This is a genomic window from Spirochaetota bacterium (genome assembly GCA_035477215.1).
Taxonomy (GTDB): Bacteria; Spirochaetota; UBA4802; order UBA4802; family UBA5368; genus MVZN01.
In genome coordinates, this window is sequence record DATIKU010000015.1 from 1 (window position 1) to 57,671 (window position 57,671).

Annotated in this window: 52 protein-coding genes and 1 tRNA gene (1 of these 53 running past the window's edge); 30 read left to right on the forward strand and 23 right to left on the reverse strand. The window is 56.7% G+C overall.

The annotated features are described in order from the left end of the window. The 13 genes from VLM75_03040 to VLM75_03100 all read left to right on the forward strand — a co-directional run. A partial coding sequence (locus VLM75_03040; protein ID HSV95892.1) for a CoA transferase subunit A occupies positions 1 to 384 on the forward strand: 384 nt, incomplete at its 5' end. 13 nt (positions 385 to 397) lie between these two features. Then, positions 398 to 1,198 carry a CoA-transferase gene (locus tag VLM75_03045; protein ID HSV95893.1) on the forward strand — a complete coding sequence of 267 codons (801 nt, stop codon included), beginning with the start codon at positions 398 to 400 and terminating at the stop codon, positions 1,196 to 1,198. 311 nt (positions 1,199 to 1,509) lie between these two features. After that, positions 1,510 to 2,877: an MmgE/PrpD family protein gene (locus VLM75_03050; protein ID HSV95894.1), complete on the forward strand. Its 1,368-nt coding sequence runs from the start codon at positions 1,510 to 1,512 to the stop codon at positions 2,875 to 2,877. 30 nt (positions 2,878 to 2,907) lie between these two features. Beyond that, positions 2,908 to 4,074 carry an acyl-CoA dehydrogenase family protein gene (locus tag VLM75_03055; GenBank protein ID HSV95895.1) on the forward strand — a complete coding sequence of 389 codons (1,167 nt, stop codon included), beginning with the start codon at positions 2,908 to 2,910 and terminating at the stop codon, positions 4,072 to 4,074. Between the two features lie 18 nt (positions 4,075 to 4,092). Beyond that, entirely contained in the window at positions 4,093 to 4,533 is a 441-nt protein-coding gene (locus VLM75_03060; GenBank protein ID HSV95896.1) for a hypothetical protein, read from the forward strand. Between the two features lie 54 nt (positions 4,534 to 4,587). Next, complete coding sequence (locus VLM75_03065) at positions 4,588 to 6,462, forward strand: aldehyde ferredoxin oxidoreductase family protein (protein ID HSV95897.1); 1,875 nt, start codon at positions 4,588 to 4,590, stop codon at positions 6,460 to 6,462. Then, on the forward strand, positions 6,459 to 6,686 hold the full coding sequence (locus VLM75_03070; GenBank protein ID HSV95898.1) for a MoaD/ThiS family protein: 228 nt from the start codon (positions 6,459 to 6,461) through the stop codon (positions 6,684 to 6,686). The genes VLM75_03065 and VLM75_03070 overlap by 4 nt, the downstream gene beginning before the upstream one ends. Before the next feature lie 201 nt (positions 6,687 to 6,887). Next, a complete protein-coding gene (locus VLM75_03075; GenBank protein HSV95899.1) occupies positions 6,888 to 8,054 on the forward strand; it encodes a Xaa-Pro peptidase family protein in 1,167 nt (388 codons plus the stop codon). Between the two features lie 73 nt (positions 8,055 to 8,127). Next, positions 8,128 to 9,693, forward strand: coding sequence for a sulfatase (locus tag VLM75_03080; protein HSV95900.1), 1,566 nt, complete (start codon positions 8,128 to 8,130; stop codon positions 9,691 to 9,693). 639 nt (positions 9,694 to 10,332) lie between these two features. Beyond that, positions 10,333 to 11,925, forward strand: a complete 1,593-nt coding sequence (locus VLM75_03085) for a methyl-accepting chemotaxis protein (protein ID HSV95901.1) — start codon at positions 10,333 to 10,335, stop codon at positions 11,923 to 11,925. A 121-nt stretch (positions 11,926 to 12,046) separates the two neighbouring features. Next, positions 12,047 to 12,169 carry a hypothetical protein gene (locus VLM75_03090; GenBank protein ID HSV95902.1) on the forward strand — a complete coding sequence of 41 codons (123 nt, stop codon included), beginning with the start codon at positions 12,047 to 12,049 and terminating at the stop codon, positions 12,167 to 12,169. A 221-nt stretch (positions 12,170 to 12,390) separates the two neighbouring features. Next, positions 12,391 to 14,262, forward strand: a complete 1,872-nt coding sequence (locus VLM75_03095; GenBank protein HSV95903.1) for a C45 family autoproteolytic acyltransferase/hydrolase — start codon at positions 12,391 to 12,393, stop codon at positions 14,260 to 14,262. A 176-nt stretch (positions 14,263 to 14,438) separates the two neighbouring features. Further along, positions 14,439 to 16,130, forward strand: coding sequence for a glutamine--tRNA ligase/YqeY domain fusion protein (locus VLM75_03100; protein ID HSV95904.1), 1,692 nt, complete (start codon positions 14,439 to 14,441; stop codon positions 16,128 to 16,130). A 510-nt stretch (positions 16,131 to 16,640) separates the two neighbouring features. Here the strand turns inward: VLM75_03100 and VLM75_03105 are convergent. Beyond that, entirely contained in the window at positions 16,641 to 17,588 is a 948-nt protein-coding gene (locus VLM75_03105; protein ID HSV95905.1) for a cation diffusion facilitator family transporter, read from the reverse strand. A 299-nt stretch (positions 17,589 to 17,887) separates the two neighbouring features. Here VLM75_03105 and VLM75_03110 point away from each other — a divergent pair, with 299 nt between their 5' ends. Next, on the forward strand, positions 17,888 to 19,693 hold the full coding sequence (locus VLM75_03110; protein HSV95906.1) for a methyl-accepting chemotaxis protein: 1,806 nt from the start codon (positions 17,888 to 17,890) through the stop codon (positions 19,691 to 19,693). Positions 19,694 to 19,829: 136 nt separating this feature from the next. After that, positions 19,830 to 21,164, forward strand: a complete 1,335-nt coding sequence (locus tag VLM75_03115) for an alanine racemase (protein HSV95907.1) — start codon at positions 19,830 to 19,832, stop codon at positions 21,162 to 21,164. 23 nt (positions 21,165 to 21,187) lie between these two features. On the opposite strand, the gene VLM75_03120 is transcribed toward VLM75_03115, so the two are convergent. Next, a complete protein-coding gene (locus VLM75_03120; GenBank protein HSV95908.1) occupies positions 21,188 to 22,387 on the reverse strand; it encodes an ankyrin repeat domain-containing protein in 1,200 nt (399 codons plus the stop codon). A 151-nt stretch (positions 22,388 to 22,538) separates the two neighbouring features. Here VLM75_03120 and VLM75_03125 point away from each other — a divergent pair. From VLM75_03125 to VLM75_03155, 7 genes are all read left to right on the forward strand, one after another. Continuing rightward, a tRNA-Gln gene (locus VLM75_03125) sits at positions 22,539 to 22,611 on the forward strand. Between the two features lie 401 nt (positions 22,612 to 23,012). Continuing rightward, positions 23,013 to 24,596, forward strand: coding sequence for a methyl-accepting chemotaxis protein (locus VLM75_03130; protein HSV95909.1), 1,584 nt, complete (start codon positions 23,013 to 23,015; stop codon positions 24,594 to 24,596). Positions 24,597 to 24,612: 16 nt separating this feature from the next. Beyond that, complete coding sequence (locus VLM75_03135; GenBank protein HSV95910.1) at positions 24,613 to 24,957, forward strand: hypothetical protein; 345 nt, start codon at positions 24,613 to 24,615, stop codon at positions 24,955 to 24,957. Positions 24,958 to 25,026: 69 nt separating this feature from the next. Further along, positions 25,027 to 25,158 (forward strand): hypothetical protein, encoded by a 132-nt coding sequence (locus VLM75_03140; protein ID HSV95911.1) that lies wholly within the window; start codon positions 25,027 to 25,029, stop codon positions 25,156 to 25,158. Between the two features lie 20 nt (positions 25,159 to 25,178). Beyond that, positions 25,179 to 25,772, forward strand: a complete 594-nt coding sequence (locus VLM75_03145; protein HSV95912.1) for a SagB/ThcOx family dehydrogenase — start codon at positions 25,179 to 25,181, stop codon at positions 25,770 to 25,772. Between the two features lie 182 nt (positions 25,773 to 25,954). After that, a complete protein-coding gene (locus VLM75_03150) occupies positions 25,955 to 26,407 on the forward strand; it encodes a hypothetical protein (GenBank protein ID HSV95913.1) in 453 nt (150 codons plus the stop codon). Further along, positions 26,407 to 27,579, forward strand: coding sequence for a class I SAM-dependent RNA methyltransferase (locus VLM75_03155; protein HSV95914.1), 1,173 nt, complete (start codon positions 26,407 to 26,409; stop codon positions 27,577 to 27,579). Before VLM75_03150 ends, VLM75_03155 begins: the two co-directional genes overlap by 1 nt. Positions 27,580 to 27,827: 248 nt before the next feature. Here the strand turns inward: VLM75_03155 and VLM75_03160 are convergent, their stop codons facing one another. The 8 genes from VLM75_03160 to VLM75_03195 form a co-directional block, all read right to left on the reverse strand. Then, positions 27,828 to 28,565 (reverse strand): molecular chaperone Tir, encoded by a 738-nt coding sequence (locus VLM75_03160; GenBank protein HSV95915.1) that lies wholly within the window; start codon positions 28,563 to 28,565, stop codon positions 27,828 to 27,830. A 560-nt stretch (positions 28,566 to 29,125) separates the two neighbouring features. Next, positions 29,126 to 29,560, reverse strand: a complete 435-nt coding sequence (locus VLM75_03165; protein ID HSV95916.1) for a C-GCAxxG-C-C family protein — start codon at positions 29,558 to 29,560, stop codon at positions 29,126 to 29,128. A gap of 50 nt (positions 29,561 to 29,610) precedes the next feature. Continuing rightward, a complete protein-coding gene (locus tag VLM75_03170) occupies positions 29,611 to 30,309 on the reverse strand; it encodes an amino acid racemase (GenBank protein HSV95917.1) in 699 nt (232 codons plus the stop codon). Positions 30,310 to 30,441: 132 nt separating this feature from the next. Continuing rightward, complete coding sequence (locus VLM75_03175) at positions 30,442 to 31,908, reverse strand: prolipoprotein diacylglyceryl transferase family protein (GenBank protein ID HSV95918.1); 1,467 nt, start codon at positions 31,906 to 31,908, stop codon at positions 30,442 to 30,444. 37 nt (positions 31,909 to 31,945) lie between these two features. Further along, positions 31,946 to 35,140 (reverse strand): fused MFS/spermidine synthase, encoded by a 3,195-nt coding sequence (locus tag VLM75_03180; protein HSV95919.1) that lies wholly within the window; start codon positions 35,138 to 35,140, stop codon positions 31,946 to 31,948. Positions 35,141 to 35,142: 2 nt separating this feature from the next. After that, a complete protein-coding gene (locus VLM75_03185) occupies positions 35,143 to 36,405 on the reverse strand; it encodes a PKD domain-containing protein (GenBank protein HSV95920.1) in 1,263 nt (420 codons plus the stop codon). 148 nt (positions 36,406 to 36,553) lie between these two features. After that, positions 36,554 to 37,510, reverse strand: coding sequence for a hypothetical protein (locus VLM75_03190; GenBank protein HSV95921.1), 957 nt, complete (start codon positions 37,508 to 37,510; stop codon positions 36,554 to 36,556). Between the two features lie 412 nt (positions 37,511 to 37,922). Further along, positions 37,923 to 38,882, reverse strand: a complete 960-nt coding sequence (locus VLM75_03195; protein ID HSV95922.1) for a hypothetical protein — start codon at positions 38,880 to 38,882, stop codon at positions 37,923 to 37,925. Positions 38,883 to 39,295: 413 nt separating this feature from the next. On the opposite strand from VLM75_03195, the gene VLM75_03200 reads away from it, so the two are divergent. Then, the gene (locus VLM75_03200; protein ID HSV95923.1) at positions 39,296 to 40,633 is read left to right on the forward strand and encodes a peptidylprolyl isomerase; all 1,338 of its coding nucleotides are present in this window, start codon (positions 39,296 to 39,298) and stop codon (positions 40,631 to 40,633) included. Here VLM75_03200 and VLM75_03205 read toward each other — a convergent pair. Then, positions 40,548 to 41,303, reverse strand: coding sequence for an isoprenylcysteine carboxylmethyltransferase family protein (locus VLM75_03205; protein ID HSV95924.1), 756 nt, complete (start codon positions 41,301 to 41,303; stop codon positions 40,548 to 40,550). The two genes, VLM75_03200 and VLM75_03205, sit on opposite strands and share 86 nt — an antisense overlap. Beyond that, the gene (locus VLM75_03210; protein ID HSV95925.1) at positions 41,300 to 41,527 is read right to left on the reverse strand and encodes a hypothetical protein; all 228 of its coding nucleotides are present in this window, start codon (positions 41,525 to 41,527) and stop codon (positions 41,300 to 41,302) included. Before VLM75_03210 ends, VLM75_03205 begins: the two co-directional genes overlap by 4 nt. A 257-nt stretch (positions 41,528 to 41,784) precedes the next feature. Here VLM75_03210 and VLM75_03215 point away from each other — a divergent pair, with 257 nt between their 5' ends. Then, on the forward strand, positions 41,785 to 42,939 hold the full coding sequence (locus VLM75_03215) for a hypothetical protein (GenBank protein ID HSV95926.1): 1,155 nt from the start codon (positions 41,785 to 41,787) through the stop codon (positions 42,937 to 42,939). A 356-nt stretch (positions 42,940 to 43,295) separates the two neighbouring features. Here VLM75_03215 and VLM75_03220 read toward each other — a convergent pair whose 3' ends face one another. Further along, positions 43,296 to 44,636 carry an acyl-CoA dehydrogenase family protein gene (locus tag VLM75_03220; GenBank protein HSV95927.1) on the reverse strand — a complete coding sequence of 447 codons (1,341 nt, stop codon included), beginning with the start codon at positions 44,634 to 44,636 and terminating at the stop codon, positions 43,296 to 43,298. A gap of 379 nt (positions 44,637 to 45,015) precedes the next feature. Next, a complete protein-coding gene (locus VLM75_03225) occupies positions 45,016 to 45,504 on the reverse strand; it encodes a PaaI family thioesterase (GenBank protein ID HSV95928.1) in 489 nt (162 codons plus the stop codon). A gap of 254 nt (positions 45,505 to 45,758) precedes the next feature. On the opposite strand from VLM75_03225, the gene VLM75_03230 reads away from it, so the two are divergent. After that, entirely contained in the window at positions 45,759 to 47,294 is a 1,536-nt protein-coding gene (locus VLM75_03230; GenBank protein ID HSV95929.1) for a long-chain fatty acid--CoA ligase, read from the forward strand. Between the two features lie 48 nt (positions 47,295 to 47,342). Here VLM75_03230 and VLM75_03235 read toward each other — a convergent pair whose 3' ends face one another. The 6 genes from VLM75_03235 to VLM75_03260 all read right to left on the reverse strand — a co-directional run bounded on the left by VLM75_03235 (position 47,343) and on the right by VLM75_03260 (position 51,611). After that, positions 47,343 to 47,996: a hypothetical protein gene (locus tag VLM75_03235; GenBank protein HSV95930.1), complete on the reverse strand. Its 654-nt coding sequence runs from the start codon at positions 47,994 to 47,996 to the stop codon at positions 47,343 to 47,345. A 58-nt stretch (positions 47,997 to 48,054) separates the two neighbouring features. Further along, positions 48,055 to 48,870: an SDR family oxidoreductase gene (locus VLM75_03240; GenBank protein HSV95931.1), complete on the reverse strand. Its 816-nt coding sequence runs from the start codon at positions 48,868 to 48,870 to the stop codon at positions 48,055 to 48,057. A gap of 107 nt (positions 48,871 to 48,977) precedes the next feature. Beyond that, complete coding sequence (locus VLM75_03245) at positions 48,978 to 50,084, reverse strand: helix-turn-helix domain-containing protein (protein ID HSV95932.1); 1,107 nt, start codon at positions 50,082 to 50,084, stop codon at positions 48,978 to 48,980. Between the two features lie 113 nt (positions 50,085 to 50,197). Continuing rightward, positions 50,198 to 50,578, reverse strand: a complete 381-nt coding sequence (locus VLM75_03250) for a hypothetical protein (GenBank protein ID HSV95933.1) — start codon at positions 50,576 to 50,578, stop codon at positions 50,198 to 50,200. A 181-nt stretch (positions 50,579 to 50,759) separates the two neighbouring features. Beyond that, positions 50,760 to 51,161 carry a PaaI family thioesterase gene (locus tag VLM75_03255; protein ID HSV95934.1) on the reverse strand — a complete coding sequence of 134 codons (402 nt, stop codon included), beginning with the start codon at positions 51,159 to 51,161 and terminating at the stop codon, positions 50,760 to 50,762. 228 nt (positions 51,162 to 51,389) lie between these two features. Then, the gene (locus VLM75_03260) at positions 51,390 to 51,611 is read right to left on the reverse strand and encodes a hypothetical protein (GenBank protein HSV95935.1); all 222 of its coding nucleotides are present in this window, start codon (positions 51,609 to 51,611) and stop codon (positions 51,390 to 51,392) included. 307 nt (positions 51,612 to 51,918) lie between these two features. Between VLM75_03260 and VLM75_03265 the strand changes: the two genes are divergently transcribed. Continuing rightward, on the forward strand, positions 51,919 to 53,097 hold the full coding sequence (locus VLM75_03265) for a MalY/PatB family protein (GenBank protein ID HSV95936.1): 1,179 nt from the start codon (positions 51,919 to 51,921) through the stop codon (positions 53,095 to 53,097). Here VLM75_03265 and VLM75_03270 read toward each other — a convergent pair whose 3' ends face one another. Both VLM75_03270 and VLM75_03275 read right to left on the reverse strand, forming a co-directional pair. Continuing rightward, the gene (locus tag VLM75_03270) at positions 53,098 to 53,550 is read right to left on the reverse strand and encodes a threonine/serine exporter family protein (GenBank protein HSV95937.1); all 453 of its coding nucleotides are present in this window, start codon (positions 53,548 to 53,550) and stop codon (positions 53,098 to 53,100) included. It lies immediately after the preceding gene. Beyond that, on the reverse strand, positions 53,547 to 54,329 hold the full coding sequence (locus VLM75_03275; GenBank protein ID HSV95938.1) for a threonine/serine exporter family protein: 783 nt from the start codon (positions 54,327 to 54,329) through the stop codon (positions 53,547 to 53,549). The genes VLM75_03270 and VLM75_03275 overlap by 4 nt, the downstream gene beginning before the upstream one ends. Positions 54,330 to 54,595: 266 nt before the next feature. On the opposite strand from VLM75_03275, the gene VLM75_03280 reads away from it, so the two are divergent. The 3 genes from VLM75_03280 to dmeF are packed head-to-tail and all read left to right on the forward strand — an operon-like array spanning position 54,596 to position 56,581. Continuing rightward, entirely contained in the window at positions 54,596 to 54,841 is a 246-nt protein-coding gene (locus tag VLM75_03280; protein ID HSV95939.1) for a metal-sensitive transcriptional regulator, read from the forward strand. Between the two features lie 13 nt (positions 54,842 to 54,854). Beyond that, complete coding sequence (locus VLM75_03285; GenBank protein ID HSV95940.1) at positions 54,855 to 55,616, forward strand: class I SAM-dependent methyltransferase; 762 nt, start codon at positions 54,855 to 54,857, stop codon at positions 55,614 to 55,616. A gap of 2 nt (positions 55,617 to 55,618) precedes the next feature. Further along, positions 55,619 to 56,581 (forward strand): CDF family Co(II)/Ni(II) efflux transporter DmeF, encoded by a 963-nt coding sequence (dmeF, locus tag VLM75_03290; GenBank protein ID HSV95941.1) that lies wholly within the window; start codon positions 55,619 to 55,621, stop codon positions 56,579 to 56,581. 130 nt (positions 56,582 to 56,711) lie between these two features. Here dmeF and VLM75_03295 read toward each other — a convergent pair whose 3' ends face one another. Beyond that, positions 56,712 to 56,978: a hypothetical protein gene (locus VLM75_03295; protein HSV95942.1), complete on the reverse strand. Its 267-nt coding sequence runs from the start codon at positions 56,976 to 56,978 to the stop codon at positions 56,712 to 56,714. Between the two features lie 199 nt (positions 56,979 to 57,177). Here VLM75_03295 and VLM75_03300 point away from each other — a divergent pair, with 199 nt between their 5' ends. Then, positions 57,178 to 57,671, forward strand: partial view of an efflux RND transporter permease subunit gene (locus VLM75_03300; protein ID HSV95943.1) — the start only. 2,647 nt of this gene lie beyond the right edge of the window; 494 of the gene's 3,141 nt are visible here — the first part of the coding sequence; the start codon lies at positions 57,178 to 57,180; the stop codon falls past the right edge of the window.

Here is a 57,671-nt window from a genome sequence, read left to right on the forward strand (position 1 = left end):
GGCGGGGACTGCAAGTGGGGCGCGAACGCGGCGAAGAAGGTGATCGTCAGCTGCGAGCGCATCGTCAGCCGCGAGACGATCGGCAAGGATCCGTCGCGCACCATCGTTCCGGCCTTCAAGGTGGTGGCCGTCACCGAGGAGCCCTTCGGAGCGCACCCGGGCTACACGCCGGGTTTCTACGATGTCGACTTCTCGTTCGGCTATACCTACCAGCAGGCCTCCAACACCGAGGAAGGCTTCCAGGCATTCCTGGACGAATGGGTATTCGGCGTGAAGGACCGCGTGGAATACACTCAGAAATACATACAGAAATTCGGCTATCCCCAGTTCAAAAAGCTCCAGGCGAAGTTCGACTACGGGTATCCGGTTAGCTACGCATATTGATGGAGGCATGAGAATGACCACACATCCCGACGACTATATCAAACCCGAACTCATGGCGTGCTGCGGCGCGCGTGAGATAGGCGATGGCGATATCGTCATCGTGGGCACCGGATTTCCGACGATGTCGGCGAATATCGCCAAATACACGCATGCCCCAGGGGCGACGATGCTGCAGGAATCCGGCGTCTACGACGCGCGTCCGACGCGCCCGGCCCTTTCGGTGGGAGACCCCTGTCTCAACCCCGGCGCGGCCATGATAGGCGGCCTCGTCGAGGTGATGGGCATGTTTCTTCAGGGGGGATGGATCGACGTGGGCTTTCTCTCGGGAAGCCAGGTGGACAAGTTCGGCAATATCAACACCACCGCGATCGGCGATTACGACAGCCCCCAGAGCCGCCTCCCCGGCTCGGGAGGGGCGAACCCCATCGGCGCGCTGGCGAAGCACGTGCTCATCATAGCACTGCACGACACGCGCAGTCTTGCCGAGCGCGTCGATTTCATCACCACACCGGGATATCTCGACGGGCCCGGCGCGCGCGAGAGGTGGGGGCTTCCGCCAGGGACCGGGCCGAAGGTGATCATCACCAACAAGGCCGTACTGCGCTTCGACGAATCGACGAAGGAGGCGTATCTGGCGAGTTATCATCCCGCCACCTCGGTCGACGAGGTGGTGAAGCTCACGCCGTGGAAGCTCAACGTGAGCGACGACGTTCGCGAGACGGAGCCGCCGAGGGCGGATGAGCTGAAAGCCCTTAGAGAGGTGCTCGATCCGTTCAGGATGATCAAGATATACGAAAAGCGGGGATACGTCTGATATGCTCGTATGCATTAAAGTTGTTGCTTTACCGGGTGTCATTACCAGCCCCGGCCTTATCGGGGCGCGGTAATCTCATAGAGCATTTAGTTTTCTGGTGAAAACGTGTTGCCTTTTGAGATCGCCACGTCGGCCTGCGGCCTCCTCGCGATGACATTTTTTTCGGTTACGCAACATGTCTTTGCCATAAAGAGCCGTTCCGCGGCATGGACGGTTTCTATCCCCGCCTTCGGCGGGGGAGAAACGGAATCGCACGGGGAAAACCGATTTGTTCACGGTATACATATAAACGGATTAACCGGGAGGTGGATATGGACCATACGAGGAAGCTCGCGCGCTTCTGTTCGGATGTCGCGTTCGATTCGCTGCCGCGCGAGGTGATACACAAGGCCAAGCTCTGCGTGCTCGATTACATCGCGAACATCTATGGCTCGCTCGAGCTGGATGCCGTACGCGCGGTCGTCGACTACGTGGAATCTCTCGGCGGGCCGAAAGCCGCGACCGCGCTCGGCTGCGGTTTTAAAACGGGATTGCAGAGCGCGGCCTTCATCAACGGCACCACGGCCGAGGCCATCGAGGCGCAGGACGGCCTTCGCTTCGGGGGGAACCATCCGGTTTCCGCGGTGCTGCCGGTCGCGTTCGTACTGGCCGAGTCCCTCAAACTCGGCGGTGAGAAGGTAATCGAGGCGGTGGTAGCCGGGTACGAGGCGGCCGACCGGCCCGCCGCGGCCATGCATCCCTGGCACACGCTATCGGGCTTTCTGCCCACCGGCACCTGCGGCACCTTCGGCGCGGCGGCGGCCGCGGCGAAACTCATGGGGCTGGACGAGGCCGGTATGCTGAACGCGATAGGGAACGCCGGGTACCTCCTGCCGCTTTCAATGGCCGAACAGCTCATGGGAGGCTTCACCATCAAGATCGTGCAGGGCGGGCAGGCGGCGAGCGCCGGGATTATGGCGGCGGGCCTGGCATCGAAGGGCATTACGGGCTGTCCCGAGGTGCTGGAGGGCTCGGCACTGAAGGGCGGTTTTACCCAGATCACGGCGCGGGCCGAGCCGAAATGCGAGCGCATCACCGACGGGCTGGGGGAGCATTATTCCATCATGGATATTTACTTCAAGCCATATACCGCGTGCAGGCATACGCACGGCGCGGCACAGGCGGCCCTGGAGCTCGTCAGGGAGCGGGGATTCAAAGCGGGTGAAGTGGATTCGATTGCGGTGCACACCTACGGGGTGGCCGAGCTCGCGGTGGGGAAGGGGGTCCCCGAGGGCGGCAGCTTCGTCTCTGCGCAGTTTTCCATCCCCTATGTCGTCGCCGTCTGCATTCTCGACGGCGACCTGGGTCCGGGTCAGCTCACCGAGCGGAGGATCGCCGACGGTACGGTGCTCGACCTCGCGAAACGGGTCTCGATCCGTACCGACGACGAGCTTAACAAGGCCTACCCGGACAAGACATCGAGCCGCGTCGAAATAGTGCTTAAAGACGGGCGAAGCTTCGTGAAACAGACGGACATCCCCAAGGGAGACCCGCGCGATCCGATGGAGGCGGAAGACCTGACGGCAAAACTGCGCCGGTTCGCGGGCAAGCGCGACGGCTCGCGCCTGGACAGGATAGTCGGGATGGTCATGGAGATTGAGAGGCTCCGGGATATAAAGGAGCTCGCGCGCATCATATAGCGAACGCTAAAGGCAGAGACAGGAGAAAACATGGATTTCACGTTAAGCGAAGAACAAAAGATGCTGGTGGAAACGCTCCGGACGATGGGGGAGCGGGAGAATTTCAGGGAGCTCGCCAAAAAGATCGACGAGACGTGCGAGTTCCCTTTCGAGCTCATCGCGCGCTACAGCGAGATGGGACTTCTGGGCATGACGCTCTCGCCGGAATACGGGGGCGGGGGACAATCGGCGGTGGACGCCATCCTCGCGGTCGAGGAGCTGGCCAAGTTCAGCCCCATGATCGCCGCCCCGGTTTTCGAGTCGAATGTGGGTCCGGTCCGGGTCATTGATCTTTTCGGCACGGACGAGCAGAAGAAGCGGATCCTTCCCGGGGTCTGCAGCGGGAAACTCAGCGTCTCGGTGTGCATGACCGAGCCCGAGGTGGGATCCGACCTCACCTCGCTCGGCACCAAGGCGGTCGAGGACGGTGATTCGTATGTCCTCAATGGAAGAAAGGCCTTTATCACGGGCGGCGGGCACGCAAGCCATTACATGGTCTACACGCGCTTCGGCGACGCGAAGGGTTACAAGGCCATAGGCGGGCTGCTGGTTGAGAAGGGGATGCCGGGCTTCACTTTCGGAAAACAGGAACGCTATATGGGCCTGCGCGGCATGCCCTCGTGCGACCTCTTTTTCGACGACGTGCGCGTGCCTAAAGCGAACCTTGTCGTTCCGCCCGGCGACTTCGGAAAGCTCATGTGGACCTTCGACATCGAGCGCTGCGGGAACGCCGCCATGTGTCTGGGTGTGGCCGGAGGCGCGCTTAACGAGGCGAAGGCATACGCCATGGAGCGCAACGCCTTCGGGCGGCCCATCTGCGAGTTCCAGGCGGTGCAGTTCCTGGTGGTGGACATGGCCACGAAGCTCGACGCGGCGCGCCTCCTGGTGTACCGGGCGGCAAGCGGCGCCGGACAGGGACTGCCCTCCATTTACGAGGCCTCGATGGCGAAAGCGTACGCGAACGAGATGGTGGTGGAAGTGACCGACAAGGCCATGCAGGTCTTCGGCGGGTATGGTTACAGCAGTGAGTTTCCGGTCGAGCGGATGTACCGCGACGCCAAGGCATGGGGCGTGGCCGGCGGGACACTGCAGATGCTGAAAATAGGCGTGGCGGGTATGATCTTCGGTAGAAGGTTCGACCAGCGTAAAGGAAATTGAAACCAGGGGAGGCGCAAGATGAGCCAGTACTACAAGGACGCTGACGATCTCTACAAGATATACGGCTATTTCCTGGGCCGCGTGCTTCAGGACCCGAAGATCGGCACCAAGATGGCGAAGGCCGGCATCATCATCAAATTCATGTATACCGATCCCGACGCCGAGATCACCATCGATCTTAAAAATCCTCCGGAGAAGGAAGGCTTTTTTGGCACCTATTACCTGGGGCCCTGCGAGCTTCCGGCCGACGTGTGGTCAAAGCAGCCGGCGGACCATTCCCACCGTTTCTGGCACGGCCTTGAAAATCCGATAGCGGGCATCACCAAGGGGATCATCAAACAGGGCGGCAAGGTGACCGCAATGCTGAAACTGCTTCCGGTCATCAAGCCGGCCTTCCACATGTTTCCCATTGCGCTCGAAGAGCTGGGAAGGCAGGACCTGATAGTAATTAAAAAGTAAAAGTTTTCGCCCGTGGACGCACCTGACGCAAAATATTTCTTAGAAGGGTATGCCATGTACGCCAATACAGGAAAAATAGCGAAGGTTGATCTTACCGCCCGGAAGGTGGAGGACATGCGCCTTTCCGAAGAGGTATACCGGGCGTTTATTGGAGGCAGCGGTCTCGCCGCGAAGCTCTTCATGGACATGGCTGACATGTCGGCCGACGCGCTTTCCCCGGAGGCCCCGCTCATCTTCATGAACGGGCCGCTTGCCGGCGTCAGGCTTTCGGGGGCGAGCAGGATGAGCGCCGCCGCCCGCTCGCCGCTCACCGGCGGTTTCGCGGACTCATCGTGTGGAGGATACTTCGCGCCGGCCCTGCGCTACGCCGGTTATGACGGTATGATTATTACGGGAAAGGCCGAACGCCCGTCGATGCTCCTCATTTCGGGCGGCGCGGTCTCGATCGCCGATGCCGGCGAGCTGTGGGGCGGAGGAATTGCCGAAGCGACCGCCGTACTGAGGGAGCGATACGGCATGCGCAGCCGCTCGCTCGTCATCGGGCCGGCGGGCGAGAACCTGGTGCCCTTGGCCTGCGTCATGCACGAGGCGCACCACGCGTTTGGGCGCTGCGGCCTTGGCGCGGTGATGGGATCGAAGGCCTTGAAGGCGATCGTGATCGAGCCGCATACCGGCGCCGCTGCGCTCGCCGATCCCTCCCGCATGAAGGAGCTCGTAAAGGAACTTACCCCGCGGATCAAAGACTACCTCATGTCGCAGGTGCTGCACGATTTCGGCTCGCCCGGAAACCTGGAGGGCCACATGTACACCGGCGACGTTCCGATAAGGAACTGGACCTCCAGTTTTTCAGAGGAGATGGCCGAGGCCCTGACCGGGAGCACTCTCTCGGATAGCTACCTGACCGGAACGGGCACCTGCGCGTATTGCGCAGTGGCCTGCAAGCGGATCGTAAAGGTGGAAGACGGGCCATTCGCGATACCCGTGGGGCCGGGCCCGGAATACGAGACGGTCGTATCGTTCGGGAGCCTCGTCGGCTCGGCCGACCTGGCCGCGGTCTGTAAGGCGGGGAGGGTGTGCAACGACCTCGGAATGGACACCATCTCTGCGGGCGCGACGATCGCCTGGGCCATGGAGGCCTTCGAAAAGGGCCACCTGTCAGCTCAGGAGACCGATGGTGTCGCGCTCGAGTGGGGCGATATGCATACGGTGATCGATATCTTACTTCCGGCGATGGCCGCGCGGTCGGGAAAGCTCGGCGAACTGCTTTCGATGGGAAGCCGCGCGGCGGCGGAGAAGACCGGGCGCGGTTCGATCGCCTATACCGTGCAGTGCAAGGGGCTCGAGGCGCCGATGCACGACCCGCGCGGCGGCGGGCACGGCCATGCGCTCGCCTACGCGGTGAGCCCGCGCGGCGCCTGCCACGTGTCCACGGCCATGCACTTCATGGAGACCGGGGCCTGCAATTATCCCGAAATCGGTTTCGAGTTCAATCTCGAAGCTCTTACAGACAGGGGGAAGCCCGAAACGATGAAGCTTGCCGCGGCGGTCGGCGCGATCGAAAACAGCGCCTGCCTCTGCCAGTATGCCGACCGCTCGTTAAGCTTTACGGAGATCGTGGAGCTCTTGAACGCCGCGACCGGTTTCGGTTACACCGCCGAAACGCTCATGGAGGCGGGGTACCGGATATTCCACCTCAAGCGTCTCGTCAATTATCGCCTGGGTCTTCGCGCCTGTGACGACTCACTCACCGAAAGGATGCGCGAGCCAGCGCGCGACGGCGAGCCCGCGGGTATACCGATCGAATTCGATTCGATGCTGGAGCGCTTCTACGCGTTGATGGACATGGACCCCGAAAAAGGTATCGCCCGCGCCGAAAGGCTCGAGAGCCTCGGCCTCGGCGATGAGGCCCGCCTGTCGTGGGGGAAGTGACGATAACGGTCCACCTGAGCGGCGTCGGGCCGCTCAGGGACGTCGTCGGCGAGCGCCCGATCGAGTTGCCCGCCGGCGCGACCATCGCGGTACTCGCGTCCCTTCTCGACATCCGCAAAGACTACAACGAGGTGTATATAGTCAACGGCCGGCGGCGCGCACGCGACGCGCCACTCGAGCAGGGCGATATTGTGAAGGTCGTCTCGCTCATGGCGGGAGGATAGGCGAGGGGCTGTCCGGTTGCTGGTTATAAAGAATAATGGCATTAATTCTCTGCCGAAAGTACGCATCGCTGGAGGGGCCTTAGTCGAAGGGGGCGCGCCGGTGGCGTGCGTATCCATCACCCCCGGTCCGTGTCGATAAGTCTTGACATTCCCTCCATTTGATGAAAGTCTGCTGGAAATTATCACGTGGAGGTCGCACGCATGAATATACCTATCGATTATGGAAAGCGACTGGTAAAGGTCCGCGAACAGATGAGCGCGCTCGGCATCGACGCCTTCGTCGGCACGCGGACGGTGAGTCTTTCGTACGTGGCCGGCGCCTTCGTGCCCTGGCGCAGCGCCGTCATCGTTACCCGCGATTTCGCCGGGCTCATCACCATGCTCCTCGACCTGGAACGGCTGAAGGACGAATCGTGGCTCTCGAACATTTCCCCGTACGCGCCGATCCCGGGCATGGACCTGTGGGACCTCGTGGTGCATCACATCAAACAAAACGGCATGGAGAAGGCCAGGATCGGCGTAGAGCTGGGGCACTCGCCCCGCGGCAATACCGGCTACCTTTTTGCCACCGAATTCGAACTTCTGAAAAAATCACTCCCGGATGCGACCTTCGTAAACGCCACCTCGGTAATGGACAGGGCAACGTATATAAAAGAACCGTCGGAAATACTGCTCCTCAGGCAGGCCGCCGGAATGGCCGACGCTGCGGTCCAGTGCGTGAAGGAGTCGCTCTGCGTCGGCATCACCGAAACCGAGATAGCAGGCATCGGCGAGATGGAGCTGCGCAGGCTGGGAAGCGAGTACCACTGGGCGGTGACGGGGTCGTCCGAGGTGGCCTCGGGCTACCGGGCATGTTACAACATGAACGGCACGACCCAGCCCACGCCGAAGATCGTTCAGAAGGGCGAAAACATCATAGCCGACTTCCATCCCCTCTGCCGCCTCTACTGCTCGGACCTCGCGCACAATTTCATACTCGGCAAGCCCTCGGCCGAGCAGGAGAAGCTCGCCGACGCGTACGTTCAGACCGCGCAGACCATCGTGAGCAATTTCAAGGCGGGCAACAGGGTCGGCGACGTGCACGCGGCGGTCATGGACAAGCTCGGCGCGCTCGGATACGCGCAGTACGCCATTCCGTCGTTCGGCCACGGCCTCGGCGTGATGGGCCACGAGTGGTACCCGGCGATAATCGCGAACGAGGAGTTCCGCGACGTGGTCCTCGAGGAAAACGTCGTCGAGGTGGCCTTCCTGGCCATGAGCGTGCCGGGAGTATGCGGGATGCGGCTGGAATGTCCGGTGCTCGTCACGAAGGACGGTGGCGAGATGCTCTGCAAGACGCCGCTCGAGCTTTCGGTGATAGACATATAGGTTTCCCCTGGGTGCATATTTCGGGGTTTCGCCGGCGTGGTCTTGATGAAATAAATTCGGTGTGAGGTGCGCCATGTCCGAAAAGCTTTCCCGTCGCGAACTCATTAAGAAGTCAGCTCGGATCGGAGCCGCCGTCGGCGGGGCGGCGCTCCTCGGAGGGGGCGTGTATTCGCTTCTCAGCGAAAATTCGATCGATGAGCTGTACGGGACCTATCCGGAAGGCGCATCGAAGTATCCGCTTGCGATCGCGGACCCGTCGGCCCCAAGGCCCAATGTCATTTTAATATATTGCGACGACCTCGGTTACGGGGATGCGGGCTGTTACGGCGGGACCGCAATACGCACACCGAATATCGACACGCTGGCCCGCCGGGGCTTCCGAGCCACCGACTACTATGTCTGCAACGCCGTCTGCGCGCCCTCGCGCGCGGGACTTCTCACCGGGCGCTATCCCTTTCGCTCGGGCATCATCGGAAACACCTATCCCAAGGGAGAGCCCCGCGCCAGGGTACTGGCGCGAAAATTCGGCGGCGCACTCAAAAGCCTGGGGGTGATGGACATCCGCGAGGATTACGTTGCGCGCGGCATATCCGACAACGAGATCACCCTTGCAGAGGGCCTGAAAAAGGCGGGATACCGCACGGGAATGATCGGCAAGTGGCACCTTGGCGATTACAGCACACAGCCGGAATTCAATCCGCGCAGACACGGCTTCGACGAGTACTTCGGCGTGCCCCACTCGAACGACATGATTCCCTGTCCGCTCTTTCGAAACGAACAGATGCTCGAGGCCGACATCGGCACCAGTGAGGAGATCCAGAAGAGGCTGACGGGCCTTTATACGAAAGAAGCGCTCAAGTTCATCGACGAGAGCGGCAAGGTCCCGTTTTTCCTGTATTTCGCCCACACCTACCCGCACCAGCCCATTCACGCCTCGGAGCGCTTTGAAAAGAAGTCGAAGGCGGGGCTCTTCGGAGACTCCGTGGAGGAGATCGACTGGAGCGTCGGCGAGATTGTCGGACTGTTGAGAAAGAAGGGACTCGAGCGGAATACCCTGATCATCTTCACGAGCGATAACGGTCCATGGTATGAGGGCAGTGCCGGTCCGTTCCGCGGGCGCAAGGGACAGAGCTACGAGGGCGGTTTCCGCGTGCCCTTCGTTGCGGCCTGGCCAGGACGCATACCGGCCGGGCGGGTGAGCTCGGTTCCGATCATGAACCTTGACCTCTATCCGACGATTTTCGGTCTGGCGGGGGTCGCTCTTCCCGGCGATCGCGTCATCGACGGCAAAAACATCGACGGCGTGCTCTCGGGCCGGTCGAACGCCTCGCCGCACGACGCCATTTATTTCTACCATTACGACCTCCTGGAGGGCGTGCGCGCCGGCAAGTGGAAATATATTGACAAGATGAACCGCTACGTGTGGCCCATCGCCATGGATACGGCGCCCGTGCCCGACGCGCTCGGCAAAAAACAGATGGGCGTCCGCTGGCCGCTGCTTTACGATTTACAGAACGACCCGGGAGAGAACTACAACGTCATTAACACCTATCCAGACACGGCCGAAAAACTTAAGGGCCTGATGGCGGACTGGAAGAATAGGACCGAAAAGAACCCGCGGGGGTTTGGGAAGGTGTGAGTAGAAACATCCGAAGGCGCATACACGTTTGCGCGCCTTTGGATATATCGTTTGATACATTTATTGACGTAAGCGTGGGTATGATTCTTGAGTTTTCGGTTGTGCGCCGGTAACGCCGTTAATCCTCGACATATCATACGGGGCGGCGCCCTCACCCTCATGTCGAAGCCGGAGGAGGACCGCACGGAGCCCCCCTTCACCCTCAAGTTCATGCGCTCGTCGCGAGACATCGAGGGCGCGATCGGGTAGGGGAGATGACCATCGGGATGATTCGACGGAGCATCGGACCTTTCCCATCGGGTCTCAATGCGTTTTGGGTATCCGAAGAACATGGTGAGGCATCGAAATCCGTCGATCTTTTTTCCTCACGCATGCAAAAGATTCTTGACTATTCGATAATTATCACACGGCATTAACGTTGGATTTGTTTCCAACGGGCACAGAGTGCGTTACCGCTGTTGAGACATGTTAACGGGGCCGGGGCGCATTGCTTGAAGGTGCATATGGAAAATATCGAGTTGTCCTTTTCGGCTCCGCGGTGCCGTACGGCGCAGGGACGAATGGATGCCCGTGAAGGGCCGGCCGTCGTCTGTAACGATCAGGGCACCTCGAGAATAAAATAGGGAATGGGTTGCTTTATTGGGTCGGGGAAGGCATGTTCTGGGTGTACCGGATATCACGGGATTCAACGAGTACCTTAATGAATTAACCTATTCATCCCTGAAGGTGCTGACGCTTTTCGGCTCCTTTCTCTATGCCTCTTTTTTTCTCCTCGATTACGTGGTGGCGCCCCCAGGGCTTCTTCCATACTTCGCCGCGTATCGTTTCACCGCCTGCGGTGTTGTGGCCGCACAGTACATCATCCTTCTCAGATCAAAGCCGACGGGAAGAACCTTTCTCCACGGATACCTGGCCTCGTTCGTCGCAACGGTGCCCATTGTCCTGATGAACGTCCATCTGGGGGGGTTCGATTCCGGTTATTACGCGGGCCTCAATGTCGTGATTATCGGGATAAACATCCTGGTCTTGTGGCACTATCGTCATTCCGCGGTGAACGGGTCGATTACGGTCATCCTTTACGTCGGGGCAAACCTGCTCTTCGGCGGCGATTACTCTATTCGAACGCTTGTCGCCAATCTTTTCTTCATGCTGTCGACCCTTTTTTTCGCCGTGATCATCAGTTATCTTCGCTTTAACCAGATGAAAAGCGAGTTCAGGCTACGAGAGGATCTCGCGGGCGCCCAGGTCGCCGAGATTAACGAACTCGCCCGCGTGGCCCAGCGGGTCGCATCAGGCGACCTGACCGTGGAGATCGAAAAAAAATCATCGGATACGGCGGGGATTCTTGAAACCTCATTTGAAACGATGATACGCGACCTGCACGCAGCCCTCGCGAACGTGAAGGAAATGTCCATTCTTGTCGCGGGTTTCGCCCAGGACATCAAGGCGCGGACGGACGTAATGGCGTCGGGCTTGCGCGAGCAGCTCGAGCAGACCAAACGATCCGGGGACGCTGTCGGCACCATGACCGAGACGATTATGGGAAATGCCGCGACCGTGCTTCGCACCGACGAAACGGCCGGCAAGGCCATCGTCTCAGCGTCCCGCGGCGGAGAGTTCGTTGAAAAGGCCGTGGAGGGGATGAGCACGGTGGCCAGGGTCGTCAGGGAGTCGGCGGACAAAGTGCGCCTTCTGGGACGGTCCGGACAGAAAATCAACGAGATAGTCCTTGTGATCAACGAGATCGCCGATCGTACGAACCTCCTGGCCCTGAACGCCGCCATTGAGGCGGCGCGTGCCGGGGAGCAGGGGAAAGGGTTCGCCATCGTGGCCGATGAAATCGGAAAACTTTCCGACAGCACCGCCCGGGCCACCAAGGAAATTACCGGGATACTGCAGACCGTCCTCGGCGAGATCGGAGGGGCCGTTTCCGCGATGGAGCTTGCCAATCGTGAGGTGGACTCGTCGATCCATTACGCCGGTGAAATGCACGCGTCCGTGAAAGACATCATCGAGTTGTCGGGCGGCCTGCGCGGAATGATATCCCGGATCGCATCATCGAGCAAGGCTGAAAGCGACGCCGCGGAGGAGATCAACCGCAACATCGCCGCCATAAACGATATCGCGCTCACTACGGAGCGCTACCTGGACGGCGTATCGGAATCAGTTGCCGGCTTGAGTGAGCAGGCCGCGAAGCTCGAGGACACGGTAAAAAAATTCAAGATCGCATGAATAGAACATCCCTTGCATCGAGAGCCGCCTAAGGGTACGATTGCCGATTGCATCGGATACTGGGCGATAAGCCTTCGTGGGGCGAGAATCTCCGACGCCAGAGCGACCAGGACATCCGGATATGAATCTTTTCGAGTTGATCTCGCTTGTTTCCCTACTCTACCTTCCCGGCGCGGCCTTCACCGTCATCGCCTTCGCGGGGAACCTGCTGATCACCGGTTATCATTGCCTGGATGGTTTCTAATACGAGGTCATGAAGCCCCCTTCGATCGCCGGCATCGCCTTTTCCCTCTACTATGTCGGTTATGGGAACCTCTATAAATTACCCTTTGCTTGCTTTTTAATGTTTTTTAGGTTTCACCAGATGGAGTACAATCCATATTCATTCATATCCTTGACAAAACCTGTCGCTCAAAGGACTCTCGGACAACTGACGCAAAGTTAATACGAACTACGGAGGTATCCATGAAACGCGGTCCCATCATCATACTCGTAGTTATAATTACCATTTCCTGCGGTCTCCTGTTCATTAAATCCCGGCTCATCAGCACGGGAAGCGCGTACGTACCTGACAGCGCAGTGGCCGAACGGCTCGCGGCGGAAAAACAGCGACTTGAGGGCGGCAGGACATGGTTGGGCGCCGCCTGGAAAGAGCGCAGGCCGGAGGGCATCATCATCTCCATGACGGGCGGGCCCTATGAGATGGGGTACCAGCATGGAACGCTCCTCAGGGATGAGATTTTCAGCGGCGTGGTGCCGGTGTTCGCCGACCCCGTAACGAATTCGCGGGAGCATCGGGCGAAGCCGATGTTTTTAAGAAAGCTCATGCTCGCCTATTTGGATTTCGCAGTCTTCGGGCCGCTGGAGCGCAATACTCCATCGGAATACCTCATGGAACTCAAGGGTATCGCCGACGGTTCGGGAATGGGGTATCGCGATCTTGTCAGGGCGACATTCAAATCAGAGCTTACGATGATCATGTTACCGGGTGTTGTGAAGGGAAAGGCGAAATCGCTCGGCATCAGCGCCGAATGCTCCGACTTCGCGGCCGCCGGCTCCGCCACCGCGGACGGAAAGCTCATCATGGGCAGGAACACCGATTATGCCGGGCAGGGCAGATGGATGGACGCCCAGACGGTGTTCATTTATCGCCCGTTACAGGGATATGCCTACGTTAATATCTCCACAGCGGGCCTTATAAAATGTAATTCCGCCGTGAACGAGAATGGAATCGTTATCGGCGGCCACTTTATGGGATTCGACGGGACCGGACCGCGCGGAATGTCCTTTACGGTGCTCGAGCACGAAATCATGCGTAAAGCGTCCACAATCGACGAGGCCGTCGATATCGTAAAACGCGGCCCCAGGGCCGGTGCGTTCGGATTCATGGTGGCTGATGGCGCAAAACGCGATGCCGTGGCGATCGAGGCCAACGGGGAACTGGTCGGGGTGCGGAGGATGGAAAACGGCGTGCTGGTGCTCACCAACTTCGCCACAACGGTCGAGCTCGAGAAGGTCGATCTCATGAAGCGCAACAACCTTGTGATGCGCGACATGCTCGGGCGCTACCTGCGCGTCGGCGAGCTCATTGCCGCAAGCAGGGGGCGCATAACGGGCGGGATGGCGGCCTCATTCATGGGCGATAGGCTGGACATGGTTACGCGGACCGAGCGGGCGACCGGGATCACCGTCGGCGCAGCCAATAACGTTACCTCGGCGGTTTTTATTCCGGAGGACGGCATCGTGTGGATAGCGTCCGGCGTGGAGCCGGCGTGTGACGGGAGGTTCCATGGGCTGGATGTCCGCGCGGAGCTCACCGGTACTCCCCCGCGACGGCTTCCGGTACTTACGGGTTATGCCTGGAAGGAGAATTCGAAACAGAAGGGGCTGCGGCATTTCATGAAGGCGTACGCCGCGCACGAAGAGGACCCCTTTGATACCACAAAAATCATGACCAACCTCAACGCGGCCATTGCGCTTGATCCGAACGAGTCCATTTATCTCCGCCTTAAAGCCTCTCTACTGCTGTATTCCGGCACTTACAAGGAGGCGATCACCCTGCTCGAGAGATCCCTCGATATGCCGCAGTCGAACAGCGAGCGCGCCCATGCTCTTCTGCTTGCCGGACAGGGTCTGGATCTCATGGGGGAGCGGGATAGGGCGATTGCGCGCTACCGCATGGCTGAGGCAATCCACGCCGCGCACGGGCCCGATATCCTGAAAGGGGTCAACCATATGCTTGCGGGATTCTGTAAAAAGTATATCGAAAAGCCGTTTACGGTAAAACAAATAGCTGATATTCCGGTGGCCTTCAGTTCCGAGTCGGGTATCGAATAGCTACCATAAACCCCTGTCGCGGGTGCTGTTTCTTTTCGTCGAGGTTAAATAATGCCGCCGTGAACGGATTCACGGCGGCGTTTTATCCAAATCCTTGACAAAACGCCCGCCCCGGTCGATTCTTCGCGCACGGGGGCGGCAGGCCCCCGTATACAGCATTTGAAACGGCGGGCCCGATGGACAGCGAAGAAAAGATCAAACCGCAGAACTTCATAGAAGAAATAATCGAAGAGGATTTAAAAAGCGGCAAGAACGGCGCGGCCGTTCACACCCGCTTCCCTCCGGAGCCAAACGGCTATCTCCATATCGGTCACGCCAAATCGATTTGCCTGAACTTTGGTCTTGCGGCCAAGTACGGCGGCAGGTGCAATCTTCGCTTTGATGATACAAATCCCGAAAAGGAAGAAGTCGAGTACGTTGACTCAATCATGGAGGACGTTCGCTGGCTCGGTTTCCAGTGGCACGACCGACCCTATTACGCCTCGGATTATTTTGGGGCCATCTATGACTGGGCGATTCTACTGATAAACAGGGGCCTTGCCTACGTATGTGATATGAGCGCGGAGGAGATCGCCGCTACGCGCGGCACGCCGATTGAGCCGGGCAAGACAAGCCCGTGGCGCGACCGTACGGTCGATGAAAATCTCGACCTCTTCGCACGGATGAAAAACGGAGAATTTCCCGACGGAGCAAAGGTGCTCCGCGCGAAAATCGACATGGACTCCCCCAATATGCACATGCGCGACCCCGTACTGTACCGCATCAAGCGCGCCGAGCACCACCGCACCGGCAACGACTGGTGCATCTACCCCATGTACGACTTCGCCCACGGCCAGTCAGATTATATCGAGGGGATTACGCATTCAATCTGCACGCTCGAGTTCGAGGTGCATAGGCCTCTTTACGACTGGTTCCTGGACCACATCGCCGAGGAAGGAAGGGTGCGCCCGCGGCAGATCGAATTCGCGCGCCTCAACCTCGGCTATACGGTGATGAGCAAGCGCCTGCTGCTTCGACTGGTTAAGGAAGGCCGCGTGAAGGGATGGGACGATCCGCGCATGCCCACCATATCGGGGCTTCGCAGGCGCGGCTGTACGCCCGAATCCATCCGTTCCTTCACCTCGATCATCGGCGTGGCCAAGCGCGACACGGTGGTCGACATGGCCCTGCTCGAGCACTGCATCCGGGAGGACCTCAATAAACGCTCGCCGCGCGTGATGGGAGTGCTCAACCCGCTGAAACTCGTCATCGAGAATTATCCCGAAGACCGCGTGGACGAGTTCGAGATCGTGAACAACCAGGAGGACCAATCGGCCGGATCGCGCAGGGTGCCGTTCTCGCGCGTCGTCTATATCGAGCGCGAAGATTTCATGGAAGAACCGCCGAAAGGCTTTTTCAGACTTGCACCGGGGCGCGAGGTGCGTCTGCGCGGCGCCTGCCTTGTAACCTGTACCGGCGTGCTGAAGAACGAACAGGGTGATATTACTGAGCTTCGCTGTACCTGGGACCCGGCATCGATCGGCGGCACCGCGCCCGACGGGCGCAAGGTAAGGGGTACTCTGCACTGGGTTTCGGCCGCGCACGCGGTTCGGGCCGAAGTGAGGCTCTACGACCGTCTGTTCACGAAGGAGGACCCGTACGAGACGGAGGAGGGGAAGGATTTTCTTTCCAATATAAATTCTGATTCACTGAAAATCGTGAAGGGGTATATAGAGCCGTATGTCGCTTCAGCGCTTCCGGGAGACCGCTTCCAGTTCGAGCGCCTGGGCTATTTCTGCGTGGATCCCGAAAGCGGGGAGGGGCGGCTTGTCTTCAACCGAACCATCGCCCTGAAGGATTCGTGGGCCCGGGAGAAGAAAAAAGGATAGGCCGGCCGACGCGGTTTTATGCCGGTAACGAGGCTGTTTTTCCCCGGGTCGCCCGATAAACCCGGCCGTCGTTCCCGGGGTCAACACGGTCAGTCATTCGTGCCGGCTCTTTCCGTGAAAAAAATCATTCCACTGATTGCAATCGTTTGCTGTCTGTTCTGCTTCGCCTGCGGCGGCGACAAATCGCCTGCAGATTCTTCGTACGGGTCGCTCAATCCGCCTTCGTGGCTGATTGGCACGTGGAAGTTTGACGATTATTTGATTACAGCCGCCAAAAGCACGATAAAGGACGGCGCGTTCAACTGGTCTGACTATGGACGGGCGACGAAAATTAAAGAGAAAGTCGAGGGAGACGTTTATCATGTTTCATTCGGCGGCGCCCATCATTCGATGAAAAAGATCGATGGTAGTACGATCGAGTTCGTGAATAACGGGGTAAAATCGACTATAAAAACTGTAAAAAGAAGCGAAGATGGGTGTATAACGCGTGAACGGGAATCGTTGAAATGTTTACGATTTCCTTTTCCCGCGCCGCGCAGGCGGATGGTAGTGGATATACACCCGCCTGAGCAGTTCAATCTTCATGCATAGTAGCTTTTCGACCGAGTCCGCAATCCTGTTGCCTTCCGAGACGCTCAGGTTGCCGTCGATGCCGATGGTGATATTAACCATATAATAAGGGCCGAACCTGTGGGTATGGACGCTTTCAACGCTTTTTACATCCCCCCGGGTCGAGAGGATTTCCCTGATTTTACGGTTCATTTCGGCGCCCGGTACCGTATCCATGAGCTCGGCCGTGGATTCCCTCAAAATGTCAATGCCCGTCTTGGCAACCACGATCGCCACCAGCGCTCCCGCCAGCGGGTCAACCCATGAAAACCCGAAAAGCCCGAGCGTTATTCCGACAGCGACCCCAAGTGAGGCGAAAATATCATTGCGGTGATCCTTCGCGAGCGCCGATACGGCCGTGTTCTGCATGACCCGGCTGACCGCATTGGCGTTGAGCATCAGAAATATTTTCGTAACTATGGTTATGAGCGCCGCGATCAATGTGAAAAACTCCACGGGATTTCTTTCCTTCGTTCCGGACAACATGTCGAAGGTGGAATTGATCGAGTCCCAGAAAATGGCGATACCGGTGGTAATGACGAAGGCCCCGATAATGACGGCCGCGATACTTTCGAGCTGGTGGTGCCCGTAGGGGTGCTCGTTGTCGGCGGGCTGGGCGGACAGCTTTACCAGCAGTTTCACGAAGAGGAAATAGACGACATCCGAGAAGGAGTTGATGCCGTCGGCCAAAAGCGCTTTACTGTGGCCGAATATTCCCGCCGAGATTTTAAGCAGGGCGAGCAGGGCGTTCGCGTACAGTCCGAGGTTGACGACCCGGTTTGACTGCCTCTGGCGTCTGGCGTCAAAAGCCAATTCGGCGGTTTTCAGCAAATCGGTTTCAGTGGTCATGTGTAATTTTATGGATATCCGTTTTCACTGATGCTCCATGATGGAAACACAATCGTGATATCCGTCTCATTATTTACGGCGCCTCGTGTTTCTGCAACCTATAATTGTTTAATGTTTTCCGCTCTAAACCATTAATCAGAGTCGTTGAAAATTATGGGAACACCAGGTTTCCGGATGGTGCACAAGCTTCATTGTGTTGGGATTTACCATATGATTATGAATCAAATTATATTGACATACGTGAAAAATTGCTTTTAACTCGATGGTTGACGGCGTACATTAACGCTGGAGGGGCTTCAATGAAAAGCAGATTTCCCCTGTTAAAGCTTAGCCTGTCGCTCGAATTTTTCGCTTATTCGTTCCCCGTGGTGCTGCTTGCGTATTTTGTCGTAATCGGCGGGAATTATCTGGATAATCTTACACCGTTTATGTTAAGCGCCGGAGCCGGTTCGGCCGCCGCGTTCCTGATTTTCAATATATTGCGATGGGCGGACATGGTGCCTGTTTTCAGGGCTCTGAGAAAACCACATGGGAGAACGACCGAGGATTTCGTAGAGTATAAAAAAAGGCTGCTGAGAAGGCCGATGAGGGAGGCGCTCGCGATACCGATGCGCTATTTTATTGGTGTCGGGGTTGCTTTGTTTTTCATGAACCATCTGGGAGTTTTAAACCGGCCCACCCTGTTTATCATGCCGATTGCCACCCTTATGGTCATTCCGGTAAACATGAGTCTCTTCTATTTTCAGACCGAGGTGGGCCTCGCGCCGTATCTCCAGGATCCCCGGTTATCAGGCGTTTCCATTCCCCCCGGGGGGTACTCGCCGCTCGGAACATTCATCCGGATACTGTGGGTCCTGGTGGCGGTCCTTCTTGTCCCTATGATAATCTTCACGACCTTTCTCTATATGATTACGAACAACATGATTGTTCTGCATAACTTCTTTTTTCATATAGTTTTTATAAGTATTTTCCTGCTTGGGACAGTGCTTGTCAGCGCGTACTATTTCGCGAAATCCACGAAGTTCAATCTCTCCGGCATAAAGGCCGCGCTCAACAGGATGGCGGAGGGACAGCTCAGCGTTCGTTTCGTGCCCATGACCTCGACCGACGAGGCGGGCGAGATGACGGTTGACATCAACAATCTCCAGGTGAAGCTTTTCGGTGTGATTCGGCGCATTCAGGAGTATTCCGATGAGATAATGTCCGCGATAGGCGAGGTTTCGGCCACCACCACATCGTTCGCGGATAACGCGCAGAACCAGGCGGCCTCCACCGAGGAAATAAGCAGTACCCTCGAGGAGGTCGGCGCCGGAATCGAAAACATCGCTGACAACTCTGCCAGCCAGAATGAAAGGCTGGCGGCGCTGCATCTCCTTATGGAAAAGCTTTCCGCCAGTCTTGAGATGGTCGGCGGTAAGCTCGAGGGATATCTCCGTATATCCAATTCAATAGCCTCGAGCGGAAAGGCGGGCGAGGTATCACTCAACAGAATGCGCGAGAGCATGTCCGCGATAAATGACAGGTCGAAAGAGATGATCGCGGTAACCGGTATCATTAACGATATATCGGACAGGATAAACCTCCTTTCCCTCAACGCCGCCATCGAGGCGGCGCGCGCGGGCAACGCGGGAAGGGGATTCGCCGTCGTTGCGGACGAGATTTCGAAACTGGCCGACCAGACGTCTGTGAGCATCAATGAAATCGACCGGTTCATCAAAAAAAACAACGAGGAGATTGAAGGAGGGATGGACGGTGTGAAACAGACGATATCCTCACTCGAAAATATCCTCGCGGGCGTACAATCGATAGGCGGTGGCATGAGCGAGCTGTCCGCGGTGATGAGAGAGCAGTTTGCGCTGAATGAAAAAGTCAATCAGTCCGCCGAAGACGTTCGAAAGCGATCCGAAGAGATAAAGAGCTCGACCGATGAGCAAAGGACCGCTACCGGGGAAATAGTGAAGTCGGTCTCCAGTGTCAATATGCTTACGCAGTCCTATGCCACCGGCGCGGAGGAGATGCTGGCCACAGCGGAAAACACCGCGGCAATAGTCGAGAAGCTAAGGGAAGCGGTCGATTTTTTCTCTCTGGACGAGGGGCGGGCGTAGGGCGGAGAGGGCGGGCGCCGGAGATCATCGCATTTTACTTTTTCCGGTATAGTTCATCGATCTCCGGTTTCACCTTCAGAAACATGTTTATTTCGAAGAGCAATCGTTTGCGGTTTGTACGATTCGAGATTGCCGCGTGAAAGAGGTAATCATGGTGAAAAGAAAGAAAATCATGGCAGCCGCGGGTTGCGCTGTCCTGGCGCTTTCGCTCGTCATCCTGTTGTCCAGACCCGGCGACAGGGGCGGCGGCTATAACGGGTATTATGCCGCGATGAACAATGCGTTGAAAGATTCCGGCACGGCCCAACCGGCGATAGTGCTCGATCTCGACCGGGTCGATTCGAATATCGCCAGGGTGCTGAAGGTCATCGCGCCGCCGCTGGAGTACCGGATCGTCACCAAGTCGCTCCCATCTCCGGACCTTCTCATATACGTCATGCAAAAAGCCCGTACGAAAAAGCTCATGCCCTTCCATCTTTCGCATATGCGTGCAATCCTCGAAGCGGTCGGGCCAGGCCTCGACATGCTTCCCGGCAGGCCGTTTCCCGTGGCGGCCCTTGCCGGTTTCTACGATTCCCTGCCGCCGTCTCTGAAAAAGGAGGCGCTCAAGTCCGTGCAGTGGCTGGTCGATTCGCAGGAACGGCTGGGCGAGTACCGTGCCTTCGCGGAGCGTCGCGGTATTGCGCTTCGCATAAACCTGGAGATAGACGTGGGGCTTCACCGGGGAGGCGCACGATCCAACGAAGAGCTCGGCCGGATGCTGCAAATCATTGCGGACAGTTCGGGACGGCTCGTCTTTTCTGGATTAATGGGCTATGACGGACACGTAGCGCATGTGCCGCTGTATATCGGGTCGAAGGAAAGGGCGATCCGGAAGGAATTTGCGAAGTCGATGGCGCGCTACGAAGAGTTCGTACAATACGGGCGAAAGGCCTATCCGGCGCTTTTCAGGGAAGACCTGACCTTCAACAGCGGCGGCAGTAAGACCTGTGCGCTGTATAACCGAACGCTTCCGGTCAACGACATCGCGGCCGGTTCGTGCCTTGTGATGCCATCGACATTCGATGTGTTCACACTCGCCGAGCACCTCCCGGCGCTTTTTATCGCGGCGCCCGTTCTCAAGATACTCGACGGTTACGGCGTGCCGTTCATCGAGTCGTTTCATTCACTTGTAGAATGGTGGGATCCCAATAAGGCCGTTACTTTATATGTCAGCGGCGGGGGCTGGTCCGAGAGGATTCTCGCCCCTGCCGGTATTTCGGTGAACGCGCTCACCGCGAGCCCTCCGAACGAAAATATGCTTCCAAATCAGAGTATGCTGAACGGTTCGAAGAGGGTCGCCATTAAGACAGGGGACCATGTTTTTTATCATCCCCTTCAAGGGGATGCGGTCATGCAGTTCGACGAGATATACGTAATCAGAAACGGAAAAATAACCGCGGTCTGGAAGCCGTTCACTGCCAGGCTTTAATAAGGCTTTCAACAGGTAAGCGCTCATTTACCGGTAAGCTCGAGGTAGCCGTGCCTCAGATCGGTACCGCTCGCGAACATCCACGCCGTCCAGCCTGAGGCGGAGGCGGTTTTTACGTCCGCTCCTTTTTTTAGAAGATACTCCATTGCGCCCGGCGCCAACCCGAAGATCGAATACATGAGCGGCGTTCGGCCGTCGGGGTCGCGCGCGTCGATCGCGGCGCCGTCGCGAATAAGGCGTTCGAGCATTTCGGTATTGTTGAAATACCCGGCGATCATCAGGGCGGTCCGCCCGTCGGCGTCGACGAAGCCGGCTTTTGCATTGCGCAGTATTTCTCCGGCGGCCTCCGCGTTTTTATATCGTGCGAGGACGCCGATCCTGGCGGACCATTCCTCCATCACGGGCCGGTATATCATTTGTTTATGCCGCGGCAGGGTCGAAATGTGTTTCAGCATCGATTTAATGATTTCGCGAGCCATTTTGTCCGATAGCGACGGTGCGATTCTCCTCAGGGCGGCGCGGCAATAGTATGAGTCTTCCCGCTGCTCGACGAGTATTCTCACGCAGTCCCTTTCAGTCAAAGCGGAAAAGTCGGTCGGAAGGGGGAGCTGCCATGCATCCTCATCGATCCCCGCAAGCTGATACCGTACGCGTGATGACGGGATGATGCCGTCTCCGGCGCTTGAACTGGCGCCGGTCTTTGGAAACAGTCGCCCGATCAATTCGTCCTTTTCGGGTCCGGACACCTCCCGTGCCGATCCCCTATCGCGGTTGAACTCGAAGAGATCGTGCATCATTTCCGCGCCGGCGTCGCTCCATCCCGTATGATAGAGCGCGTATACGGCCGACCCTTTCACCGCCCATCGCGCCCCCCTGACCGATCCGCGCCCTTTGCGGGACGAGGTGGGCCTGAGCGCGGCCAGTCGGACCGGCTTTTTCCCTGTCATATCGAAGGCGTAGATGTGTACCGCGTCGTAATAGATCTTTCCCGGAGTGTACATAAACATGGGTATAATCGTGCTTCCGGGTTCGGAGAGCACGTAATCGCACAGGAAGTAGATGGAGTCGCCGGACCGCACTCCGTCGGAGATTTCTTTGCGGGTCGCTATTTCCTTTGCATGAAGCATTTCGAACGGTGCGCATGCCGATATGATGAGTGCTATGACAAGAATTGCCGCGTTATCGCGACCGCGGCGCTTTGACTCGGGTATACGCTTCTTCATTTCAGGGCCAACGGTTAGTGCGAAAAGTCCGATTGCACATCCTCATTGAATTAGAACATGGCATGGTCCCGGTGTCAACAGTTAAAGCCACCCGTGGTTCCGTTGAAAATGCTTGACAAAAATCACCCGCCGGAAATGTATAATACATCATTGCCCGGTGGTGTAACTGGCAACACGTCTGGCTCTGGACCAGAAATGTCTAGGTTCGAACCCTAGCCGGGCAGCATGAGGGCCCCGTTTATCGACGGGGTTTTTTGTTTTATAAGTATTGCCGGAGCAACGAGGTCAGCGGGACGCGCGCGCACGGAGAATGATGGCGCGCACGAGGCGACCGAAGATCATCCAACGATCACTCCGGATCGTTCCCCTCGAGCGCCGTAACGAGTGATTCCGGCACGAGCGTATCGCGCCTTACAACCTCCGCGCTGGCGGAGCGGCCAGGCAGCTTGCGCGGGTTGCGTTATTCATGTCATTCGTCTATCCAGGGTCGTTGTGGAAATCCTGAAATATTATTATGGAAAAATTCGAATGAAAGTGCATCATATTGTGGTATAATGTGTTGCACAGGGTGAATATTCAGGGACATCTTGATGCATGGCGCAAGTATTTTAACAGGGAGCATCACATGGGAGCGAAATCAGGCGGTTTCTTTTTGGGAAGGTACGTAGACAAAAGTTATCACGTTCAGCAGAAGGCACGGGTGATAATCATCATCTACTTCGCGCTTGTCATCACCCTCACTGCGCTGGCGTATTCGATCGCCGTGATCCAGGGCAGAGGCGTGGATGTCTCGGTTATCGCGATTATCATCGTACAGGTAATATTATTGTGTGCGCTAATTATGACGAAGCGCGGCTACAGCAACGTCGCGTCCCATTTCATGCTGGTACCCATGGTGGCCAGCGTCTGGTTCGTTTGTTATGCGTCGGTCGGCACCCGGGAACTTATTGGCGCGATCGATACTATCATGTATGTCTTTCCTATCATCGCCATCGTCACCATAATAACGGATCGGGCTTCTGTGGTCGTTTATACCGGGGGCAATATCGTGATTCACGTGCTGCTCAATGTCTACTGGATGAACAACGGACTGTTGACGCGCGAACAGGCGGTCGACCTGATCCAGGACGGAGTGCTGGCGATGTTGATGCTCGGTGTCGCCTGTTACACCTTCCTCAATATGAGCATAAAGGCGCACGCGCTCGTTGTGATGTCCGGAAAGGAAACCGAGCGTAATGCCGAAAAGATAAGGAGCATCCTACAGCAGACATCCGGAGTCGCCACACGCCTGGCGGCGTCCACCGAGGAAATGGCGGTGACGACCGCGTCGTTTTCCAACAACGCACAGACGCAGGCGGCCTCGATTGAGGAGATAACCTCAACGGTGGAAGAGGTGACGGCAAGCGGCGAGGGCGTTTATTCAATGGCCCGGCGCCAGGCCGGCCTGGCGGACAAAGCGAAGGGCGACATGGAAGGCCTTTACCAGATAGCCTCGCTGTCGGGGGAGAAGATGAAGGACGCGCTCGGCATACGCGATCTCCTCAACGGAATGGTCGAGAAGTCGCGCAATGATATTCAGAATACGCTGTCAATGATGTCGACGGCGACCTCAAAATTCCAGGGGGTAAAGGAGACGGTTGGAATCATCGAGGACATCTCCGACCAGATTAACCTCCTCTCGCTCAACGCGGCGATCGAGGCCGCCAGGGCAGGGGAGCACGGTCGGGGATTCGCCGTCGTGGCCGATGAGATAGGTAAACTGGCCGACAACACGTCCAACAATCTTAAATCGATAAACATGATGTATGCCTCCAGCAGCGAGGAGATCGGAAAGGCGTATCGACAGCTCGAGGTGTTCATCGCCTCCCTCAATGGCGTCATCGAGCAGATCGCCGAGTTCAGCAAGAGGATCGATGTGGTGGTCGAGCTGACCCGGCAGGACCTTGCGCTCAACAGGACGGTGAGCGGTTCGATCGAAGATGTTCTCGGTGAGTCCGGCAGTATCGTTACCGCGTCCGGCGAGCAGAAATCGGCGCTTGAGGAGATTTCAAAAGGCATTTCATCGATCAACCAGATCACCCAGGAAATGGCGCTTGGATCGCAGGAACTCTCAGATACTGCGCGCGAACTGGCCGTTTCGGCGCAGGAGCTCATGGGACTCTCCGGCGTTGTCAGTGAATCCCCTGAAACCCCGATGTCAGAGGTATGACCGCACGATCTCTACGATGAAAATTCCGAAAACTGAAATTACCGAATATATACACCGCGAGGCCGGGGAGGAGGTCGATTCTCCCGCCTGGCGGTACAGGTCAATGGGAGAAATCCGTCTGCCGGTGTCCCGTGGAGAAGTTCTCTGTGTACTCGCGTTTTCGAAAACGGGGAGCGCGTGCTGCGGGGCGGGAGAGGTGCGCTATTTCATGGTGCCCGGCCGCATCCTCACGTGGAAGAACGGATGCACCGCCGAGGGGCGGCCGACCAGCCGTGTAGAGGCGGTCATCGACGGGTGCGAGATGGATGAAATCAGATTCGCACTTGGGGCACGGTTTCCGGGTTGCCAGGTCTGTTTCTGACCGGTTGAAAAGGGAATGGGAGGAAGGGAGGCGCCGGGGATATCCGGGGAGAGACATCCCGGGGCACGCATGATCGTTTCCAGCCGCTATTCAAACGACTCGGTGCCGGCGAACTGGCGGCATTATGGTTTCAATGAGGTGCCTGTGAAGACATTCAGTTACGAAAACGTCGTCGAGGTGCTCAGAAAGCTGGTGATATAATAATTCGAGGAGAATAAGCCATGACGATCAAGCTTCCAGCGCCGGATCTCGCGGGTAAGATGACACTGGAACAGGTAATTCGAGCGAGAAGATCGGTCAGGAGTTACAGCGATTCGGTGTTGTCGATGGCGGCGCTTTCTCAGGTATTATGGGCAGCGCAGGGGGTCAGCGGTGGCGGGGGTCTACGGACGATCCCATCTGCCGGGGGATTGTACCCGCTTGAGATATACTGTGTGGCCGGTGCCGTCGATGGCCTGCCCGCCGGCGTATACCGATATGCAACGTTCGGCCACGAGCTTGTGCGTGTTGTCGGGGGAGAATCGCGCAAGTCGCTGACCGCGGCGGCGCTGGGACAGAAATCTGTGCTCAACGGCGCCGCGTCGATAATAATAGCCGCGGTGTTCGAGCGTTCCACCGGAAAATATTCCCGGCGCGGAATTCAGTACGCCACAATGGAAGCCGGGCACGCCGCTCAGAATATATGCCTGCAGGTTGTGGCGCTCGGACTGGGGACGGTCGTCATCGGCGCCTTTCAGGACGACAAGGTAAAATATGCTGTCAGGATGCGCGAAAACGAGACACCGCTCTATATAATGCCGATCGGTGTGGTCTGAAAGAACATATGCTCCAGTCGACGCGAAAGCTCCTTGGAAAACGCGGCTGGCGCCTTGACCGCGCGGCGCATAATCACCTTTATTTTGTATATTACCACCCCTACGTCAGGACGCTGTATCATCTCTTTCGAATCCCGGCGGCCCGCTTGGCGTGGATGCGGCCCATAAGAATAATTATCGGGATGGCATTCGATCGATACCACGCCAAGTTTTTATCCGGAAGCGATGCGCGAAAGATCCTTACGCTCAATGAGGATTTAAGGACCTGGGTGGAGCGCCTGGGAAAAAAATACAATGCCGGGAAGATTTTTCAGGAGGAGGCGCTTTCAATCGTCGAAAGGTTCAGGGGTATGGGTTATGTAACGCAGGCCTTCTTCAAGGTGGCGACCGGCGGCTCGACCGGCGCCGTCTGCAACTGTCATCCGGACACCTGTGTGAGTCTGAAGGCGACTGGTTCCCCGTGCCGGTTCGAACCCGGCCTCTCGATGGCGGCCGATGCCGGATACGGGGCGAGCCGCATTGCGGCGAAGTGCAGGTTATGCGGAGGGTGCGCAAAGGTCTGCCGTTTCGGGGCGATTCGTAATCCGCGAAACCTTGTTGAAATAGCGGACTCGGGCAAGAGGAAAGACCTGTAATGGAGACCTTTACACTGGTGGCGGTTTGCGCCTTCGGTCTCGAATCGGTGGTGGCGGGTGAATTGAGGGGCCTGGGATACGCCGATCTTAAAACCGGGGACGGACGGGTATATTTCAGGGGAGACGAGCGGGACATCGTCCGGTGCAATCTGTGGCTGAGATCGGCCGATCGGGTCCAGATACGCATGGCGGAATTCGACGCCGCCGATTTCGGCGCGCTTTTCGATGGGGCGTATTTGATCGAATGGGAGAGACTCATCCCCGAGAACGGCAAAATGCACATCGAGGCGCGATCGGTCAAATCAAAGCTCTCGAGCCTGCCGGCCTGCCAATCCATCATAAAGAAGGCGGTGGTAAAGGCGATGTCGAGAAAATACCGGCGCGAACGTTTCGAGGAGGACGGTCCGGTTTTCACGATCGAACTTTCCCTTTCATCCGACCGGGCCATTATTACGCTCGACACCAGCGGCCACGGGCTTAACAAGCGGGGATACCGCAAGGGCAAAGGGGAGGCCCCCCTGCGCGAAACACTGGCCGCGGCGCTGGTCCTGCTTAGCCGCTGGGACGTATCGCGACCCTTCGCGGATCCGCTGTGCGGTTCGGGGACCATTCCCATCGAGGCTGCCCTCATCGGCGCCAATATCGCGCCGGGGCTGGGGCGCGAGTTCGCGTCGGAGCGCTGGCCCTTCATGGAGAAAAACATGTGGGCCGAGGCGCGCGAAGAGGCGCGTGCGTCGATTCGCAGGGCGGATTTTTCAATATACGCATCGGACATCGATACCGGCGTATTCAGGAAGGCCCGCGAGAACGCCGAAGCCGCGGGCGTGGCGGAGCGGATCATTTTCGAAAAGAAAAAACTGGAGGAGTTCAGCTCCAAAAAACCATACGGCTGTATCGTCTGCAATCCCCCGTATGGCGAACGCATAGGAGAAGACGATGAGGTCGCGGCGCTCTACCGGCGGATGGGCCGGGTTTTCGGCGCTCTCGACTCGTGGTCGGTCTTCGTCCTTACCGCGCACCCCGATTTCGAAAAATACTACGGACGAAAGGCTGACAAAAACCGGAAGCTCTACAACGCGAAGATCAAATGTTACCTCCATCAGTATTTCGGTCCGCTCCCTCGTATAAACGACTCCAGGAGGGGAAACGATCGGGACACACTCGACGCATGATACGGCCTTTCGGCCCCGCAGGCGCATAAATCCATTATCTGTTGACATGTACGATTTCGCACGGCGTTCTGGTGAAGACCGGGGAAGCGGATACATCGTCGGTATTGATACGCCCAGGCCTCCTGATAACGCCCGCTGAGGCCAGCGGGATAATCGAGGCGATGAAAAAGGCCGCGGGGGATATTTAGCCTTCCCGGGTGGGGCCGATATGCATTGCCGCATTTGCCGAAAAAGAGAATCCGGCCGGTTCAGTAATTGCGCTTCATCTGAACGAGCGTTCCCCGTTCCATTCTGACCCGGTATTCGATTCCCATGGGGTAGATGATCAGCGTGCCGTCGCCGTGCTCGAGGTCTTCTTCCCAGTTCCCGGTGTATTTGTTGCCGTCGGGGAAAAGGCAGGTGCCGTTTCCGTGGCGTTTGCCGTCCTTCCAGTCTCCGCGGTATTTCTCACCGTCGGGAAGCACACAGGTCCCAAAGCCGTTCTGGCGGTCGTTGTCCCATTCGCCGTGGTATGTGCGGCCGTCGGGAAAGATGAGCGAACCGTAACCGTGGCGAATGTCATTTCTCCACTCACCGGTGTACCTCATACCGTCGGAGCCGATAAAGGTACCGTTTCCGTGGCGCATGTTTTTTTTCCAGCTGCCGGAATATCGGCTCCCGTCGGCATAAACGCAGCTACCCTCTCCCTGCCATTCACCTTCTTCCCAGTTACCGGAGTATTTCCGGTTATTGGGATAAATGATTGTTCCCTGGCCGTGCATCAGGCCGTTTTTCCAGCTCCCCTCATACCGGGACCCATCGGGATACACGCATGCACCCTCGCCGTCGGGCAGACCGTTTTTCCATTCGCCGGCGTATCGGCGTCCATCCTCGAAGACATGGCTTCCCGTACCGCTTATACAGTTTCCGTCACAAGCGGCATGGAGTGTCTGCGAAGCGGCTGCAAGCGACAGCGCCGCAAGGATAAGCATGATCAGGCGTTTCATATTGCCGCACTCCAATGCCCTTTATAGCACAAAATATTGACCATGCTGGTGAAAAACGCAAGCATTTTGTAAGGGAAACACTGACATACAGATGGCGGGGTTTTTGACAAATATTTAGGATCAGGCGGACGCCATTGAATCGGATGGGCATACTATCACCCGGGCCTCCCCGCTTTTTCCGGTCACTATCAGGCGATAATCCACGGTGTTCCAGAAATGGCAACAGACGGTGTTGTCGTCAATTTCACCGTCGTAAAATTTGCACTGTCTGCAATCGCTCAGCTTCATCGGTGTCGGGTTCCGAACACGGTCTGGTCATGCATGGATATGGATCGGCAGGCGCGGCTGCCCTCCGCGCCGCCTTAACAAGTTAAACCGGCCTGTCCGTTCCGGCGCCGTCGGGAGAAGGGACCGTAACGGCTGAGACTCTACGATAAAGGTGGAAGAGCGCGATACCGTAGTAGATGATGGTGCGATGCGCACACTTGATTGTATTGGCGCGATCACGGATTAACGCAAATAATTTTCCAACGGACGGCCCGTCAATCCGCGCTTAACATTCAGTTCATCTCCTCCAGCAGCGAGACTGCGTCGCGAACGAACATGGTACACCGTTTTTCGAACAGGCCGGTATCGCGGGCGTGCAGAAGCCCCTCGGACGTGGAAATATCGACACCGATCAATTCCCGGCAGATGGTGGAACCGTGTATTCGTGAGAAATCAGCGGCGAACTCGCGCGCTCTTGCGTACGTCAGTTCCTTGGCCGTTTCGTCATCGGCGAGGTATTTGCCGTGCCGGAGTCCCAGCACCATGAAGGCCCCGGTGACCGCTCCGCAGACCCCCTGGGTGCGCGCGATGCCGGCCCCGAAGGCACAGGCGATCTTGAGGGCGGCCTCTTCCTTCAGTCCGAATTCGGCGGCGAAAGCGGCGAATACGGACTGCGAGCAGTTGAAATGGTCGGAAAAAAGCCCGAGAGCCTTCCGCTTTTTATCCATCCGGTGGTCTCCGTATTGCTATTAGACGATGGTACGCCGTCGCGAATCTGCTAACGTTTCATGGCATCGACTATTTTCTCGATGTGAATCCGGGCCGTATTGAAAAACGGCAAGCCGCCGGGTCCGGTCGGGTCTGCGTATAAAAGCGGCAGCTCGGTGCATCCCAGGACAACGCCCTCGACGCCGTGGTCGCGGCGCATTCGGTTGATGATCGCATCGAATCCTGCCAGGGTTTCAGTCTTCACAATGCCGAATTCGAGTTCGTCGAAAATCCGTTGATGTACATAGGCCTGTTCGTCCGAACTCGGAACATGGAGATGGATACCCTCGCGCTCGAACGCCGTCCGATAGAAATCATTGCGCATCGTGAACCCCGTTCCCAGAAGGGCCGCGTGTTTGATGCCGGAGGATGCCGCCCGTGCCGTGGTCGCTTCAACTATGCTAATGAGTGGCAGGGGGGTGCGCTCCCGGAGCTCCGCGAAGACCACATGCGGGGTGTTGGAGGCTATGGCGCCGAAATCCGCGCCGGCGGCCCGGAGCCTCGAGGCGGCGTCCAGAAGGTATCCGAGCAGTCCGGCCATGTCGGCGGCCTCGATTATTGCGAGCATCCTGGTCATGTTGACGCTCGCGATGATTATTTCGGGATACCCGTCCGGATCGTATTTCTCGCGGCAGAGGCTGATGATGGAGCGGTAGTAGTCTATCGTCGACTCGGGACCGATGCCCCCGATAATTCCCGGTGTTTTCATGCCATCGATTCCTTCTGATTGCAGCATCGCATCCCGCTTTGTTAAAATTCAACCGTATTTTTATGATAAAATAAAATCAGTGCGTCTAACAGAATGCGGGAGCGTCGATAAAGGATGTGGGCGCGGACTGAATCAGTACATCATCATGGGCATGCCGATCACGCCAATATCGATTATAAAATGGCAGATTATGCAGGGAATAATGCTCCCGGTCTTTTCAAAAACAAGGCCGAGGACCATCCCATATATAAAACTCAGAACAAAGAACACGGGCCCCCCGATCGCGAGGTGGATGGTGGAATAGAGGGCCGATTGCGCAGCGATGGCCTGTATAACGCCGAGCTTAGATTCCCTCAGCAGCCTGTAGAGCGCCAGCCGAAAAAAGACCTCCTCGGCGAAGGAATTGAGCAGGCTGATGACGATTACCGGCGGCCAGAACGTCGCACCCCGCAGGGAATAATTTGTCGTTCCCAGGAGAATAACCGTATAGGCAAGGCTTCCGATGAGGCCGAAAAGAAACCACGGATTTACCAGTTTTTTGTAATCGAGCCGGAAAGCGGAAGTAAATGACATCCCGAGAATCATCATGAACAGAAGGCCCGCGATCTCGAGGAAGAATACCGGCAGGTATGAGGGTATCCTTCTCCAGGCATCGATGACGCTTTCTACGGGGAAGAGCGGCCATGTAACGAGTCCGCCCCTCACCAAGAGCGCGATAACGATGAAAAAGAAAGCGAAATAAACGACAATACCGCATGCGGCTATGCGCGTGCCGTACAGTGGTTTATCGGATTCGGGGAGGTTTGCATAACGGTTTCGTAGAGCCGTTGCGGCCAGTATGATCGAGCCGATCGCCACAAATACGATCATGACGATCTGGGCCTGGGTTAGTCCCCATGCGGCGACGGACTCTGTGCGGATGAACTCGACCAGAAAGCGCGCGTCACCGTAAAGAATGAGATAAAGCGCGGTAACCTTTCCCCCCTCGGACATGCGCGCCGGCGAGCCGGGGGAGTAAATGCGGCCGTGCATTTTGCGAAGAACGAGAAATATGCCCAGGTTGTACGCCATGTCGTACAGCGGGACCGGATTATAAAAATCGAAAGAAAACCCTAAGATGGAGAACCCTATCGGCCCGCCCCAGCAGCAACCGACGAGAAAACAGGCGACCCTTCCGATGGCATTGGACAGCGGAATGTACAGGAAGAACGCGTCGGAAACGTCCCAGAAACGGAAGCGCATGACGAAAAGAAGCGCGCTTATCAGCACAGTGGGAAGCACGAGACTGGCGTGAAAAGTGTGATAGCTCTGTGAGCTCACAATATCGGAGAAGAGCGAAAAGCTCCAGAACTCGCTCGGATGATGGAAGATGTTCGCGGCACGGGAGCTGACAAACCCCGCCGGAAGTATAAAGAATGCGATGATGAGAAAGAAGCGCCGTACCCGCCCTTTGCCATAGCCCAGATCGCCGATTTTCCGGTAGACCAGAAAGAGTCCGATGGCGACTGCCAGCACAACGAAGCCGTTGTAGATCGAGTTTGTCAGCGTGACGAACAACCCCGGATCAACGTTGTACTTCAGTAAAAAGTGGGAGACCATTGATTTACCCGCTCAAGTAAAATAATGCCGAAGGCATTCAGTTGAGGCGTGCCAGTCCCTGTCGTGCACCATCGTGTGCCGGATCAAACCGAAGCGCCTGCCGGTAGCGACGGTCGGCGGCGAATCGGTCTCCCTCGGCCTCATGGATCAGTCCCAGTTCGAAATGGATCTCGCCGTCGAAAGGTGTGAGTTCCAGGGCCCTGTTGAAACTTCGCTTTGCATCGGTGATACGGTACTGAAACTTGCGAGTCATCCCAAGCGCGTAGTGCAACTCCGCGGCATCCGGATTTCTCCGCAATCCTCTCATGAACTCTTTTGCCGCCGCGTCAAGGTCGCCCTTTCTGAGATATATCCAGCCGAGATGGTAATGAGCCGCCAGGCCCTTGCCGCCCGATGCGATCGCCTTTTTAAAATAATCGGAGGCCTCGTCAAACCTTCCCATCTTAAGATATGCCTCGCCAAGCAGGGCCAGGGCCTCGCCGGAACTCGGTTCCATCTCCAGCGCGTTCTTTAATACGGCGACCATTTTCGTGTACGCGCCTTCGCGCAGGAGATCCCGCGCATTGGAGACAAGTGAGTCGTGCGACGGCGGTCCCTCCGCCGGGTTTATTTCCGCGGGCGCCATCGAGATGCCGTCGCTTCGGGTGGAAATGCCGGGATAATCCGGTACGATCGCAAGGGCCTTTTTAATTTCGTGCGTGTAGCCCGGGTTCCCCGCGCTGTTCATCGCCATGGCGGTAAGAACGTGGCCGGTGGCCCTGCCCATCCTCTCGATATCGCCATGAAGCCGTTCAATACGACCGCCGTCAGGAAGGAGAGACGTTGCCGATTTTCTGTACAGCCTGATCAGCGAGAGGGTGTTGGTCAGATCGTGCATGGTGGTGCGCGAAACGGCGAATTCCAGGTATGGATCGTTCTCCGTGTGGAGCCTGCCGCGCGGTTCCATTTCGTCGATAGCGGCCTGGTCGAACTTGAAGATGTCGAGGAATGCCGACGGTGAAGAGTAGCCGATCTCCACAAGGTCCCTCCGTGCGTAACGCTCGAACCGGTCAAGAAACGTACGCGGATTTACACTGAAGGGCGCGTCCGAACCGGCGATGAGCGCGTGCTGGTTGTCGTGGCTGGTCGCGAACCAGAAACTCACATAAGGGAATTCCGCGCGGAAGGTTTTGAGAAGCGACGTGAAGCTTGAAAGGTCCATGTCCACCGGCATCCACGATGTCATTATTCCGCCGGGCTTAAGACGTTTCTTCGCCGCGCGGAAATATTCCCGGGTGTAGAGGCCCGAGTTCCCCGCGTAGTACGGCCAGATGGAATCGTTCATAATGACGTCGTAACGCTCCCCGGTCAGCCGAAAATAATTCGCGCCATCCATGATCACCGGTCGAAATTTAGGGTGTCGCACCACGCCGCCGTTGATGTCGCTGAAATAACGGTCGGAGGTCTCGATTACGGATGAGCTTATCTCAACCACGTCGAGTCGCTCAATGTCGTATGACGTGACGATGCGCGAGGTCTCGCCGCTGCCGAAACCAACCTGGCAGATCAGCCGCGGTACCGGATGCAGGAGCATCGGGATATGTGCCTGAAGCTTCTGTGTCGTGCGCAGCGTGTACGCCGTGCCGGCGACATTGATCGAACCGGTCGAGATGACGCGATGCCCGCTCGCAAAGTGATGCACGGTGGTGATGCCTTCGATTCCCTCATGCGCGTAATCGATCACCGAGGTGCGGTCGTGCATCGCCTCGCCCATATTGTAATATCGGAAAAGATAGTCGCCCGGCAGGATGAGAAACGCGGCGATGACCGCGGGCCATGGCGCGAATGCTCCCCACACGGAGAAACGCGCCGGTCCGGCCGAATCGGCGGGATTCTTTGGTTTGGATTCCGCTCCCGCTGAAAGCACAAGGGCAAGCGTCGCGATACCGCAGCTGATGAACACCATGATCAGCATGGAGACCTGTGTACCCGCCAGGGCCACCAGGAAAAAACCAGTGACGACACAACCCAGGATGGACCCGACGGTGCTTACGGCATAGAGCGACCCGAAGGACTCACCAATATGCGAAATTTGCCTGGTAAAAACCGCGACAGCCGCCGGGAAGGCGATCCCGATAAGGAGGGTGGGGAGGGCCATCACAATGATCGACGGCAGGAGATTCGTTAGCAGTACATTCCCCGCCCAGGTTACCCCCGTGGTATAGGGTTCGATTGGCATCCGGGCAAAAGAGCCGAAAGCCAGAAGCGAGAGGAATACTGAAACGGCGACTCCCCATTGTAATAGTCCCCAGAATTTCAGGTAGTTCTTAATGCCGAAACGACGTTCAACGAGCGCGAAAATGAGACTGCCGAGCCCGATTCCAAGGAGGAAGGTAGTCAGCATGATCGAGAAGGCGTACACGGTCGTCTTGAGCATGAATACGAGCAGGCGAGTCCAGAGAATCTCGCATGAGAGCGATACGAAACCGGCCCCCGCCACGAGTGCAAGGAATACGCGCATACGGGCGGCCGAAAAGGTGGCGGTATCATTGCGCGTGGAAGTGAGTTTTACGGTTTCATCCTGTTTTTCGACCGGTATCAAACGGGCGGCAAGAAAAACACAGGCGGCGATGATGATATTTATCAGGGCTGCGATAAAAACCGATTCCCGTACTCCAAACACCCTGATAAGATAGAAACCTGTCACAAGGCAGCCTGCCGCCGCGCCCAGGGTGTTAAGGCCGTAAAGGATGCCCGCCCCTGTGCCCACCTGTTCCATCCGCCGGATAAAGAAGCGCGCGATAACCGGAAGCGTGCCCCCCATCAGAAGCGTGGGGATGAAAACCAGCACAAATGACAGGGCAAAACGCACCGCCGTGAGGAGCGTATCGGAGAAATTGAGAGTGTTGTAGAAGAAACCATATACGGGATTGAGCAGGGGCACGGTTAGCGTTATCAGCACCGCGAACAGCGCGATACCGGCCTCGAGCATTGCATAAACAACCAACTGCCGTCTTCGCGTATCGATCAGTTTGCCGAAAAGGCGGCTTCCCAGCGCCAGCCCCGCCATGAACGCCGACAGCACCGCGGTCACCGAATAGGTGGTGTTGCCGAATACGCCGGTGAACAGCCGCACCCACGCGACCTCGTAAACCAGGCAGGTGAAACCTGAAAGGAAAAACAGTATAAAGAGAGGGAGGGTGATGGCGCCGGAGGCCCGGAGCCCCCTCCCTGGGGAAGATTTTCGAGACACTGTTACAGCTTCCCTTCTTTTTCAAGCGTGCGGAGTTCGTCGACGGTTACGAAGTCCTTACCGAGCAGCTTCTTCGCCTTCTGTACCTTGCGGTCGAGCTCGGGATCGTCGATTACCTGGTGCTTTTTGAGCTTCAAATCATCGTCGCTGACCGGAATCGTGAGGTAAATGGTCGCGTTTACGGACGTGCCGCCCTGGGTGCTTCCTTTCAGCTTGATGGTCACGTTGCAGGTCGATTTCGGCATCATTCCGCCGGCAAGTGTCAGGGTTGCGTTCGCCACGGCATTCCTCGCAATACTGGTCTGGGAAAGCAGCGCTCCGGCACCATAGGCCCGGGTTTCGGCGGGGCGTTCTCCATCGCATGAAACGTATTCAACCTCGGCATCGCCAAGAGAGAGCGATTCGTTATGAATGTTTTTCATGTTGACGTCGACCGTGTACGCCCCGTCTTTCATTACGGGGAACCTGTTATACACGATTGGGATGGTGGCGGCACCCATCTGGGAGGAAATCCACTGGATGTTCGGAAAATCTATCGTTGTGCGCGCTGTAGCGCTCGTGTTTTTCTCGTCGGTGACGGTTACCTTGACCGTGAACGTCGAGTGGAAGCGTTTCTGGTCGCGCGCGAAATAGTTATGGGTTGCATAGCCGGTATCGGTTTTTTTTGTGGAGCCGTCCCCGAAATCCCACGCGAAACGGGTCTTGCCGCTGAAACCCTCCAGCTTGATCACCTCGAACTCTCCTTCTTCGGGGCGCATCGGGTGCGGGCTCGCTTTGAGGTATACAAGCGGCCTGTCGGGACATTTGACCACGTTTACCGTGACAGTTTTGGTGTCGATGCGCTTGTAGTCGCGCACCGTCACAACAATATCCTGCGTCCCTTCGCCGTAGTATTTTAATATAACCGGATTGCCCACCTTCTCGGCGACCTTGAAGATGAGGTCTTTGTCATGACCGTCGGGATCGCGCGCGTCAACCCTTACCTCGAAATCGTCGCCGGAGCATACGGTCTCTTTTTCGAGATGAATCTTTTTAATGAATTCCTTGCGCTCTACCTCGAAAGTTCCGACTTTGGAAGGGTCGATCTCGGACTCGCCGGCCGATGACGAAAATAGATTCATATAGAAATTCATCGCAGAGGCCGGATCCTTCTCGGCAAGCGAGCTTTCTTTTTGTTCGCCTCCGCGCAGTACAATAATAAGACCGATCAGCGCGACCGACCCAACGACGAGCAGTGTCCATTTATGTTTTTTAATGAAATCCATGCCGCATTCTCCATGTGAGGAATTTTCCCGGGGAGTCTGAAATGAAGCCTCCCGGGAAAAGGGAAAGCGGCCTCCCATTCCTGAATGGAAGGCCGCCGAACCGTTACGAAGCGTGCCTTCGTGTTACGAAACGCAAAGCACCGGCGTATTACCTGTAGTAGCCGTCAATGAACATCAGGCCCTCGACCGCGCCATAGTACGACGAGTCGGCGGTCTGGGCTCCGGGATAGTAACCGGCCGGGTTACGGTAATTGGCAAGCAACAGATTGTCCGGCGCGGGCGCGACCGAAGTCAGATAGCCCGTGGGCCCGTTGAGCCTTGTTCGCCAGTAGCTGCTGGTGTCCGTTGCCCTGTCGAACCCGAAGGTGTTGACCACCTGGTTGGCCATATTGGCAGCGCATCCGGTGCCGCAGAAAAGCTTTCCGCACCATCCAAGCTCTTCAAGAGCCGCCGAGCGAACACCATTGTAAAGCTGCAGTGCGGCGTCATAGACGGTCTGAGAGCTGTGGTACGGCAGATTCATTTGTTTGCCCGAGAAATAGTTGGCGAACCAGTTGGTGCCCGAGCAGTGGCCGCCGCGTCCCTTTACCCTCACGTTGCTGTTGTCCATCTGGAAAAAGTTGGCGTACCCATAGGGGCGATAGTACGCGTCCATATACGCCATCTTGTCCGCGACCGCGTTGAGAAGCGGTCTGTACGAGCTCTCAAGGGCGGCGGTGGGTTTTAATACCACTCCGCCTCCGGCGGTAAAGTTTCGGGTGACGTTATACGTCGTGTTGATGTCCTCGGTGAGAATGCCGGGCATACCATTGCTCAGTGGGTCGGACTTCAGCGTGGTCGGACATCCTATCCAGGTCTTGTTGTATGCCGGGAAATTCATGGTGTTGTGACGGATATTGTATCCGTTGTTCACCAGCATTCCCGAGTGGCTCCAGTACGAATTGAGAACAATGAAGAGACCGCTCAACGGTCCAGGCCCGTTAGGCGAGAGCACCACGTCGCCCTTTAATGCGTTGATTCTCGTCGGAACGTAAACGGCGCCGTAAACAGTGCTCGCGAATACCAGTATAATGCAAATCGCGAGCAGCTTGCAAAACTTCCTCATACCTCCTCCTTTTATTTGTTATTGGACACCCCATTCCCATCGCGTCCGTTCTGAGAAGCGGCGACGGGCAATTGATCGTCTATATGTGAACACATGTTGATAATAAGTCAAGATACTTATGTGATTATATTGCAAAAAATTGACAACAGGCCCATTTTCAAAAACACGAATCAGCCACCGTCATCATTTATTTTAATAAAAGAGGCCGAGGATGAGAAGAGATTTAGTTTATTTGACGGCGTGTACATTACTTTAGAAAATATTTTACGATTTCGCGGAAGGATGTTAAACAACAAGTTTTTCCTGAAGATAACGCACGGTATCAGGGATAAAAAACGGCCTTCCATGTCGAATGGAAGGCCACCGGCCGCCAGAAGCATGCGGCCGTTACGGTATACGGCGAAAAATCAGATCATCTGTAGTAGCCGTCAATAAACTGCAGCGTCTCAACCGCACCGTAGTACGAAGAATCCGCGGTATTGACTCCCACGTTGTAGCCGAGAGGATTCGTGTAATTGGCCAGTAGCAGATTGTCCGGCGCCGGGGCGACCGAAGTCATATAGCCCGTGGGCCCGTTGAGCCTGGTGCGCCAGTAATTGGTGGTGTCCGTGGCCCTGTCGAATCCGAAGGTGTTGCAGACCTGATTGGCCATCCTGTCCGCGCATCCGGTTCCGCAGAAGAGCTTGCCGCACCATCCCAACTCCTCGAGTACCGCCGCGCGAACGCCGTTATACAGCTGCAGCGATGCGTCGTAGATCGTCTGGGAATTGTGGAAGGGCAGGTTCATCTGTTTGCCCGAGAAATAGTTGGCGAACCAGTTACTGCCCGAGCAGTGGCCGCCGCGTCCCTTAACCCTCACGTTGCTGTTATCCATCTGGTAAAAGTTGGCATAACCGTGAGGGCGATAGTACGCGTCCATGTACGCCATCTTGTCCGCGACCGTGTTGAGCAGGGGTCTGTACGAGCTTTCCAGGGCCGCCGTGGGCTTAAGTACGGCGCCGCCCGACGCGGTAAAGTTATACGTGGCATTGTACGCCGTGTTGATGTCTTCCGTGAGCATGCCGGGAACGCCGTTGCTCAGCGGATCGGACTTAAGCTGCGTCGGGCAACCTATCCAGGTCTTGTCGTAGGCGGGGAAATTCATGGTGTTATGTCGGATGTTGTACCCGTCGTTCACCAGCATTCCCGAATGACTCCAGTAGCAACGGAGAACCTGGAAGAGCCCGCCCAGGGGCCCCGATCCGCTGTTTGGCGAAAGGATGACGTCTCCCTTGAGCCCGTTTATCCTTGTGGGCACATAGACGGCGCCGTAAACCGTGCTCGCGAATACGAGTATTATACATACCGCGAGCAGTTTGTAAAACTTCCTCATACCTCCTCCTTTTGTATTTAATTGGAAGACCTCTTGCCCGCCGCGATTCCATTATGAACCGATGACAGGTAATTAACCGCTGATTGAAAACATACAACGCATTTTAGTCAAGCGGGAAAAGGTTATGTCCCAAAAAAAATGAGCAGTCGCTCAGTATCCGGAGAGGGTTGCGGGCTGCCGGGCGGCAGCCAATTTTCTTTTCATAGGCAATGCCGCCGTATAGAATATCTGAAGCGTTTTAATTAAAGTATCTGAAGGCTTTCACAATGGCGGAGCCGTTCTCCGTAAAAAATGGTTTGACGATGCCGTCATCGTCATACTACATACCAGCGAATCGCGGCGATTACATCGGAATAAACCCATGCAGACAAACAGCGGTTACGTAAATCCTGTTCATCAAACAGTAGGTGAAAATGAAAAAGACTACGGCTCTGGTGTTTTTTATGGCGGTGGTGATGGTGTCGTGCAAGTGGGACAGTGACGTTATCGTCAGCTTTAAGGGCGGCGGTGTTACGCGCGGCGAATTCATTCAATGGCTAAAGGACCGCGGGCTTACCGGAGAGGAGTCCACAAAAAAACGCGACATGATGATCGGGGAGCTCCAGATGCTCGCCATAAACAGTATTGCCCTGCGCGAGGCCAAACGGGTAAACCACGAGAAAAGCGAGCGCTTTTCGTTTCTTATATCCGATATTTCCGACCGTTATCTCGCCTCCTTTCTGATGGAAAAAATATTGAAAGAAAAAGGTTACAAAGAAAAAGCCCTTAAAATCCGGCAGATACTCATGCCGGTCGAAAGCGCGTCCGATGCAGGAGCCGCCATTTCGAAGGCCCGTGAGGCGATAGCGGAGCTCGACAGGGGGGCAAGCTTCCGGGATATGGTATCAAAATATTCCATGCATCCCAGCAGAAATCAGGGCGGTGACATCGGCTATCTGGTGCGCGTACAGATGCCGCCCGCGTATGCAAATGCCGCGTTTGCCCTTAAAAAGGGCGAATATACGAAAGAGCCGCTCCATCTTACGGATCTTAAATCCGTATGTATAATCCTTGTGGAGGACGAGAAGGAAATCACACCGAAGACCATCGAGAAGATAGTCCGCGACGATGGCCAGCGGGCGCATCTCGGGGATATCCTGAACGCGAGGCTTAAAAGCGAATATGTGCACGGGCTCATGCAGGAGAGCGGCGCCGTCTTTAATGAGCAGGCGGTCAGGTCAAAAGCGCCGGGAACGGTTATTTTTTCGATCGGGGATATTAAGTTTACGGCGGGAGATCTGTCGGCGCGAATGCTCAGGATGCGCCAGATAATGAACGAAGGCCCCGGCGCCGGGGACACCGCGTCACGCGAAAGCATCGCGCGCGAATACTTCAGCGACCGGCTCCTGGTGATGGACGCGAAGAAAAAAGGCCTGGATCGCGACCCCGAATACCTTAAAAGGGTCAAGGAGGCGCGCGAGTCCTACCTCGCGGGAGATTATATCGAGTACGCGAGCTCGGGGAACATCGAGGTCACGCCGGCGGAGGTACGCAAGGAGTACGAGTTATTCAAGGACGGGCGTTATTCCTCGATGGTTACGGTAAATGGGAAAAAGGAGCGCCGGGTGATGCCGTTTGCCGAAGTCAGCGAAGAGATCGAGCGCGGCCTGCGGATGCAGAAACGGCTTATGGGCAGGGACGCCTGGATGAAGCGGATGATGGAGGAGTACGACGTACGCATCGCCGACGAGATGCTGGGCAAGAAGGGCTGAGCGGCGGAAGAAGCGCGTGCTGCCAGACTCCCGGCACGAGCCGGCCGTGCTTCATGGCGTATTCGGCATAGCCTTCAATATCGGATAGCATCCTCTCCTCGATGCGGATCCGCAGGATGATCGAGGGTACCAGCGCGAGAAGCAGTACGCGCAACGCGGGTATACTCGAAAAATACAGGGTAGTGCCCGGGTGCGCGATTATCATGCCGGCGTATGCCGGATGACGCACAAACCGGTAGGGGCCGGAGTCGACCACCTGGTGCCCGTCTATTGGGCGCACAAGATGAGAATAGTGCTCTCCGAGTGAATGGACCGCCCAAAGCCTGCAACCGACTCCCGCGATGAAAAGCGGTGATCCGACCACATGGTGAGAGCCGAAGCGGGGCAGGGCCGGTTTGAACCACTGGGCGGGCAGAATGGTCATCGGGCGACTCGCTGCGTAGTACTCGCGCGTTCCCGGACCGGCCGCGTGCTGTTTTTCATTCGAGTCGCGCCGGGCAATCCGCGTTTCAGCGAGAATCCACAATAAATATAACACAGTCATGGCCACATAGAGACCTGTCGAACCGGCCGACCGGTGGTTTTCGGACGATAAAATCAGCCTGAGCGTTAGAATGATGATGCCCGTCGCAAGCAAGAGGGGCATGGCCAGGGCCAGATATCTCTTCATATGACCAACCTTCCCTTGTACTGCGAAACGTTTGCCAGTCTTGCCGCAGCCTGCAGGATACCCGAAGCCGGAATGAATACCGCACCGCCGAGCGTCAGCGTTGTCGGAATCACGCCGAAACGCGCGAGCGACGACGATTTCGCGAATGCCAGAATCGCCATGCCGAGCAGAAAACCGGGCATGATGCGAAGAATGAATTCGAGAGTGATGCCGATGGTTTCCATGCACCGACCTCCGATTGCCGTACGTGAATAAAATAACGCCGGCGAGTTTAGCCCGTCCACGTAGTCTGTCAAGCCAGCATAGCGGTTTTAGCCGCTGCACTTCATCCTTGAAGTCGGATTACCGGTGCGCTCCGTAGTATTTGTTCTTGACAGCATAATGACTTTTGCATAGTAACTACACGATAAAAATTGCCAGCAGGCATCTTCTCGTCGATTTACACACCACTAGCTTTCACTCCAGAAGAGGGAGGATGCACATGAGATCAGCCTTCATCCTTGCGGTAGTTATCGTCGTGGTCATATCCGCGATATCCGCGGGCGCACAGGACAACGTCGTCTATCCGCAGCCGTATGCGGCAAAATACGCCGAGATGCCCTATGACCCCTTTATTACCGCCTACGCGGGCACGGGGTATTACTACTGGAACGATTTAAGCGGTCTGATCGAATCCAGCGGCGAGAAGGCGGTGGAGCAGAAAGTTGAGCCGTATGTAATGAAGAAATTCTACGTAAAGGCCGATCTCTGGATCTTCAATGCCGGTATCGAGTATCTCACCAGCCGATTCACCGACATGGGCAACATCACCGAGGAACAATCGGCGGAGGAACAACAGGACCCTCTGGCGCGCTACATGCGCTTCTTCTCGGGACTGCAGCTAGGGGGTGTCGAGCTCAAGGGAAACCTAACCTACCGGAAATTCCAGGGTGCCCTGAAATCTCTGGGGATGAAACCTTATGACGGTACACCCCCGATACTGCCCGTTTTGTATTATCCGGCAAACGGGCCCAAGCAGGAATTAGCTAAGGGAGATGAAGCTCCCTGGTCCACCGTCGTCAGGGATTACGAGATCGTTCTCTCCATCCCGATGAACGAACGACGTCGACGCGGCATGTTTACGAGCTATGAAATCGGTGGCCGGTATACGAGCTACAGCGCGCCGCAGAAACTTCGGTTTACGGATCCTGAAGCCGCGCCCGGCGATACGTATTTTTCGGCGGTCATGCAAACGACCTATCATATCTACAGCCTTTCTGTCGGGTATAGAACGCGCTACCAGACTATATCAGACGTCTACGTGGAATTCTACGCGCCTGGGGTTTTTGGGTTTCATCGTTTTGAAAACGACTATCTCGATGCGAGGCCCAAATATCCTTTCAACTTTACCGCCACGGGTCGGGGGCATTTATGTCTGGGGTATGACCTCAAACATGTCAGGCTGGAGGGTGGTATCGATTACACCTATTATTGCTCCTACTCGAAGGCCGATGTTAAATTAAAGGAGGATATTGATTACTACTCTGAACGTACCGGGGACCCAGTTACGCTGACGCAGGGCTCCAAAGCTGAAGTTTCAGCCATGCGCCTCGAACTATTCTGGGGCGTGTATCTTCAGGCATATATTCTTTTTTAACTCCATGGCACGGGGGCCTCAGAAGGCGAGGATTCGAATCCGCGCCTTCTGAGCCCCCCGTGAATTAAACCTTACATCGCAGTATTAAATCCAGGCCAGCCGCTTCATAAAGGCCTCTAATGAATCCCTGCTTCCTGTAAGCACCGTTGTGCACTCGATATCCTGACAAACCCGTATATCGTTTTTCATGATTTTCTCCTTCGTTAGCTTATGAAAATGAACGTATCGCCGATTATTGAGAATATTATAAAATACTATAATGTTTTCAATACGTCAAATATTAATCGAATATATACGGCCCGAAGGCGCGGATTCGAATCCGCGCCTTCGGGCAATCCGCGCCTTCATCATACCCGTTATTTGGGCCATACCTTCTTGAATCCCTTACCGCCGACAAAACAATACGGGCATTCCTCCGGGGCCTCGTCGCCGTAATGAACGTAACCGCACAGCGGACAGCGCCATGCCGCTTCGGCCGCGTTCTTCTTCCCGTCAAGGAGATGATGGTCGCCGATCAGTATCGGTATCTCGTCAAGCGGCGGCATGATGGACTGGTAACTGCCGAGGAGATAACCGGCGATGATGATGCGCTGCACTTCGCTCGTCCCCTCATAAATGGGCAGAAGCCTGGTGTCGCGCAGAAGCTTTTCGATCGGGTACATCCGTGTGTACCCGTAGCCCCCGAATATCTGCAGCGCGTCGTTCATGACCTGCACCGCCGATTCGGTCGCGTAAAATTTGCTGATCGAGGCGGTGATGGTGGGGTCCATGCCCCGGTCGGCCTCCCATGCCGCTTTCCAGACGAGGAGGCGCATGGTTTCGACCTTCTGGAACATCTCGGCCAGCTTGAACTGGGTCGATTGATAGTTCGAAATCCTGCCGCCGAAAGCGCGCCGCTTCTTCGCGTAATCCAGCGCGTATTCCATCGCGGAGCGCGCGGCCCCCACGGCGAACGCGCCGATGATCGGCCGGGTCCGCGCGAAGGTCTTCATGGCCAGAACGAAACCCTCGCCCGGTTCCGCGAGCACGTTCTCCTTCGGCACGCGAACGTTTTTAAGGTTGATGCCGACGGTGTTCGAGGTGCGCTGGCCCATCTTCGGAATAGAGCGCCCCACGCGTACGCCGTCCCATTCTTTTTCCACAACGAATGCGCATATGCCCGCGTGCTTCTGCTCGGGGTCGACCGTCGCGAAGATGGTCATGTAATCGGCAATGCCGCCGTTGGTTATCCAGTACTTGGTGCCGTTGAGCAGGTAGCCGTCGCCGTCTTTAGTCGCGCGGCAGATCATGGACGCGACGTCCGATCCCATGGTGGGCTCGGAGGTCGCGAAACAGATGCGCTTGAATTCCTTCGCGATCTTCGAAAGGTATTTTTCTTTCAGCGACTCCCTGTCCGATATCACCAGCGGTTCGAACCCGAGCGAGTTATCGAATATGGACGTGGCAAGCCCCGGGCATGCGGCGGCGATTTCCTCGGTGAGGATCGCTCCCTCCAGGAGCCCATACCCTCGTCCACCGTACTTCTTCGGGATGTCCGAATTCATGATTCCCGCGTCAAAGGCCTTTTTTAAAACAGAAAGCGGAATTTCGTCTTTCTCGTCACTATTCCAGGCCGCGGGGAGCACCTCGTTGATCGCGAATTCCCGGGCCTTCTTTTGTAATGCCAGTTGCTCATCGCTCAGGGTAAAATCCAGCATGGATCTCCTCCGTTATTTTCGTGATGTGATGGTTCGGCTCGTGGACGTCTTCGGGCGCGGGTGGTCGGTAAGCGCGGGACGGACGGTCGGTCTCCATGCGCGCCACAGCCGAATGCTATACCGCCAGCCTGTTTTGATCCAGAAAAATAAGTAGCACTTCCCGGGAGAAAGTTTAATTAATTCATATAATTTGGTTTATAAAGATGTGCCGATATAGTTGATTCCCGACCTACCCGAATTCTACTGTATCCGGCTGTGCCCGCGGTAACCGTGCATGAAGCTGGCGAGGCTTATCACCCGGCAGATGAAGGGCGAGCTCACCGTCACCGGTGTCGGAGGCGCGCGCTTCAGCGAGCGCGTGGCGCTGCTTTGATGGTTCTCAGCGGCCAATCCCCGCGATGTAATCTACGGGTTTGCCCGAGACCAGCACGTTGCACTGCGCCCGCGCCGTCGGTTCGCCCCCGCGTGACAGCTCGCCTGTAAGGTGAATGAGGTTTTTACCCTCCCGGAAGACCGAAGCGACGGCCCTGATGGTGTCGCCTTTCCTGGCCGTTCCGAGATAATCTATGGTCATGTTGACGGTAAGAAGGGCCGTATCGTAGCCCAGGGTGGCGCACACGGTGCCCATGGCATCGTCCAGCATGGCCGCCTGTATCCCCCCATGCAGATATCCGGCCGGATTGGTCATCTCGGGGCGCACGGTGTAGTCGAGCTCGATACGTCCCCGGCCCACGTCTACAAGCACCGCGTCGAGCCAGCGGGTAACGCATTCGAAGGGCATGGAGCCCAGGTTCTTTCCGATGAACCGGGTCATGACCGAAAGCACCGTCTCCGAAATTTTAGTTAAAGGGCCCTCTATCCGGCTCATCGCGATTCCTCCGATGGTGATTTAGTTCGATGCGACTGTGTGATAAAGGTCTATCGAACGGCGGATATCCTATGTCAATTTAAAAACACGCTGTATCAAACATACGTGCGAATGGACGGGGCTTTTATTTCTTGACAGTCGATCGTATATTGGTTAGACGTCCAACCAGCTGAGTTTTATACTGGTCCGAGCGCCGTAAGAGTTAAGGGGGCCGGATGGAACGACTATACATTATTTAAGAGCCGGGAGGGAATATGGACATTTCATTCAGCAGCATAAGCGACATGGTCGTCAAACAGGCCCGGGCGATGGGCGAAAAGCCGGTGATTCTTTACTATGAGCGCGACATCAGTTACCGTGAGATGGATGAGAAAAGCGCGTCGATCGCGGCAGGACTGCAGGAGCTCGGGGTTAAAAAAGGCGACAGGGTCTGCCTCCTCATGGAGAACTCGCCGGAATACTATTTTGCTTATTTCGGCATCATAAGGCTCGGCGCCATTGCGGGCCCGGTTAACTGCTGGTGGCAGACAAAAGAGATAGAATATCTTTTTAACGACTCCGGGGCTGTCGCGGCGATCGTTGATTCGGCATATCGCGCGCACCTTGAGGCGATAAAAGGAAAGGCGCCGGCGCTGAAGCATGTTATAGAGCGCGGAGGAGACGGCACGTTTCTTTCGTTTGAAGAGATTGCGGATAAAAAAGCGGTTCCTGCCGATGTTGAGATCGGCATGGATGATGTCTCTACCATCGTGTACACTTCGGGCACCACGGGAAATCCCAAGGGAGTGCTCCTGACCCACGGCAATATCCTCACCAATTCGCTGCAGGCGGGAAAACTGGCCAACATCAGGAGCAGTGACGTCGTACTGTGTTTTCTTCCCCTGTTTCATGTCAACGGTCTGGTCATCACCGGCACGGCGCCGATGTGCGCCGGGGCACAGATAGTGCTGCGGAAAGGCTTTTCGGCCGGAGAATTCTGGGAATGCGTTTCGAAATACCGGGTGAGCATTTTCAGCGGCGTCCCCACCGTCTACCAGATTCTGCTGGCTACGCCAGGAAGCGAAAAGGCCGACGTGAGCTCACTGCGGTACGGGGTGTGCGGTGCGGCACCGATGCCCGTGGAGACCATACGCAAGTTCGAGGAGAAGTTTAACATGATCATCATCGAGGGATACGGCCTCACCGAAGCCACTGCCGGGGCGACGGCGAATCCCATCGATGGCGTACGAAAGATCGGCTCGATCGGCATACCCTTCGAAAATAGCGAGATAAAGCTGTTTGATGACGACGACAATGAGGTGCCCCGGGGGGAGGTGGGCGAGATCGTAATCCGCGGCGGCAACGTAATGAAGGGATATTTCAACAGGCCGGAGGAGACCGAAAAAACACTGCGCGGGGGATGGCTTCACACCGGAGATATGGCGTATGAGGACGAGGACGGCTATTTTTTCATCGTGGACCGCAAGAAGGAGATGATCATCCGTGGAGGAGAGAACATCTATCCAAAGGAGCTCGAGGAGATAATATACGGCCATCCGAAAGTACAGGAAGTTGCGGTGGTCGGGGTAAAGGACGAGATCTACGGCGAGGAGGTCATGGCCTGCCTGGTGCCGCGGCAGGGAGAAACGGTCGACGTTGAAGAGTTTCGCTCCTGGTGCAAGGCGAATATGGCCTCGTACAAGGTGCCGAAGTACGTCAGTATCCGGCAGCAATTGCCGAAGAACATACTTGGAAAGATATTGAAAAAGGAACTGAAGGCGGCATTGAAGGGCGAGGGCCTTCTGGGCTAAGATCGCGCGGCGCGAAGGACATGCGGCCGCCTTCGCGCCGTTTCCGCATCACTGCATTCCAGCCCAGGCCGTCGGCTTACCGTATACGATGAACGGTGACGGATTGAGGCTGCCTCCGCCTATGCCCAGCGAGCCATAGCCTATATACAGCCGGTCGTTCACACGCCGGAGCTCGTCGCGCATGGTGTGTACGATGCCGCCGTTGTGAGCGGCGTACTCTATCAGAAACGCGTATTTTGCGTCATAGGCTGACGGCCCCACCGTCGTGTTCATCTTCCGGCTGCGGTTGATTACCGGTTTGCCGTCGGACGAAGTCTGCACGAAGAGATTGTATCCCCATCCCCCGGAGCCGCTGAAAGGGAAGAAGGCCTTGCCGACCCACCTGCCGGGGCCGAAAAAATGATCGGTGTAAAAATCAACCATCGCGGCCATGATGCCGACAGGAAGGTTCATCGCCCGGTACTCCCCTTTCAGTTCGGGGAAAGCCGGCGCGTCCAGCGCGTGAAAGAGCTGGCGAAATTCTGATTTCGAGAGCTTTGTGATGTCGTCAGGTGTCGCGAGGCCCGGATCTTTGCCGAGGATGTCGGAGGGTGCACCTCCCTGATACCCGAAACCGTTCTGCAGTATGTTAATTGCCGAAAGCGCAAGCGTGATGATCAGAGACGCGCCGATGAAGTACGATATGATTTTTATCGTTTTCATTGTCTGGTTTTTCCTTGTGTTTAATTAAAGTTATTATAATCATTGAAGTCTTGCGCACTTATGGACGACCGGTAAATACGTCCATCGCGCTGTCGCCGCCCGACATTTTAAGCATCCAGTCAAAAAAGGCGGTGGGCAGCAGCTTCAGGAACATCATCCCCCGGATGCTGTGCGCCGGAAGCATAACGTAGGGGTGGTCCTTTTTCACGGCGCGTACGATGCGCGCGGCCGCCCGATCGGGCTTCACGAAGGGGCTCAGGAGCATCGGCTTGAATCCCCGGAACATCCCGGTGTCGATGATGTACGGGCATACGCAGGTGATCTTCACGCCGCCGTGCCCGAATTTTTTTAATTCACGCCTGAGCGCCTCGGAGAATCCGACCTCGGCGAACTTGCTCGCGGCGTAATCCGAGAGAAGCGGCATTCCCAGAAGCCCGCTCGACGACGCCACGTTGACAATGTTGCCGCTGTTGCGCGCGGTCATGCCTGGAAGGACCGCCTTCGTGAAATACAGGTGGCCCCAGAAGTTGACATCCATGGTCCGGTGAAACTCCTCGAGCGACAGGTCCAGGAAGGCTTTCCCGATAACCATACCGGCGTTATTGATCAGCACGTCGACCTGCGTAAAATCGCGCATGATACCGGCGACCGTCCGGGATACCGCGGTCCTGTCAGAGATATCACACGTGTAGGTATTCACCGATATTTTCAGGCCCTTCTTCCCGATATCGTCCTTCAGAGCTTTCAGCGCCGCCGCGTTTATGTCTACCAGCGCCAGGTTCGAGGATTCGGCGGCGAATCGCAGGGCCATAAGCCTTCCAATACCGCTGCCCGCGCCGGTAATGATGATGTTTTTGTTTATAAGAGACTTCATTTTAGTTATACCTCCTGAACGTGTTTCCGCGCCAGTGTCGCGGCGTCCGCATGCTATAGTATATGACCGGAAGCAATCGACCGGATTTATAATTCCGTTTAAAAAAACTATACGGCGCGGCGGGAGTTTTTGCGGAAATCACGGGGGCTGGTCCCGGTGAACTGGCGGAATGCCTCGTTGAAGGCGGACTTCGAGTTAAAACCGACGCTGAAGGCGATTTCGAGCACGTTCATCGAATCGCTTTCATCGAGGAGCCGTTTTGCCTCGTCGACGCGGAAACGGTTGACGAAGGAATTGAAGTTGGTGCCCAGGGTATTGTTGAGCACCCATGAGAGGGTGTGCGGGCTTATCGCGAGTATGGCCGCCAGGGAGCCGAGGGAAAGGGAATCGTCACGATAAAGTTTCTGATCTTCCATTAGCTCGCTAATCCGGCGCAAAAGTACATCGATATCGTCCGGTACGGAGTGGATGCGGAACGGTCGGCTTTTGCCGGCCTCGACGATGAGGAGTTGTATGAGGCGCGGATGCCGTATCCCTACGATGTATGAACAGCAGAAAAGCAGGCCTATGCCGGCCGCACCGGCGCGGGCGGCTGCGGGAGAGCCCAGCGCGAAGCCGGAGGTCACCGCGGATGCCGCCGCGAGTGTGAGGACTACGTAGAGAGTGTTGACCAGAAGCAGCGGAGAGGGCCGCCTGTAAAGCATACCGCGGATAAAGCCGAAGGCGAGGGGTCCCAGCAGGCCCGCGTATAGAATGACGGCGGCTATGGGTACGATGCATACCCAGGCGGTACCCCGGAGCACGTTTCCCGAGGCGACACCGGCAATGAGCAGGCTTTTCGCTTCGGAGGTGGACAACATAAAGAGCACGTCCGCGGGCAGTGCCGCGAGCACCGGAAGGAACGTGGCCGGGTGGACGCTGTGAGCCGTTGCGTCTGGGCGCACAACCAGGGCATACGCGTGGTAAGAGAGCGGTCCCGCGAGAAACAGGAGCGAGCAGTGAAAGGACATAAGCCATGGATGTTCGAGTGCTGTGCCGTCAAGCATGAATCCGACCTGGAAGAGGAGCAGCCCCACGGTGAAGAGCAGGGCGGAGAGGTTCAGGTTTTCCGTGCGCCGTTTTCGCACGAGCAGGTGAACGAGCGAGAACAGCAACGCGAGCCCCGCCGAGAAGAATATGATGTAGTCGAGACAGGCCGCCGATGCCGGAATCATTGCATACGCTGCCGGGGAATGCGATCGCGCTTCGCAAGCGCCACGGCTATAGTACTATATTCAATCAGGAATGTCAAGATGTTTCGGTGCGGCCGCGTGCGATGCCATGTCACTCAATGGCTTCCGCGCCGCAGAATCCCGCCGATATCCACGCCGTCAAGATGGCGCAAAACAAGCGGCTCCATGTCGACGGCGGTTTCCGCGAGCTCGTCCGGACGCGGATGATGATCGAATACGAAGACGATATGCGAAGTGAAGCTCTCCGTGATCCTTATGCCGAATTGTGCGAAATAAAACCCCAGGCCTTCGTCGGTGCACGCGCCAATCAGGACCGAGTCGCGCCCGCGGTTGAGGATATCGCATTTTTCGGCGAACAGGTTCTCAATCGCCGGATCGTCGAAGAGCGTATAGGAGACCCCCGCCTCGGAGAGGTAGTCGATGAAGGAACGCACCCCCAGAAAGCGGTGTTCGATATACGGCTTGTCGGCAGGCATGATCGTGTTCTCCGCAGTGTGATTAAACCGCGGGTCAGATGACCCGATGTCACGGATTCTGTCCAGCCGGAATTGGGATTTTCCCGGAACAGTGGATGCGGTTGCAGCCGCAAGTGTAAAGCGAAACCATGCTTCATGCGGCCGGCGAATACACCCGCAATTACTGTTCCTGCGTCATGTTTTATGGAGCCCCCGCAAACACGTGGCGTTCGGGAACGACGCACAGGAATGTTCCGGTAAAAACCCTTTCATCACCGCGGACGATTTCCACCGCCACGGTTCGCTTTTTGCCTTCGGATTCAATCACCCGGGCGGTGGCCGTCAGCAGCTCTCCGGCGCCTGCCGGTTTTAAAAACGCCACCTCGGCCCTTCCTAAAACGACATTGGGATGGTTCACCGCGAGCATGGCGGCGTAATCGGCAAGCCCGAAAACGAAACCGCCGTGAACGAGGCCGCTGTCGTCGGCGCGCATCTGGTCGCTGAGACGAAGCGCTACCGTACAAATACCCTCTTCAAGCGAGAGCGGGTTGCCGCACAGGCGGCGATCGATACGATCGTGCGTTTTAATGTTAAGCTCGGACATCGCGTTACCTCTTGAGATCGTTATGGCACTGTGACTTTTTCCCGTTCCGGCCATGTGCCGTTTAAAATTTAATATAAAAGCATACAGTAAAAGGAAAGTAAGGTCAACAGCGGTTAACGGAGTATGGTATAATCCATTCACGTCCGTGGAGAGGGGTATGTTAGTTTACCACGAGGGCACATCATCGCGGGACAGAGAAAACGGCCGCCGCGCGGGCGGCCGTCACAGTTACATCATCGTCGCCCATTCCGAGGTTTCCCGGCCTGCATCTTCAGGCAATGCCGATCTAAGGCGCGCAAAGAGCTTTTCCAGGCCTTCCTCCCGCTCCTTCAGCATTTCCCGGTACTCCCTGGTGCTGGTGTGCCGAATCTCGGTCGGCAATTCCTTCAGTTCGCGGGCCAGCAGGTCGACGATGATCTCAAGTTCTTTTTCATCAAGATGGATGTTCATGCATCCTCCCCGCCGTATATCCGGCGTCATTTGATTGAGATGTGCCGCCAAACCGAAACGCCCCGTCTATTTCAATGGACCGCCGCAGAACGAGCCGGGAACATTCCGGTCGCGCCCGGATCAAATATATGAGGAAGACCGGCGGAAAACAACTCCCGGGCACGGTTGAGAGAACGAGATCGACGATCGAGGCGTGATTCATGTCTTATTCCTCGCCCTCATGCGCATTACCCGGGTCACAAGCCGGAAAAAGTCTTGAACAGGCCGATGCTTGGATATTAGATGCATTCGTTCGGGGAGGCCGGGGATGAGTGTATATGATTTCGACCGTATAATAGAGCGCCGGGGGACCGGGTGCGAAAAATGGGACATGATGGAGGCGATCTTCCGCGCTAAAGATCTGGTGCCGCTGTGGGTCGCCGATATGGACTTTGCGTCGCCGCCGGAGGTCATCGAGGCGCTGGTGCGCCGCGCGGAGCACGGCGTATACGGATATACGGGATGCACCGACGGGTATTTCAACGCCGTCACGGGATGGATGCGGCGACGTCACGGCTGGGACGTTAGGCGCGAGTGGGTGGTCCCGTGTCCTGGGGTGGTTCCGGCGCTCAACGTACTGGTCCGAGCGTTTACACGGCCGGGAGACCGGATCATCGTCCAGCAGCCGGTATATCATCCTTTCATGCTTGCCGCGGAGAACAACGGAAGGCGCGTCCTCAACAACGAGCTTCGCCTGGACGGCTCGCGCTACGTCATGGACCTCGACGATTTGCGAAAGAAGGCCGCAGCGCGGCGCGTGAAGATGCTCATCCTGTGCAGTCCGCACAATCCTGTCGGAAGGCTCTGGACGCGCGATGAGCTCGCGGAGCTCGGCCGCATCTGCGTGGACAATGGCCTCGTGGTGGTCTCGGACGAAATACATTCCGATCTCGTGCTCGGCGGGCGGCGGCACGCGCCCTTCGCGTCGATATCCGAGGAGTTTGCCGCGCGTTCGGTGGTCTGCACGGCGCCCAGCAAGACCTTCAATCTCGCCGGACTACAGACGGCGAACGTCATAATCCCCGACGCGAAGCTGCGCCGCGATTATTCGGTCGCGCAGGAGGAGTGCGGATTCTTCTCGATGAACGCCTTCGGAACCGTGGCGCTGGAGGCCGCGTACATGCATGGCGAACCATGGCTCGAGGCCCTTTTACGGTATATAGAGGCAAACCTTCGTTTTCTCTCGGAATTCATCACGCTAAAAATACCGCGCATAACGCTTATAAGGCCCGAGGCCACATATCTGGCCTGGCTCGATTTCCGCAGCCTCGGAATGGATTCACGCGCGCTTAAAAGCTTCTTCCGTCATTCGGCGGGTGTTGCGCTGGGAGAGGGGCACATCTTCGGCCATGGCGGAGAAGGCTTCGCCCGGGTGAACCTGGCGTGCCCGAGGAAGATAATGGAAGAAGGTCTCGAGCGGCTGGCTCGCGCCATCGACGGGCTCTGATCAGAGCGAGATGCGTTTGCTATTATCCTTCGTGAAGAGATAGACGATGAGGTTCGTCACCGACGACACCAGCACCAGCCCGGTGGCGATGGCGCCCGCGGTGATGAGCGTTTCCATTCCCAGCTCGAGCGAGCGCGCCGTATTGCCCCGGATCGATTCGAACATCGTGTAATACATGCCGCCGCCCGGCACCAGCGGAATGACCGCGCAGATGGCGAAGGTGGTGGCCGGCGCGCTTCTGACGCGGGCCATCACCTCGGCGTACACCCCCACCACGATCGAGGCGATGAAGAACGAGAAGATCGGCCCGACCGGAAAAGACATCGACAGAAGATACGCAAGCCAGCCCGCGGCCCCGCCGAACGCGGCAAGGATGATATTAAGCCCTCGAATATTGAAGAGAATCGAGAATCCGAGGGTGGCGATGAAAGCGTACGCTGCGGGGCCGATCATCGGATTCCTCCCGCGAGGAGGTGCCAGAGCTTGAGGACGATACCGCTTCCCGCCGCGATCGCCACCGCGATTAGAAACGATTCCATCGCGCGGGCTATACCCGAAAGGAGGTCGCCCGCGAGCGTGTCGCGGATTGAGTTGGTGATGGCGAGCCCCGGTACGAGGAGCATGATCGAGCCTATGATGATTGAATTGGGATGTATGCCCGGGATCATCGCGGCGCTCGCGAGGGCGAAGAGCGCCGCCAGCGCTCCGCCGGCGACGTTGATGAAAAACTCGTTGAGCCGTATGGACGAGAGCAGCAGTGAAAGCGCCTTGATTACCCCGCCGGTATAGAGCGCCACGCTGAATTCACCGGTACCGCCGCCGAAGAGCAGCGTGAAAAAACCCGCGGTGAACGCGGCCGTGGGCACCGTAAGCCATGCGGCATACCCCGGCTCATTCTCAATCCGGATGAGCTCGCGGCGCATGTCGGCCGGGGAGAGCTTATCAGAGCACACGGATTCGACAAGCCTGCCGGCAAGCAGTACCTTGTTTAAATTTATCGAGCGGTGCTTGACGCGGCGGATGATGGAGCGGGTACGGCCGTCGTCATCGGATACACTCAGGAAGATGCCCGTCGGCGTAACGAAGCTGTCGCCATCGTGATAGCCGTAGGCGCGGCAGAGCGCGTTCATCGTCTCCTCGACGCGATGCGTCTCGCCGCCGTTCTCGAGGATGAGTCTCCCCGTATCGGCGGCAAGGTGCAGAATCGCGTGTTTGTCGGCATGCGTATTCATGGCATAATCGAAGAGACGAGCTTAGACGGTGTGTCGGGGCGAGGCAAGTGAAAAATGACTCATTAACATCTGTCGCGGATGTAGCGGTGTGGAAGTTGGATTTACGGAAACTACCGAAAAAATTCGGAATCATAAATTGCTTTTATTTTTTTGTTGACGTAAGAGAGCCTGTATCGCATTATCCCCTCCGGGGGGAGGGGATATAAACTGTTTTCGAGGGGAGTTACACGATGGGTAATGGACACCACAGCGGCGAAAAAATAGTAATGAGGCTAACAAAGATTGAGGGGCATATACGGGGCATTCAAAAAATGGTCCAGGAAGGGAAGCCCTGCAGCGACGTGCTTCACCAGATCGCGGCGGTGCAGTCGGCCCTTGCGGCGGCGGGAAAGCTCCTGTTCGAAGATCATTTCCAGCACTGCATTATAGATAAGATATCCAATAGTACGCTGCGGGACGAGTTGCTGCAGTTCAAGGAGACTATGGAGACATTTTCCCGGGGAATGCGATAACAAGGGGGATGCAATGAAAGAGGACAGGGAACGATACGATTTCGGATGGTCGTGGCGATGGATGCACGGTTACTGGATCGCCGGATCAATTATGATGGCGCTTGCCGCATCGCTCTATTATTATCTGCCGGAACAACGGATTTTACTGATACTGGTAGTGATAGAGGCCATGATTCTATTCGCGGGGAACATTGTATGGCGATCGTCACGGAAACAGGAATATATGACTTTACCCTGGGTGGATCTTTTTACGGCCGGCCCTAAAACGGTGCTCGATGCGGGGTGCGGATCAGGAAGAACGACCATTGCGCTATCCAAGGTGATGGATGAAGGCGACATCACCGCAGTGGACCGTTTCGACGCAAGTTATATCAAGGAGGGAGGCCGTCATCTTATTGAAAGGAACCTGGCGATTGCGGGCATCTCCGGGATGGTGAAAATAGTGCGAGGGGATTTGACGGAATTACCCATCGAAGATGAATCACATGACGCCGCCATCAGCACCTACGCTATAGACCACATGAAGAAAAAGGGATCGGCGTTAAGTGAAATCCACCGCGTACTGAAACCGGGCGGAAGATTTCTCCTTGTCGTTTTCGTTCCCAACTGGGCCACCTTCCTGATCGCCAATGCGCTGTGCCTGTTTCTAACCTCCAGAAAAAAATGGAGAACTATATTTAAAGAAGCCGGATTCATTCTCGTTGACGAGGGAACCATAAACGGCGGCGGTTTTTTCCTCGCCGAGAAAATTAGGTCAGTCAGGGAGAATTATTGAAAATGCACGCAATTGGCACAGACTCCTGGACGCACCACCACCGATTCGCGGGGGACCGGATCGGCTCGGAGCGGCGAACGCTGATCGTAGTGGTGATAACCTGCGTTACCATGGTTGCCGAGATCATCGCCGGGTGGCTGTTTAATTCGATGGCCCTCCTCTCCGACGGCTGGCACATGGGCACGCACGCAGCGGCCATCGGAATTTCCCTGTTTGCCTACCGGTATGCGCGCAGGCACGCGGACGACCGCCGGTTCAGCTTCGGCACATGGAAGGTGGAGATCATCGGGGCCTACACGAGCGCGGTGTCCCTGGCGATAATAGGCGTCTATGTGGCCTCAATGTCGGTGGAGCGGCTGTTTGCGCCCGCTGCTATCCAATACAACCAGGCGCTCTTCGTGGCTGCGATCGGCCTCGCGGTAAACCTTTTGTGCGCCTTCATTCTCGGCGCGGGGAAGAAACACGGCCATTCTCACGGCACGGATCATGAACAGGACCATGACGACGACGAGCGCGATCACCTACACCACGACGACATCAACCTGAAATCGGCGTACCTGCACGTGGCGGCTGACGCGATGACATCCGTGCTTGCCATCGTTGCGCTCGTATGCGCGAAATACGTCGGATGGAACTGGCTTGATCCGGCGATGGGGATTCTGGGCGCGGTGCTCATCATTCGCTGGGCGATAGTGCTGTTCCGGGACACTGTGCCGATACTGCTCGACTTTTCGGCGGACCAGAAAATCGAACGCCGGATACGCGATACGGTGGAGTCACATGGAAACGCGAAGGTGTGCGACCTGCATCTGTGGCGCGTGGGACATAACGCCTACGCCTGCATCGTGTCGATCGTGAACTCCGACGGGGGAGGCGTTGACCGCTTCAAGTCCTCCCTGGAAAGGATAACCGGTATAGAGCACATAACCGTGGAAATGAGAGGCCATGGCGTCTCGAGCCGGTGAAAGAGCCATCGACCGGTCAACGCGGAGATCAAAATTTCCGTTGACCTTTCTGGATGGAGCCGACAAGCATGCTATACTGTAGATACTCATGAGAACAATGAAAAAAAACATTAGAGCGACGACGGTTGCCCTAATTTCGCTTTTTCTCCTGTCCCTTGGGGGAACGACGCACGCTCACGACCATGGTGATGGCGCCTACGTGCACAAGCACGCTCCGGTGGCCGCCGGCGATGATTCTCACGCAAAGGATCATGAGGAAAACGCCATCGCCGTCTGTGATGACGGCGTCGGGATACGTATAACGCCAGCCGCGAAATACACCGCGTTTCAATACTCGAAAGACGACGGCATTAACCACGACGGCGGTGGCGTATGTCGCGCAATTACCGGCATACAACCGCCGGGAATATCTCCCGGATATATAAAGGATGCGGCCCAACGCGCCTTCAAAGATCGTCTTTTCCTCATCTCGGGGGCCCGCAGGGCCCCGCCACGCGCCCGATAACAAACCCGATCACGCACGTCCGTGACGGCGCGCCATGCGCGCCGCGCAGCCGCCTCGCGGCATTTCAGCCTGACACAAGGATATATCACGAATGGACAACAACGATTTTAATGCGGAATCATTATTCGACAGGATAATAGCGTTTTCACTGCGGCGGCGCTCCACCATCTGCGCCTGCGCCGCCATGCTTCTCATCGCGGGAACCGTTATACTCAGCGGCCAGAAGATCGACGTGCTTCCGGATCTCAACCGCCCGGTCGTCACCGTGCTCGCCGAGGCCCACGGTCTCGCTCCCGAGGAGGTTGAAAAACTGGTGACGCTTCCCATCGAGGCGTCCCTTTCCGGCTCGCCGGGTGTCACCCGCGTCCGTAGCGTATCAAAGAGGGGCATCTCGATAGCCCAGGTGGAGTTCGACTGGGACACCGATATTTACCGAAACCGACAGATCGTCTCTGAAAAATTATCCGTCATACAGAACGATCTGCCCCGCGGCGTACAGCCGGGTATCGGGCCGGTGAGCTCCATCATGGGGGAAATCCAGCTCATCGGCATCACCAGCAACAATGGATCCACCGGACCGCGGGA

Coding starts and splice junctions, on each gene's coding strand:
- VLM75_03045 (HSV95893.1), top strand. CDS start 398: ATGACCACACATCCCGACGACTATATCAAACCCGAACTCATGGCGTGC.
- VLM75_03050 (HSV95894.1), top strand. CDS start 1,510: ATGGACCATACGAGGAAGCTCGCGCGCTTCTGTTCGGATGTCGCGTTC.
- VLM75_03055 (HSV95895.1), top strand. CDS start 2,908: ATGGATTTCACGTTAAGCGAAGAACAAAAGATGCTGGTGGAAACGCTC.
- VLM75_03060 (HSV95896.1), top strand. CDS start 4,093: ATGAGCCAGTACTACAAGGACGCTGACGATCTCTACAAGATATACGGC.
- VLM75_03065 (HSV95897.1), top strand. CDS start 4,588: ATGTACGCCAATACAGGAAAAATAGCGAAGGTTGATCTTACCGCCCGG.
- VLM75_03075 (HSV95899.1), top strand. CDS start 6,888: ATGAATATACCTATCGATTATGGAAAGCGACTGGTAAAGGTCCGCGAA.
- VLM75_03080 (HSV95900.1), top strand. CDS start 8,128: ATGTCCGAAAAGCTTTCCCGTCGCGAACTCATTAAGAAGTCAGCTCGG.
- VLM75_03090 (HSV95902.1), top strand. CDS start 12,047: ATGAATCTTTTCGAGTTGATCTCGCTTGTTTCCCTACTCTACCTTCCC.
- VLM75_03095 (HSV95903.1), top strand. CDS start 12,391: ATGAAACGCGGTCCCATCATCATACTCGTAGTTATAATTACCATTTCC.
- VLM75_03100 (HSV95904.1), top strand. CDS start 14,439: ATGGACAGCGAAGAAAAGATCAAACCGCAGAACTTCATAGAAGAAATA.
- VLM75_03105 (HSV95905.1), bottom strand. CDS start 17,588: ATGACCACTGAAACCGATTTGCTGAAAACCGCCGAATTGGCTTTTGAC.
- VLM75_03110 (HSV95906.1), top strand. CDS start 17,888: ATGAAAAGCAGATTTCCCCTGTTAAAGCTTAGCCTGTCGCTCGAATTT.
- VLM75_03120 (HSV95908.1), bottom strand. CDS start 22,387: ATGAAGAAGCGTATACCCGAGTCAAAGCGCCGCGGTCGCGATAACGCG.
- VLM75_03130 (HSV95909.1), top strand. CDS start 23,013: ATGGGAGCGAAATCAGGCGGTTTCTTTTTGGGAAGGTACGTAGACAAA.
- VLM75_03135 (HSV95910.1), top strand. CDS start 24,613: ATGAAAATTCCGAAAACTGAAATTACCGAATATATACACCGCGAGGCC.
- VLM75_03140 (HSV95911.1), top strand. CDS start 25,027: ATGATCGTTTCCAGCCGCTATTCAAACGACTCGGTGCCGGCGAACTGG.
- VLM75_03145 (HSV95912.1), top strand. CDS start 25,179: ATGACGATCAAGCTTCCAGCGCCGGATCTCGCGGGTAAGATGACACTG.
- VLM75_03150 (HSV95913.1), top strand. CDS start 25,955: ATGGCATTCGATCGATACCACGCCAAGTTTTTATCCGGAAGCGATGCG.
- VLM75_03155 (HSV95914.1), top strand. CDS start 26,407: ATGGAGACCTTTACACTGGTGGCGGTTTGCGCCTTCGGTCTCGAATCG.
- VLM75_03160 (HSV95915.1), bottom strand. CDS start 28,565: ATGAAACGCCTGATCATGCTTATCCTTGCGGCGCTGTCGCTTGCAGCC.
- VLM75_03165 (HSV95916.1), bottom strand. CDS start 29,560: ATGGATAAAAAGCGGAAGGCTCTCGGGCTTTTTTCCGACCATTTCAAC.
- VLM75_03170 (HSV95917.1), bottom strand. CDS start 30,309: ATGAAAACACCGGGAATTATCGGGGGCATCGGTCCCGAGTCGACGATA.
- VLM75_03175 (HSV95918.1), bottom strand. CDS start 31,908: ATGGTCTCCCACTTTTTACTGAAGTACAACGTTGATCCGGGGTTGTTC.
- VLM75_03185 (HSV95920.1), bottom strand. CDS start 36,405: ATGGATTTCATTAAAAAACATAAATGGACACTGCTCGTCGTTGGGTCG.
- VLM75_03190 (HSV95921.1), bottom strand. CDS start 37,510: ATGAGGAAGTTTTGCAAGCTGCTCGCGATTTGCATTATACTGGTATTC.
- VLM75_03195 (HSV95922.1), bottom strand. CDS start 38,882: ATGAGGAAGTTTTACAAACTGCTCGCGGTATGTATAATACTCGTATTC.
- VLM75_03200 (HSV95923.1), top strand. CDS start 39,296: ATGAAAAAGACTACGGCTCTGGTGTTTTTTATGGCGGTGGTGATGGTG.
- VLM75_03205 (HSV95924.1), bottom strand. CDS start 41,303: ATGAAGAGATATCTGGCCCTGGCCATGCCCCTCTTGCTTGCGACGGGC.
- VLM75_03210 (HSV95925.1), bottom strand. CDS start 41,527: ATGGAAACCATCGGCATCACTCTCGAATTCATTCTTCGCATCATGCCC.
- VLM75_03215 (HSV95926.1), top strand. CDS start 41,785: ATGAGATCAGCCTTCATCCTTGCGGTAGTTATCGTCGTGGTCATATCC.
- VLM75_03220 (HSV95927.1), bottom strand. CDS start 44,636: ATGCTGGATTTTACCCTGAGCGATGAGCAACTGGCATTACAAAAGAAG.
- VLM75_03225 (HSV95928.1), bottom strand. CDS start 45,504: ATGAGCCGGATAGAGGGCCCTTTAACTAAAATTTCGGAGACGGTGCTT.
- VLM75_03230 (HSV95929.1), top strand. CDS start 45,759: ATGGACATTTCATTCAGCAGCATAAGCGACATGGTCGTCAAACAGGCC.
- VLM75_03235 (HSV95930.1), bottom strand. CDS start 47,996: ATGAAAACGATAAAAATCATATCGTACTTCATCGGCGCGTCTCTGATC.
- VLM75_03240 (HSV95931.1), bottom strand. CDS start 48,870: ATGAAGTCTCTTATAAACAAAAACATCATCATTACCGGCGCGGGCAGC.
- VLM75_03245 (HSV95932.1), bottom strand. CDS start 50,084: ATGATTCCGGCATCGGCGGCCTGTCTCGACTACATCATATTCTTCTCG.
- VLM75_03250 (HSV95933.1), bottom strand. CDS start 50,578: ATGCCTGCCGACAAGCCGTATATCGAACACCGCTTTCTGGGGGTGCGT.
- VLM75_03255 (HSV95934.1), bottom strand. CDS start 51,161: ATGTCCGAGCTTAACATTAAAACGCACGATCGTATCGATCGCCGCCTG.
- VLM75_03260 (HSV95935.1), bottom strand. CDS start 51,611: ATGAACATCCATCTTGATGAAAAAGAACTTGAGATCATCGTCGACCTG.
- VLM75_03265 (HSV95936.1), top strand. CDS start 51,919: ATGAGTGTATATGATTTCGACCGTATAATAGAGCGCCGGGGGACCGGG.
- VLM75_03270 (HSV95937.1), bottom strand. CDS start 53,550: ATGATCGGCCCCGCAGCGTACGCTTTCATCGCCACCCTCGGATTCTCG.
- VLM75_03275 (HSV95938.1), bottom strand. CDS start 54,329: ATGAATACGCATGCCGACAAACACGCGATTCTGCACCTTGCCGCCGAT.
- VLM75_03280 (HSV95939.1), top strand. CDS start 54,596: ATGAGGCTAACAAAGATTGAGGGGCATATACGGGGCATTCAAAAAATG.
- VLM75_03285 (HSV95940.1), top strand. CDS start 54,855: ATGAAAGAGGACAGGGAACGATACGATTTCGGATGGTCGTGGCGATGG.
- dmeF (HSV95941.1), top strand. CDS start 55,619: ATGCACGCAATTGGCACAGACTCCTGGACGCACCACCACCGATTCGCG.